Genomic DNA, 57,671 nt, shown 5'->3' with positions numbered 1-57,671 from the left:
ACCTTGAACCACCGGCACAGCAGCGAATAGGAAATACTCTGCACACAGACACATTCCTCCCCATCGTCCAGCAGGAGGCAGTTTCCGTTACAGTAGTTGCAGCACTCATGGGTGAGCCTGCGGGCCTTGCGGTATTGGGGATAACTCATTCTCGGTATGTTCATCGTTCCTGCGTATGCTCCTTTCCCGGCGCTGTCCGCAAAATGCTGTCTACATTCTGTTTGACAATGCCGTATTCTTTCAATTTTTGTTTCGCTTCGCTGTACTGTGCGGACAGCCGTTCCCGTTCTGCGTCTAGTTTTTTATACTTGGGTTTGAGGGCGTACAGATTGGGGAGCTTTGTGACCCCGGCCTCTTTGAGCGCCTTTGCCGCCGCCTCATACAAGATCAATTGGCTTTCATGCTGCCGCCGGAACGCGGCCTTGTCTTTGGCATTTCGCAGTTCCAGCGCCACAGGCCGCAGCCCCTTATAGGTGGAAATATGCTTTATCAGCAGCGCCATATCCACAAGGCGACGTTCTGCGTCTTTCAGGGCGGAGGCCGCCGCGTCATTTGCCGCGCTGATCTTGGACAGCCTGCTTTCCAAGCCCTAGTAGCTGTCGATCTGGTGTTCCGTCAGGAAGTTTAAGGAATTGGCGGCCTGCTTCAAGTTGTGCAGCTTCGCCCACCGCGCATAGCCCGCCGATTGCTGGGCCTTGATGTTGTTTTCAAGCTCAATCCGCAGGGAGATTCCCTTATCCACTTTCCGTTTCGGCCCTCTGTCCACGGCCAGCCCCTTAATGCGCCGGGTAATGGCTTCTTCGGTGTAGTCCTCGCCCAAGGTTTTGCAGCGGGTGAAGCGTTCCTGTCCGGGGGAGCGGAATGAAATAAATTTCCCACGCTTTATCTCGTAGCCCTGTGCCTCCATGAGCCGCAGGAGGCCGTCAAAATCTTTGGCCTGCGGGATAGCTGCGTCAATGGCGGTTTTCAGTTTTGCTTTCCAGCTCTTGCCCTTTTTCTGTGCGTCCCACTCGGCGTAGGTCTTGCCCTTGCCCTTGCCGGGCTTTACCACAGACAGGCCGTGTTCCTTGCACAGCCGGTCGCTGGTGAGCCGGATAAAGGCATAGGTCTGGCGGTTGGAAATGTACTTGCGCTGGTTCGCCATATCCACGGCGCAGAAAATGATGTGGTTATGCAGGTGGCCCTTGTCAATGTGGGTGGTAATCACATAGGGGTACTTGCCTTGCAACACTTCATCGGCAAGCTGCCGCCCGATCTCATGGGCCTGCTCCGCTGTGGTTTCCCCCGGTTCAAAGGCTTGTATCAGGTGGTGGGCCAGATTGTTGCCCTTTTGGTACGCCTGATCTAACAGCATTTGAAATTCAATATCCGCCGTTTCATAGGAACAGCCATAGGAAGAAACGAACAGCTTTTCATCGGTCTTGTCCGGGTTCTCGATGTAGTCCAGGGCTTTTTTCAGCGTTGACTTGATAGGATGGATCTTTGTAACTGCCATATCTGTGCCAGCGCCCCCTTGATGTCCTCGATGTCCTGCGCGTACACCGGCCCCATGCTGTTCAACCGCTTTGCAATCTGATTGACGTTGACGCCGATCTTTTGCAGCTCTGCGGTCTGCGCCCGGACGGGGTCGGTGTCGATATGGACGATATAGCCGTCAATCAGCATTTTCCGGGCGTAGGCAGAAAAGTTCTTTGTGCCAAGCTGGGCCATCTTCTGCTGGATCAGCGCCCTTTCCTCCGGCGTCACAGGGACGCGCAGCACAATCTTCCGTTTTCGGTTTGCCATTTCCTCACCGTCCTTTCATTCAGGGGTTTGGGGATTTCCCCAACAAGCAACCGGCTCCGGCCCGCAGGGAGGGATGGGGCCGGTGTTCGGGAGTGTGGCTACACTCCCTATGCTTGCTGTTTTTCTTTTCCTCCGCATATAGAGCGAACAGAACGCCCCATTTTACCCGCAAAACCGGAATTTCCGGGAAAAAATCTGTAAAAAAATAAGAGGCCCTTTCGCGGCCTCCATAAAAAGCAAAACAGAGGATGTTTTATTCACCCTCCGTTTTCCCGTCGATTTCATTCAATTTGATTGCCCCGTCAATGACGCCCTCGACGATAGGCAGGTATTTTTCCGGGCAGAGCTGCAACTTGTGGCTTGTCCGCTGACCCTGTTCGCTGTCCTCCCTGATTAAGCCGGGATTGAAATAGCGTTCCGCTGGCAGCTTGCACAGCCGGATAAGCTGCATAACAACCGGCACACTCGGTATAGTGCCGCATAGTTCAATGTTGGCAAGATAGCGCGGGTCAATTCCCACCCGTTCCGCCAATTCCCTGCGGGACATTCCTACGGCTTCCCGTGCCTGCTGCACGTCCGCCCCGAAACTTTCAAAACCGGGACAATCTTTTATATTCGGCATATCATATCACCCAGTTACATTCTATTGTTCATAGAGTGCGCCGGGAATGATTTGATATGCGTTTTATCTTCATTTTATAATTCTTCCCAGTGCTATTTTTGTAAAGTGTGTTCTTATAATTTATGAACCAACGGGAGCATATTTGAGCTATTGAGAGTGGAAGAAAATTTTTGAGATTGATATACTTAAAAATCGAAAAGGGGTACAAAATTTTTCCGTATCCCTTTTCTAAAGAAAATAGGTTAGCATTTTCTAACCAAGAAACGGAGGAACAATTTATGAATCAACAATCTTCTAAATTGCAGGCAAAAGACCTGATTACCATAGGTATTTTTACTGCAATCTACTTTGTAGTCTTTTTGGCTTGCGCTATGTTAGGGTTTATTCCAGTTTTCTTGCTGGCTATGACATTCTATGGCCCAATCATTACCGGGATTCCTTTCATGCTCTACTTAACCAAAATCAAAAAATTTGGTATGGTAACAATTACAGCGATTATCTGTGGGATTCTCATGTTTGTATTTGGCATGGGATATTTTACAATGTTTACCGCACTGATCTTTGGCCTTGCGGCTGATTTCATTTTGAAAGCCGGGAACTATACCAGCAAAAAGAATACGACATTAGCCTACGCTGTTTACAGCATTTGGTTTATTGGCAATTACATACCGCTTTATCTGACGAGGGAATCCTATTTCGCAGATTTAGTGTCTGGTTATGGACAGGAATATGTTGATACGCTTCGCGCCTATACACCTGGCTGGATGTTCCTTGTTTTACTGGCGGCTTGCTTCATCGGCGGATTGATCGGAGCCGCATTGGGAAAAGCTGTTCTGAAAAAGCATTTTGTCCGGGCAGGTATTGTTTAAGTGTCTGCTGGTCTGATTTCAGGCAACGAAAATACAGTACGCTTTACACTTGACCCACGCACAAAATTGGCTCTTGTAGCCACAGTATGCACCATTATGATAAGTGGCAGGGTTGGTGGAATCATGACCGTCATTCATCCTGTGCTGGCGTTGGTTCCATTTGCCCTGCTGCTTTTGTCTGGCCGTGTAAAAGCTGCTATTTCTTATCTCTTAGCTTATGCCGCCGCATATAGTATGATTTCTTTCGTTATGCCTGTAACAAGTGGAATGATAAGTATTCTGATCGGAGCAACCGCTGGCATTATTTACCGAATGATGCCGAGCCTGATCACTGGATATTTTGTGGTAAGTACAACAAAGGTCAGCGAGTTTAACGCAGCTATGGAACGTATGCACATTTCCAATAAAATAACGATTCCTATGTCAGTTATGTTCCGTTTCTTTCCGACCATTAAAGAGGAGAGCGCAGCAATCAAGGACGCTATGCACATGAGAGGAATCAATTCTTTGCGTAATCCTATGGAAATGTTGGAGTATCGTATGGTTCCCCTTTTAATGTCAGTTGTAAAAATCGGGGAAGAATTATCTATTTCCGCACTGACAAGAGGACTAAGCGGAGATACAAAACGCACAAATATTTGTGAGATCGGTTTTCATCTTTCTGACCTGTTGTGTTTTCTGTTATGTATTGCCTGCTGGATATGCTTTGTGCTTCATGTAGGGGGTATGATATGATTCAACTTGAAAACGTGACCTTTACTTACAATGGAAGTGAAGAAAAAGGGAACCTGAAAAATATCAATCTTTCCATCCGGCAGGGAGAAGTCATACTTCTCTGCGGAGAATCCGGCTGTGGAAAGACTACGCTGACACGATTGATAAACGGGCTTATTCCGTGGTATTATGAGGGAGAGTTAAATGGGATTGTCAAGGTGGACGGCAAGGAAATCCGGGAGCAGCCATTACATATTTTGAGCCGGAAAATCGGTTCTGTCTTTCAGAATCCCCGCAGCCAGTTTTTTAATGTTGATACCACCAGCGAGATTGCGTTTAGTTGTGAAAATCAAGGACTTCCAGAAGATGAAATCCGTGAGCGAATCCATCAGACGGTTTCTTTGTTTCAGATTGAAAATCTGATCGACCGGAATATTTTTCATTTATCAGGTGGTGAAAAACAAAAAATCGCCTGTGCGTCTGTATCTGCCGGGGAACCTGAAATTTTTGTTTTGGACGAACCATCTTCCAATTTGGATGTAGCGGCGATTGAGGACTTAAAGCATATCATTTCATGCTGGAAATCTGCTGGAAAGACTGTCATTATCGCAGAACACCGGCTCTATTATCTTATGGAATTGGCTGACCGCATTATTTATATGCAAAACGGTGAGATACGCCGTGAATGGACAACGGCTGATTTTTTAGGACTCTCCCAAAGGGAAGTAGAAAATTTAGGGCTGCGGCCCGCCAGTCTAAAACAGATTTATGAATTGCATATAGAAAAATCCTCTGGTTCCGGCTTCTATCAATTAAAGCAGATGGATTTTGCCTATAAAGGGGAACAGCAATCGTTACATATTCCTGCGGTGAATTTTACAAAAGGGACAGCGATTGCAGTCATTGGTAAAAATGGCGCGGGAAAGAGTACCTTTCTCCGCTGTCTGTGCGGTTTAGAAAAAAGATGTTCCGGGGAAGTGCAGGACAATGGAAAATCGTACTCTTTGCGTAAATGGGCGAAAAACTGTTATCTTGTTATGCAGGATGTCAACCATCAGCTATTTACAGAGAGTGTGTTTGATGAAATTGTTTTGGGGGCTGATAATGCAGACACAAATAAAGTAGAACAGGTTATGGAACGTCTTGACCTCATTTCGTTTCGTGAAAGACATCCTATGTCATTATCTGGTGGGCAAAAACAACGGGTAGCCATAGCCGGTGCTATTTTTTCTGATAAGAAAATGCTTCTATTAGACGAGCCTACAAGTGGCTTAGACTTCCGACATATGGAACAGGTGGCGGAACTTATGCAGCAGCTTAAACAACAAGGAAAAACGCTGTTGATCGTGACACATGACCCGGAATTTATTCTAAAGACCTGTGACAATATTATCCGTATAGAGGACGGAACAATCGTAGAGCAATACAGCCTCGATACTGCTGAAATGGGAAAGCTGTTCGATTTTTTCCACTTATATTAGTGATAGAAAATAAGTTAGAAAGTAAGGTGACGGAATGGGTGAAACGAAAAAAAAGCCGTATTATAAATCAGATACTTGCGAAGTGAGCCGTATGGAAAATGAAACCGGCGACGGGATTTCTACGGCCTTTCGGGTGTTCCCCGGTATTTATCTGCTTCATTCTGATTTTCATATGCAGGAGTGTCCTACGGTTAAAAGTGACGACGTTGATATTCTTTGGCTGGATTTTTGCAGGGAAGGCCGTGTAGAATGGGAAATTTCCAAGGATAAATATGTTTATCTGGAATCAGGAAACTATGTGATTGATATTCGGGCGGGACGTAAATTTACCCTCCACTTTCCAATGGGACATTACCACGGAATCAGCCTGCGTATTCACATGAAAGAAGCAAATCAGGCGTTGGCAGACTTTATAAAGGGTGTAAATATTGATATTTATACCATCAGGGATAAGTTTCTTTCGGAGGGGCAGCCCTTTATTACAAAAGGAAATGAAATCATCCATCATATTTTTGAGGAAATTGAGCAAGTACCGTGGGATAGCAGTGGCGAATACTACAAGATCAAAGTATTGGAAATCCTGTTTCAGTTAAAAAACATGGAACGCCCCAAAGAACAGATCGAGAGGCCCTACTTTGTGAAACAGCAGGTTGAAATTGTGAAAGAAATACGCGATTTTATTACCGCTTCTCCAGAACAGCATTATACGATGGAGGAATTGTCCAAACGGTTTGAAATACCTGTTTCCAGCCTGAAACGCTGTTTTAAGGGCGTATATGGAACGGCAATCTATTCTTTCATGCGTTCTTACCGTATGGATATGGCAGGTCATTTGCTGGCGGAAACCGGCGAAACCGTAGCTGCGATTGCGGCTGAAGTGGGTTATACAAATTGCAGTAAATTTTCAGAAGCATTTAAGGAGGCCACGGGAATGACGCCGATTGATTACCGTAAATTCAAAAGCCATCGGGAGTAGGTTTGAGCCGTAGAGAGTGGATGAAAAAAACAAATACCAGTACAATAAGTGGTAGGTTAGAAAGAGCTAATCTATCACTTATTTTTTTGATTGTGAGGTGTTCAAAATGAAAACTTCTGACAGTAGAACAAAGTTGCTGACAGAACGCCCAATACCTCTTATGATTTCCCTTTGTGTTCCTGCGGTAATCGGTATGTTGGTAGTTGGGCTGTACTCTTTTATGGATGGAGTATTTGTAGGACAAATGGTAGGTACAGCCGGTGTAGGCGCGGTATCTGTTTCCTACCCGTTCACTTTGATTAACAACGGGCTTGCGATTATGGTAGGCGTCGGCTCCGCTTCGGTATTATCACGGGCTATCGGGAAAAAAGACCAGGCCACCGTTGACAAAATCATGGGTAACTTGATTATGATGATTGTTGTCTGCTCCCTGATTATTACTGTGATCGGAACGGTATTTACCCGTCAGATTTTGCTTCTTTCCGGCGCTTCCGGGGAAACTCTGTCCCTTGCGGTAAAGTATCTTAGAATTGTCTTTTTAGGCTCTGTATTTGTAAACTTCTCACAGGCGGCAAATATGGTAATGCGCGGTGAGGGCTTATTGAAACGCGCCATGACAATTATGGGAATCGGCGCAGTTTTGAATATTGTCCTTGACCCTATTTTGATTTCCCTGCTGAATCCATTGGGAATGGGAATTGAAGCGGCAGCTTATGCAACAATCTTCTCCCAATTTGTTCAGGCGGCAATTACACTTTGGTATTTCGTGAAAAAGAGCAAAAATGTCCGTATCTGTAAAATCCGGTTTGAGCGTACTCTGGTGCCAGAGATTGTCGGCGTGGGAATTTCTGCTATGTTAATGCAGGTTACAACCTTGCTTCAGCAAACAGTTCTCTATAACGTAGCCGCTAACTATGGCGGTGATACATGGCAAACCTTATTAGGTGTTGCCCTGCGTATTCAGTCTTTTGCCTTTATTCCTGTTTGGGGAATCAGCCAGGGATTCCAGCCCGCCGCCGGGACAAATTATGGAGCAAAACAATATGACCGGGTAAAAACGCTCGCAAAAGTTTTTATGATTGGCGCGACGTTAGTTTCACTCCTGTTCTATATTCCCATTGAACTTGCGCCGAAAGCTGTTATGTCTTTGTTTATTACTGACCCGGCGATTGTAGATCAGGGAGTGGCAAATTTCCGTATCTTCTTTAGTTCTTATATTTTGCAAGGCTCCATGATTGTGATTATCACGCTGTTGCAGGCATTGGGACGGGCGAAAAAAGCCAGTATCATGTCGCTTCTTCGGCAGATTGTTCTTTTTATCCCATGCGTCATGATTTTGCCTATGATTGCTGATATGGGTATCAGAGGCGTTTGGGCGGCTCCCGCAGTAGTGGATGTCATTATTTTTATTATCTGCGCCGGAATTGCGGTTATTGAATTTCGCAGAATGTCCCTATTGAAAAAGGAGGTGTGCTGAAATGGAACAGAAAAAACAATCTTTTATGCAGGCATTGGATGAATTTATACGCCCTAATCGTCAAGGCTATCTATTTTCTGTACTTACCAGCATTTTAGGCGTGGCTTGTAGTATTGTTCCCTATATTTGCGCTGGCCAGATTATAACGGAACTGATTCAGGGCCAAACATCTGTGCAGAAAATTTTACCGTGGGTATTATTTGCACTTGCAGGATATTTCCTAAAGGTATGCTTTTCAAACCTATCAACTTCTCTGTCGCACAAAGCTACATTTTCTACATTGGAGGCTTTAAGAAAAGCTATGGTAGAAAAATGGCAGCGCGTCCCTATGGGATATTTTCAAAATAATACTCTGGGAAGTTTGAAAACATCCTTTGTTGATCGTATCGACAGTATGGAGCCAATTTTAGCTCATATGTTCCCGGAAATGACAGCAAACCTTTTGGTTCCTGTCGCTATTTTAATCTATCTGTTTTTGTTGGATTGGCGTATGGCATTAATTTCTTTAATTGTTCTTCCCATAGGTTTTGCTTTACAGATGGGATGTATGAAAGGATTTGCAGAGAAGTATAAAGAACAGATACGAATTACAAAGAAATTAAATACAACACTTGTTGAATATGTCAATGGAATTGAAGTTATAAAAGCCTTTAATCAGTCGGCTGCATCTTATCAAAAATTTACTGACGCTGTAAATGAAAACGCAGCATTTTATGTAAATTGGATGCACGACACGCAAAAAGATATGGCAAGTAGCCGCGCTGTTATGCCTACGGTTCTCGCTACGGTTCTTCCCTTTGGCGTGCTTTTCTACTTGCAGGGTTCTCTTTCTGCGTCTGCCTTTGTTATGATTATGATTCTATCATTGGGAATTATAAAACCGTTATTGGCCGTTGTAGATTATACGGATAATTTTGCTATGTTAGGTACGATTGCCGGGGAAGTCCGCACAATATTGGACGCGCCGGAGCTGATACGCCCAGCACAGGAAATCAAGATAACAGATACAGCAATTTCTTTGGAAAATGTTCGGTTCCATTATAATGCAAATACAGAAGTTTTACATGGAATTGATTTGAACATTATGCCAGGAACAGTAACTGCGTTAGTCGGAGCGTCGGGCAGCGGGAAATCGACGATTGCCAAACTGATTGCAGGTTATTGGGATGTTACGGACGGTTCTATTAAGTTAGGGAATATTGATCTGCGAAATATTCCTGCGGAGCAGTTGACAAATCTTATTGCTTACGTTTCGCAAGACAATTTTCTCTTTGACGATACCATCCGCGAAAATATCCGAATGGGAAATCCAAAAGCCACAGATCAGCAAGTCGAACAAATGGCGAAAGCGGCAGGATGTGATGAATTTATCCGTGAGCTGCCCGCTGGTTACGATACAAAGGTTGGAGAAAGCGGCGGCCAGCTTTCCGGCGGAGAGCGCCAAAGAATTGCGATTGCCCGCGCTATGATGAAAAATGCGCCAATTATTATTCTCGATGAGGCGACCGCCTACGCTGACGTTGAGAATGAAGCAATTATGCAGGAAGCGATTGCAAAGTTGATTACAGGAAAAACCTTGCTTGTTATTGCACATCGGTTGTCTACAATTACGGACGCAGACAATATTGTAGTTGTTGAAAATGGTAAAATCGCGGCTCAAGGCCAACATTCTTATCTCTTAAAAAATTGTGACTTGTACCGCAAAATGTGGGCGGCCAATCAGGAAGCCGCAGATGAAAAGGAGGCGGTATTATGATTCGGACATTAAGAAAAATATGGGCTTTCTCTGGTTCCAAAAAAGGCGTGTTGGCAAAGGCTCTTATTGCAAGTATATTAAATGCTGTTTTTGAATCGCTGCAATTCGGAGCTATTATGATTGCGCTTCAAACGATTTTAGGAAATCAGATCGTTAGCCATCCTGTTTTCGCAATTTCTGGCATTATGCTGATTAGCATTTCAGGAAAAGCTGTTACTGGCTTTTTCAGTAATCAGGGCATGACAGAAGCAGGCTACTATATGTGTGCTGAAAAAAGAACACATATTGCAGATTTGATGAAATATGTACCTATGGGCTATTTTAACAAAACAAGCATGGGGAACATTACCGCTGTACTTACTTCTGTTATGGGAGATATTGAAAATACGGCTCCCCGTTCCTTAATTCTGATGTTTGGCGGCTTTATTCAGGCTGTTATTGTATCTGCTGCATTACTATTTTTTGATGTGCGGATTGGTCTGGTAATGCTTATTGGGATTGTATGTTTCTTGTTTGCTACTTCTCTCTATAATAAGCGTGTAGGTAAAAATGCCCCTCAAAAACAAAAAGCGCAGACAGAACTTGTAAAAAATACAATGGAGTTTTTAGGAGGAATCAGTGTTATTAAATCCTTTGGGCTAAAGGGCCGTAATTCTAATATTATGCGTTCTGTTGAAAACAGTACAAAGGAAAACCTGAATCTGGAATATGCGATGATCCCTTTTACCATGTTTCAGGAAATGATTCTTTATGTGTTTGATATAGCGATTATCGCATTGGCAATCAGTTTTTATTTTTCTGGCACAATGGCTTTAGCAGACTGTTTGTTAATGATTGTTGCTGCGTTTATGGTATATGCTTCTCTGCTCTCGGCTGGAAATATGGTTGCAGCATTGGGCCTGATGGATGTCGCTATGGAGCAAGTAGAAGCCCTTGATAACACGCCGCGTATGGACTTTAATGGAAAAGAAATCTCGGTAAAAAATACAGATATTACTCTCTCTGATGTTTCCTTTTCCTATGACAAGAGCGAAACCTTACAACATATATCGTTCCGTATTCCAGCCAAAAGTTTTACAGCGATTGTAGGGCCATCCGGCAGCGGAAAGTCAACCCTTTGCCACTTGATTTCCCGATTTTGGGATGTGAACCACGGCAGCATTAAGTTAGGCGGAATTGACATCCGTGATTATACTCTGGATAGTTTGCTGGCGAATATAAGCATGGTCTTTCAAAATGTTTATTTGTTTCAGGATTCTGTAATAAATAATATCCGCTTCGGAAAAACAGACGCTACAATGGAGGAAGTAGAAGCGGCTGCGAAAGCAGCTTGTTGTCACGATTTTATTATGTCTTTACCCAATGGATATGAAACAATCATTGGTGAGGGCGGCTCTACTTTATCTGGTGGAGAGCGTCAGAGAATCTCGATTGCCAGAGCTATTTTGAAAAATGCACCTGTGATTATCCTCGACGAAGCGACTTCCAGCATTGATCCAGAAAATGAGCGACAGCTTCAAATGGCGATTGAGGCATTAACAAAAGAAAAGACAGTGATTATGATTGCACACCGTTTGAAAACGATTCGTGGTGCCGATCAGATTATTGTGCTGGACAAGGGAAAGATCGTTCAGACTGGTACGCACAAAGAATTGCTTGCACAGTCGGGAATTTACTCTGATTTTATCACAATTCGGAAAAAAGCAATCGGTTGGAAACTGACTTAACTATGAAAACGAAAAATGAAAAACTACGAATAGCCTTGCTTAATGCCGGTAAAAATGAATTTTTGGCACATGGATATAGATCTGTTTCTATAAGAAATATAGCAGCAAAGGCAGGGGCCACAACAGGGGCTATCTATGTATATTTTGAAAATAAGGAAGGTCTATTTCATGCTTTAGTAAAAGATACCGCCCAAGAGTTATTGGCATTTTGGAGACAAATGGCCGCCCGAAGTACACGGATTGTAAGAAATGGTTGTGGTTATGTATTATGAGAAAGAAAAATATGATAAAAAATTCGAACTGCTTTGGCGTAAGCTGCAAAAAGAAAAACTGGTCAAACATTCGCTGGAAGAAATTAAAAATTCAGATCTATTCAAATATTCTCCATATAAAGAATTGAACGACAACCAGCGGAAAGCAGTCGAAGATATACTTGCGTAGATTGAGAGTGGAAATGTGAATCGTGTAGTGGTAAATGGAATGCTGGGAAGTGGTAAGACAATTGTGGCGGTATATCTTATGAAATACCTGGCAGACAGCGAAGAATTTGCCGGGAAAAAGATTGGATTCGTTGTGCCGCAGACTTCGCTCAGAAAGACGATGAAGTTCATCTTCCGAAGTATTTATGGATTGACGCCATCACAGGTACTGTCCCCGTCTGATATTACGAAGAAACAATATGATATCTTACTGGTCGATGAAGCACACAGACTTCATCAATATAAAAATATTTCCTATAGGGGAGCTTTCAAGAAAAGCTGCGAGCGGCTGGGCATGACGACGGATGCAGACGAATTAGACTGGATATTAGAACAATCAAAGTGTGCAGTGTTATTCTACGATTACAATCAGGTGGTTGGTCCGTCGGGCATTGATTATGAGAGGTTCGAAGAAAAATGAGAAATCCATATAAAAAACATACGATATCGTATTTCACCCTTGCAACGCAGATGAGGGTGCAGGGAGGTAATGACTATATTGCATTCATAAAGGATCTATTGGCCGGAGCCGCTGACCGGAAGTATCATTCGAAAAAATATGATTTAAAATTATACTCTGATTTTTCAAAAATTTGAGAAAGATATGTATGCCAAAGAGGAAGAAACAGGGCTTTCCCGAATGGTAGCAGGATATGCATGGCCATGGATCAGTAAAAATGACCGGAGCAAAAAGGACATAGAGATACAAGGTGTAAAACGAATGTGGAATCATTGTACAGAAGGATGGGTTCATACAAGAGAAGCAATCGATGAGGTGGGATGTATTCATTCCATTCAAGGTTATGATCTGAACTGTGCGTTTGTTATTCTCGGAAATGATATTGGATATGATAAAACAACAGGACAGATCATTATCCGGCCAGAATGTTATTTTGATAAAAATGGTAAAATAACGGCATCATATGAAGAACTGAAAGAATACATCACAAATGTGTATTATGTGCTGATGACCAGAGGAATCAAAGGAACATATTTGTATGTGTGCGATGATGAATTAAGAGAATATTTTGGTAAATATATTGAAGAGGAAAATTAAAATGACAGAAGAAACAATCAAAGAAATATTAAAATTCAGGGACGACAGAGATTGGAAACAATTCCACAATCCGAAAGATCTGGCAATCTCCATTTCGTTGGAGGCAGCAGAGCTACTGGAAGTATTCCAGTGGAGCGGTGCGGATATCTCAAATGAAGGAAAACAGGAAAAGATAAGAGAAGAACTGGCGGATGTTGTGAATTATTGTGTCTTGATGGCAGATGCCTGCGGACTGGATCTGGATGAGATCGTGCGGGAGAAGATCAAGGTGAATGCAAAGAAGTATCCGGTGGAGAAGGCTAAGGGGAAGAGTGCGAAGTATGATAAGCTGTGATTGAACCGGAGGTATAGAAAATAGTCATTGACAGACATTTATACATGAATTATTATTTTAATAACGCAATGCGTCTGGAAGGTGATCTGATGAGTCGAGGAAAAGAAGTAAAAGAATTACGGGAAAAAATGGGAATGAACAGGAGAGAGTTTAGTGATTATTATGGTATACCGTATCGTACTATTCAAGATTGGGAAGCTGAGAAGAGAGAACTTTCGGAGTATCTTTTACGTTTGATGAAATATCGGGCGGAAGTGGAATATATGATGAAAAATAAGTCGTAAGACTTATTTTTTTACTGATAATATAACGCAACGCGTTAACTATGAGGAGAGATAAAATATATATGAAGAAGGAAAATATTATTGACATAATTACAGATGAGGATGGAAGAAAAATAGTTGTAATTACAGATATACGATTTAAAGGGAAGAGAAATATCGATTGGGAAGATGTTGAAAATTATTTGAAGGAATATGTAGGAAAGTGTTATGAAGTTGTTGAAACAGCGGATCAAGTCTTTATTGGAAATGATTTTCCGGCAGAATTAAAAGGATCTGAAGATACAAAACGATTGTGTGGTGCTAATGCAAAAGCCAAAGCAAATGCGACACAGAAAATTCCTACGTTATTGAAATGTGCAACTAACAAACGATGGCAGGAAAATTTTAAGGGGAAGCATAAAGTTGATGCAAAATATGGCTGGTATCGTTTTACAACTAGGTTTGCATTACCTGTTTATAGTAGTGATTTAAAAGAGGTGGAACGATTTAATATATACAGGATAGAAATGTTAATTCGGCATGCAGCTGATGGAAATCTATATTTATATGATATGGTGAATATAAAAAAAGAAACGAGCACCCCGCTTAGGCAATAGCCGTACGGTAACAAACCCATTTCTTGTATATAATATTAATCTGTTTGTTAACAAAAGTCAACTATAAAAATCAAAAAGATGAAAGTTGTGAAGCTTAACTCAGTACAGTATAATTAATATATCATTTCAATTCAAAACATAATGTAAGGAGCACCCCTATGTCCACATCCCATAAAGAAAAAATAATCCGCGTCCTTCAACTTTTCCAGACCACCGATGAGAAGACGCCGATGAATGCAGTGCAGATAAGCCAGAAACTGGAAGAAGAATACGGAATGGAAAATGTACACCGTACATCCATTTATGACGATGTGCGTTTGTTGCAAAGCTGCGGTTATCCGATTAAGCAGGCAGAAAATTCACATAAAGGATGGTATATGGAGAAACATTTGCTGGAAGACTGGGAAATTAAGCTGATGTTAGATTCGGTGCAACAGGCAAGGTGTGTGTCCGTTCATGAAGCGAATGAGATTCGAAATAAGCTGTTAAATCTGACGAGTCAGAGAGGACGAAGCCGATTTTCGCATATGATTATGCCGCTGCCCGGAAATGTCAGGGGTGTCGGTCAGACCGTTAGAAAAAGGAAAGTATAAAGCAGTATTTAAAAAGATGGACAGCGTGACATTGGTTGGCTGGTTTGTACAATATGCGAATAGATTTAGAGTCATATCACCGGAGAGTCTGAAAGGTAAAATTATAGAAAATTTAGAACAGGCACAAAGCATATATAGTGAGTAAGAAAAGTCCTACATATAATATGTGGGATTTTTTTGAAGTAAGATACATAAGTGTTGCGATATTACGACAGTAGATTTGCTAAAATGATAATAACTATGAATGATACGACGAGAAATAGAGTTTATAAATGTAAATGCATGTGGAGTTTTTGAAGATGGGAGTAGATGAATGGAAGAAATAGTGACAATTTTATCAACAAGAGAATGGGCAATTGCCATATGGGGTACAGGATTCTTTGTATGGATGTTGACTCAAAGGGAAATCCGTAAAAGTTTATGGAACGTTATTAAAATCCTCTTAGGCAAAAAATTAAGACACTTTTTTCTGATAATTGCTTTATATGTGGCGGGAATAACCATGATATTTTATCAGTTACCATTCTGGAATAATATATATTTAAAAGATATTATGGTTGATCTTTTCTGGAATATCATATTGTGTGAATTCTATTATAAAGGGTGATGCAGAGCATTTGAAAAGCACAGTGAAAGATAACTTTAGAGTAATAGTTATTTTCGAATATTTTATTGGAACATTTACATTTAAATTTTGGATTGAAATGTTGATTATTCCGGTAATAACAATATTAATACTTATGAATGTGGTAGCAGAATCTGAAGAAAAATACAGGAGAGTTCATAAGCTAATAGATATTGTGCTGGCATGTATTGGTTGGTATATGCTTTGGGGTGCCGCGAATGTTGGATTAAAAGAGTATAAAGAATTAAATGCAATCAATACACTGGTTAGTTTTATGATTCCAATAGTATATACAATTTTAATCTTGCCGTTGGAATTTGGACTGGAGATATATTCTGATTATGAACAAGTATTTGTCAGGATGAAATTTCGTGATAACCAAGATAAGAAGATTCAAAGGAAACATCGATGGAGAGTGATTCGAACTTGTAAATTATCACTTCGGAAAATATTGTTGTTCAGAAAAGAATATGTGAATAAAATGTATGGTTTAATGTCAGAAGAAACATTTGATAATATAATGAGAGAATTCAAAGAAGAGAGTGATAAGTAATAAAAGGTGAAAAAAGATAATGGTTATTAAGTTGCTGAATGCTTTGTGAAGGAGAGTATACTCTTTCTTGTATCCATCCACTCCCATGCAGTATAATATTGGAACAAGTATCACACCCTCAGGAGGCAACCGTGAACGCAAGAAACGAAACCACAAAATCAACCACAACACTGGACTACTACAACAAAAACGCAAAAAAATTCATCACCGGCACTAGATTTGTAGACTTCGGAATCGTGCAGAATCGCTTCCTGGACAAACTGCATCCGGGAGCGGAAATCTTGGATTACGGCTGCGGTTCCGGCCGCGATACAAAATATTTCCTGGAGCAAGGCTGCAAAGTCACTGCCATAGACGGTTCACAGGAACTATGCAAACTCGCAAGCGAATATACAGGCATTCCGGTAAAGCACATGCTGTTCCGGGACCTGGATGAAAAAGAAGCCTACGACGGAATCTGGGCATGCTCGTCAATCCTTCATGTTCCGGCAAATGAACTGCGAGACATTATAAAGAAGATGGCAAACGCTCTTCGAGCCCACGGAATCATTTACACATCCTTCAAGTACGGGACATTCGAAGGGGAACGAAACGGCAGATATTTTACGGATATGACAGAAGAGACATTTGCAAAATTGATTCAGGATATGGATGAATTAGAGATAGAAGAACAATGGATTACATCAGATGTACGTCCGGGGCGGGGAGAAGAAAAATGGCTCAATCTAATTTTGAGGAAAGAATAGATACATATGAGATCGAATCTACGAATGTAATGACCGGGGACAGAGACCGGAGCCGGTATCTATATTATCAATTGAAAATGAGTATGGCAAAGGCGAAGCAGATTGATATCATCGTCTCATTTCTGATGGAATCGGGTGTGCGGATGCTCTTAAATGATATGAAGCGGGCGCTGGAGCGGGGCGTGAAGATCCGTATCCTGACGGGAAATTATCTGGGAATCACACAGCCGTCGGCTTTATATCTGATCAAGAGCGAGCTCGGCGACCGTGTGGATCTGCGCCTGTATAATGAAACATCACGCTCATTTCATCCAAAATCTTATATCTTTCATTATGAATCTTCGAATGAAATATACATCGGATCATCGAACATTTCCAAAAGTGCGTTAACTTCAGGAATCGAATGGAATTACAGATTCAGTGATACACTGGACAAAAAGAATTATGAATTGTTCTATGCTACATTTGAAGATCTGTTTCTGAACCATTCGATCATTATAGATGATGAAGAATTAAAACGATATTCCAAGGCATGGAAGAAGCCGGCGGTGTCCAAGGATCTGGCGAAATATGACGCTGCAGAAGAGAATGAGGACAAGAATGCTGAAAATGTCCGAATGATGTACCGCCCGCGGGGAGCGCAGATAGAGGCGTTGTATGCGTTACAGGAAAGCCGCATGGAAGGTGCGGCGAAAGGACTTGTATATGCGGCCACCGGAATCGGAAAGACATACCTTGCTGCATTTGATTCGGCAAAATATGAACGGGTGTTGTTCGTTGCACACAGAGAAGAAATCCTGAAGCAGGCGGCGGTTTCTTTCAAAAATGTGCGGAACTCGGAGGATTATGGATTCTTTGACGGAAAAGAAAAAGATACGGATAAATCCGTCATTTTCGCATCGGTAGCGACACTCGGAAGACCGGAATATTTGAATGAGACATATTTTCCGGCAGATTATTTTGACTATGTGATCATTGATGAATTCCATCATGCGGTTACAGATCAATACCGGAGAATCGTAGAGTATTTTCAGCCGCAATTTTTACTGGGATTAACAGCAACACCGGAAAGAATGGACGGAAAAGATATCTACGAAATCTGTGATTATAACGTGCCATATCAGATTTCCTTAAAAAAAGCGATCAACAAAGGAATGCTCGTACCATTTCACTATTACGGCGTGTATGATGAGACGGATTATTCCGGACTGCGGATCGTGAAGGGCCGCTATGATGAGCGGGAGCTGAATCAGGCTTATATCGGAAATGAAAGAAGATATAATCTGATTTACAAATATTATCGAAAATATCGTTCTTCGCGTGCAATCGGATTCTGCTGTTCCAGACGGCATGCAGAAGACATGGCAAAAGAATTCTGTCAGAGAGGAGTCGCATCCGCAGCCGTATACAGTGGTGGAAATGGAGCATATGCCGAGGAGCGTAACGAAGCTATCCGCAAATTGAAGAACGGAGAGATACGGGTGATCTTCTCTGTGGATATGTTCAATGAAGGTGTGGACGTGCCGGAGATCAATCAGGTCATCATGCTTCGTCCGACAGAGTCGCCGATCGTGTTCATCCAGCAGCTTGGCCGGGGACTTCGAAAAGCTGAGAACAAAGTATATGTCGTTGTATTGGATTTCATCGGAAATTATCGGAATAACTTTATGATTCCGATTGCGCTGTCCGGCGACCGCAGTTATAACAAGGATAATATCCGCCGTTATGTCACGGGGGGCGGCAGAGTGATTCCGGGGGCGAGCACGATTCACTTCGATGAGATTTCCAGGAAGCGGATTTTCCAGGCGATTGATAATGCGAACTTCAGCGATATCAAATTAATCCGGGAGAATTATACGAATCTGAAGAATAAGCTAGGGCATATCCCGGCACTTGCGGATTTTGATAAATATGGGGAAATGGATGTGCTGCGGATCTTTGATAATAACAGTTTTGGTTCGTATTATAAATTCCTTGTGAAATACGAAAAGGAATATACCATCCGGCTGTCAGAAGACGAAGAAAAAGCAATCGAATTCATTTCCAAAAAGCTGGCAAGTGGCAAGCGGATTCATGAGCTGGAATTGTTGAAACGTACGTTGCAGTATCACCATGGAATCATTGGGCGTCTGCAGAAGCATTTATCCGAGAAGTATCATTGTGAGATGGACGAGTACTGTACGGAAAATGTGATCAATATGATGACCAATGAATTTCCGACGAGCGCAGCAAAGAAGACTTACGCACAGTGTGTATTTCTCAAGAAGGAACAGGATGATTACGGCATTTCCGATTCTTATGAGAAAATGTTACAGAATCCGGAATTCTGTGCGATTCTGGAGGAACTGGTAGACTTCGGAATCTCGAGATATAAGGTCAATTACAGTTACCAGTATCAGGATACGAATCTAGTATTGTATCAGAAATATACATATGAGGATGCCTGCCGTCTGTTGAACTGGGAGAGAAATGAAGTGCCGCTGAACATCGGCGGTTACAAATATGATAAGAAGACTAAGACATTTCCGATATTCATTAACTACGATAAGCAGGACAATATCAGCGATACCACGAAATACGAAGATCATTTCGTAGCAGAGAACCGGCTGATCGCGATTTCCAAAAGCGGAAGAAGCATGGACTCGGAAGATGTGCAGAATTTCCTGAACGCAACAGAACGTGGCATAGATGTGCAGCTGTTTGTGAGAAAGAATAAGGATGATAAGATATCCAAGGAATTCTATTATCTGGGGCGTGTGATCGCGACCGGGAATGCGAAGCAGTTTGTGATGCCGAATACGGATAAGACGGCGGTGGAGATCGAATGGGAGCTGGAGACTCCGGTGAGAGAGGATATTTACCAGTATATTGTGAATGAAATGAAAAAGAACTCAAATTTGAAGTATAAATTTGAGTTCTTTTTTAGTTCATAAGAATAATATTTGAGTTTCTTGCATAAACTTAAATATAGTGCTAGAATCTAAAATATAAATGGAGGAACTAAAATGACAACAGAAGAATTATATGACAAACTAAAATTAATTCAAAAAATGAAATGCGAAACGCAGAATTTGGAATTGAAATCAGCGGAGCAAGGATGTCCGAAACGATTATATGATTCTTTGTCAAGCTTTTCTAATCAGGATGATGGTGGCATTATTGTTTTTGGAATTGATGAGAAACAAGATTATAAAGAAGTTGGTGTTTATGATGCTCAGGACATTCAAAAGAAAATTAACGAGCAATGCTTGCAGATGAATCCGGTTGTACGGCCGCTTATTACAGTTGTGGAGAAGGAAAATAAAAAATTTGTTTCTGCTGAAATTCCCGGAATAGATTTGGCAGACAGACCTTGCTATTATCAAGGACGTGGAAGGTTGAAGGGGTCCTATACCCGTATTGGGGATAGTGATGAACCGATGACAGAATACGAAATATATAGTTATGAAGCATATAGAAGAAAATATCAAGACGATATCCGTGAGGTTCCGAGAGTAACATTAATGTCATTGGATCAGGAAGAACTGAATCGTTATGTTGAACTGTTAAAGAGAGGAAAACAAAGATTAGCAACACTTGATAATGAAAGTATTTATGAACTTATGAGCATAAAGCGAGGAGAGAAAGTAACGCTTAGTGCGACTTTGCTTTTTAGTCCATATCCACAGGCATATTTTCCACAATTGTGTATTACGGCAATTGTAATTCCTGGGAGAACAATAGGAAGTCTTGGCGACATGGGGGAAAGATTCTCGGATAATCAGAGAATAGAAGGAACAATTCCGGAAATGTTGGATGAGGCATTATTATTTGTGAAACGCAATATGCGGACAAAGACAATTATAAGTCCGACAACCGGACGAAGAACTGACAGAACAGACTATCCAATAACAGCGGTTAGAGAAGCTATTATAAATGCATTAGTACATCGTGATTATAGTATTCATACAGAAGGAATGCCGATTCAACTTATAATGTTTGAAGACAGGATTGAAATACATAATCCAGGTGGATTATATGGAAGAATCACTATTGACCAATTAGGAAAAATTCAACCGGATACAAGAAATCAGGTACTTGCATCGGCACTTGAAACATTGGGAATAACAGAAAACAGGTATTCGGGAATTCCAACAATCCGGATGGAAATGGAGAAATATAACTTAAGACAGCCAGAATTCTTGGATGAAAGAGGAAGTTTTATTGTAAAACTATATAAAGAATCAAAGAATGATTATGAAGATATGTCAAATGATGAAGAAACAAATAATTTAATAGTATTTTGTAAAACACCGCGTACAAGAAAGGAAATTTGTGATTATCTGGGGTTAAATTCTGTTACTTATGCTATACAGACGTATGTAAATCCATTAGTAGAAGCTGGCGTAATTAAGTTGAGTATTCCAGATAAGCCAAAGAGTCCAAAACAGTTATATTATAGCGTAGAAAGAGAAGAATGAAAGAGGAACAAGGATGAACATACAAATATTCGGAACCAAGAAAAGCTTCGACAGCAAAAAAGCTGAACGATTTTTTAAAGAGCGCGGAATTAAGTACCAGTTCGTAGATATGAAAGAAAAGGGCCTGAGCAAAGGCGAATTCAATTCAGTATGCCAGGCTGTCGGAGGATATGAAAAACTGATTGATCAGGAGTGCAAGGATAAAGATCTGCTTGCGTTGATTACTTATCTTGCAGAGGAAGATAAAGCAGAAAAGATTTTGGAAAATCAAAAGGTGATCAAGACACCGATTGTGCGTAACGGGAAACAGGCAACGGTAGGATATCAGCCGGATATCTGGAAAAACTGGAAGTAAAAGAGTATAAAGAAAGTAAAAAAGGAACTCAAAAATAATAACAAATAAATTTGAGATTAAGGAAAGAATACTGAGTGAGAAGATGATAGATTACAACCGAGAAGATCAATTCCTGCGACAACGCTTGCAGAAAGAAATCCCGATTTTACGGGCATTAATACAAAATCTATATGAAGAACTGGATAGAAAGCTGCATTTGAACGGGGCAAAAGTACCGATAACATTTGGATATGACACGGACACACTGGGATCTTACACCAGACGAAGTGCACATGAAAAAGAGCATTTTCATTTTTCGCTGTTGTTTATCGCATACGGTGTGAAGAATCCGCTGTCCAAAGAGGATCGCATAGATTTATTCAAACACGAATACGCCCATTACATGCAGTACAATATGCAGATTCCCGAAAAGTATAAATGGCAGGCGGGAACGCACGGAAGTGCGTGGAAATACTGCTGTTCTCTAATCGGAGCGGCGCCGACGCCGTATTATAAGGCGGGCGAAGCGCTTATGAATCATGACTACGATAAGGTATTAAAAAATAGGATTCATGATAAGTCCGTGCCGGTCCGGGATACTTATCAGCAACTGAAGACTGCACAGAAGAAAAAAGATGAAGTGGTCCAGTATAAGCTTGGCGATGCGGTGACACATCCGAAATTCGGACATGGAATTGTGGAGAAGATCAATCAGAGATCTGGCGGGGTGCATTTACATATCCGGTTTGATGGGGAAGTGAAGTGTATTGATCAGAAATGGCTGTCGCGGAAGAAGTATATGTGAAAAGATCCAGTAAAAACAAATAAGATTAGAAGCATGTCGATAGATTTTTATATCGATCCGTTGTCTGAATTTTGCGGTCTTCAAGCTGGCTTCCAATGCATTTTCTAACAGGTTAGAAAGAACAAGACAAAAGTCTGTTTCATCGACTGAAATTTGTGCCGGAAGATCAATCTGCACGTGGAAAGGAATTGTGTTACGTTCAGCCATTGAGGATAGCTGAAAAAAATGATGGCGCATATCATGTCGTGCCTGACGTGTCTCTTCGATTGCATTGCAGAGGTTAGTATATCTTTCCTGTTGGATTGAAAGAAGATAGTTTTCTTGTTGAAGCCGTGCATTTCGGTTTAGACTGTTTCTCTCATGCGTTTATTTTAATATAAAACAGATAGACAAACTACGGGGCGGATTTACAATTCGTGCTATTTTTTGACTATTCGTGACAGAGCGATTGAAAACGAGAAGTGTTTTTTTATAATAAAAGCAGTAGATTACAAAGGCTGGAAAAAGGAGGAAAGTATAAATGAAAGGAAGAAAAATACTATTAGCGTTTATTATATCTGCAGTTACACTCACATCGGGATGTGCAAATGGTACACCAAAGACAGAGGAGGCAAAATCAGAGCAGAAGACAACAGAAGAAAATGCAGTTGTTCCAATTAAACCGCTTACGGCAAAAGCAATTGATGATAATCCATATATGGCAAAGAGTGATGCCAATATTCATCATGACTGTTATAATTCAGATACGACAGATGAAGTATTACCGGTTGATATTTATCCGGAGATAAATGTTTCTTATGAAACGGTAAATAAAAATGCATCTCCGGCGGTATTTTTTGATACATATGGACATGCTGTTGTTCCATTGCAAGGAGGACTGGCTATCCGTGATATTAATGCGGATGAAGCACAGACAGAAGGTTATTTTTCACCGGCAAAGCATGATGGCGGAGGATATGTGATACAAAGCTCATATTCATTCGTAGATGAGAGCAATCGCCTGGTATGTCCGACAAGCAACAACCATGTGCTTATGTTGAAAGCAACAGATGATGCGGGAAATGTCCTTCCGGAATTTGAAAAAGTGCTGGATATTGATATTAAAGCAGCGGCAGAAGAAATTACAGGGAAAACATTGGATCAGAACTTATTATCTGTAGTTTTTGACTATGAAGGAAATTTATGGTTTGCTACAGGCGGTTTTCGTATTTATCCGGAACGTAAACAGCAAGGTGCAATGGGATACATTTTAAGGGCAGCAATTGATGCCATCTTAAAGGGAGAACATGTTGATCTGAAAGAATCTACATTTGTATATGAATTGGAGCCTGGCGAAGGTGCAGAGAATGGAATTGCATCGTCAAAGGAAGGTGCAGTTATATTAACGAATCAAAATTGTTATTTATTAAATGCAAAAGATGGTGTACAGGTGCAGTGGTGTACCCCATATGAAAGCGTGGGAGCGAAAGACAGCAAAGAGGGAGATGAAACTACAGGCGGAGGTCTTGCCTGGGGAGGTGGATGTTCACCATCTCTGACAAGCAAATTAGTTATGTTTACAGATAATCAGGATCCGGTAAATCTGTTGGCATTAGATATGAAGACCGGGGAAATAGTGGCAAGCATGCCGGTAATCGATGAGCTTCCGAAAAATATGCAGGTGTCGGTAGAAAATTCAGCAATGGTATATGATAACGGAGAAGGTACAGTCAGCACAATCGTATGTAACTGGTTTGGAGCCGGAAGTGCTAAACTTGCGGACGCAGACAACGATTCTTCTATACAGACCTATGAAAATATTTACGATGTAAACTGGTTGAAGAAGGGAAATAAGATGGTTGTGCCGGGAGTAGAGCGTGTCGATACCATTAAGACAAAGGACGGATACGAAATGAAGAGTATCTGGTGCAGAAACGATATCCGTGATACATCTATGATGAAGCTTTCTACAGCGACAGGTTATATCTATGGTTATGTTCAGGATCTGGAAAGTGGCATGTGGCAATTCATCATGTTAGATTTTGAAACAGGAGAAACAGTATTTACAATGGATGTCTCAGATAAACCGGGATACAACAATATGGCAATCGGCATGTATGCAGGAAATAGTGGAAATACATTATATTGCCCGACAGGATATCTGGAGCTCTTAAGATTGCAGGACAGATTTGTTTATCTGCCGGAGATGCCTTATCGAAAAGTAGATTTAGACAAGGCAAAGAGAAATGTACTAACACAAGAAGAATTTACAGAAGCCGGCGGGAAAGGAAATGTTGCAGGCTGGCTGAATACGATTACAGTAGAAAATGTACATCCAAATACTACTGTGGCAATACGAATGAAAGGAATTGCAGGAAAAGCAGATACATTTACATTATATGCATATGATAAAGAGAATAAATTAAAAGAAGTTCCTGCAGAGTTATGGCATATTCAGGAAGAAGATGGAACATTGCCGGATAAACTTACAGAGGATACATTATATGAAGTGCATGTTATGGTAGAAGATGGAGGAGAATTTGATCTTAGTGATACAGAAAAAGAAATTAAGATAGCAGTTATTCTCGGAAATAAATGATTTGTTTTTAAGAAAATCACCTGAAGAGATTATTTGAGGTGGTAAATTTCGTTGCAACCACGCACCCTATGGGTTAAAAGAGATGCAGGAGCCGCGACGCCTGCCAAATAATCTCTTTCACTTATTAGTTGTATATCACAAGGGGGCTGTGAAAAAAGAATAGTCCCCCAAAAAAGAAAGACCAAGAGTTTATAATGAACTCAAGGTCTTTCTTTCTGTTATAATTAACTTGCAATGAAAATTAATAACATAATCTATTCTAACCCAAAACAGGCAGTTTTGCCAATGCTAATTCAAGATTATTTGGACATCTGTGATCCAGTGCTGACTTTTGATAGATTTATGGGAGAAATCGAACTGGAGAAATATCTGAAAAATATTCCTCAACATGATACAGGAAGACTCAGGTATGACCCGGTCAGCATGCTGAAAACAGTTTTGTTTGGATTTATGGCGAATGGCTATATATCATTGCGTGAACTGGAGGATCAGTGTAAAGTCAATCTCCGTTTCATGTATCTTATGGATCATCAAGCACCTTCTTACCGTACTTTCGGCTACTTCATCAACGAAGTACTTGCTGATTCCATTGAAGAAATATTTCAAGATATAAACAAAAAAATCTTCGAGACAGAGCATGTGGATCTTCAACATCTATACATTGATGAATCCAAGTTTGAAGCAAATGCGAATAAATACTCCTGGGTATGGAAAAAAGCAACCGAAAAATCCAGATACCGTCTCTTTGGTAAGATCACTACACTCTTTGAAGAAATCAATGAGGAACTTTCATGTACAGGTATGAAACTTTGTATCAATAGTGAGTACGCACCAGAGTATCTGAAGGAAGCTGCTGAACAGTATGCAGAAGTCTGGCAGATTAATGAAGCAATGTTTGTTCATGGCAGGGGACATCGTAAAACTACACAACAACATCATTATGAGAAACTCAAAGAGTATGCTGCTAAGTTGGAAGAATACGTGGGAAAAATCAAAATCTGTGGAGAAGATCGCAACAGCTACTCGAAAACAGATCATTCAGCCACTTTTATGCGAATCAAGACAGACTACATGGGAAATGACCAGTTGCTTCCAGCTTATAATGTACAGGTCGGTGTTGCAGATGAATATATTGCTGTTGTTGATGTAAATCAGTATCGCTCAGATATGGATTGTTTTATTCCATTAATGAACAAGTTTTATATAAAAAAACTGTCATTATAGGAGATAGTTTACAAAATGGATTTATTGTTATGATTTGTGATGGAAATAATGATGGTGTTTATTATTACGATGATTCATATTATTTTGATGAGTCTAACGATGAAAATAATGTATATATCATATCAAATAATTTTACAGAATTTCTTGATATAATTGTGAAAAGATAACTTCCAGTTTGCCAACTTGCCCTTTGAGAGAGGAGAAATCCTTTTCTCAAAGGGCTTTTTCTATTTATACGGATATTCGCAAACTACAAGATAAAGCCAAAACTTCATATACTCTAAGCACAAGGAGACCCCGGTTTGGCTATGAATAACAGTTTAGCAGAAGTACACCCGGGGCTTGTTTCGGAGTGGTCGGAAAAGAATTTAACGCTTACGCCTGATGATATTACTTTCGGTTCAAATAAAAAAGTATGGTGGAGAGGTGCTTGCGGTCATGAATGGCAGGCAAGAGTTAAGGCTCGTTCTAATGGAGAAAAATGCCCGATATGTTCCGGTGCGAGAGTGATTGCAGGTATTAACGATTTGACGACATTAGAGCCATTACTGGTAAAACAGTGGTCGAAAAAGAATAAGATAAAACTGACAGAGGTTTCTATTGGTTCTCATAAGAAAGTGATTTGGAGATGTGAGAAAGGACACGAGTGGGAAGCTGCCGTTAAGAGCAGGACAATAAATAAAACAGATGCAGATGTTTTGATCTGCGGCGGAAGCGGAGGAGGTGCTCAAACCGCATTAGTGGCAGCTGGCATTAATCTTTTCGGAGGTGTTTCAGGAGATGTGGATAAAGCGGTAGAAGCTTTTATCAATGAAACACTTGGGTATAATCCGGATGGATTGATTATATTTCTTTCTCTGCTTGTCGAAAGTGATGGATAGAATGTATAATATTGTTAATGATCCAGAGATATTTATTTTTGAAACAGCTTAATCAATTTGGAGGTATAAAATGAAAGCACATAAGTATTGGTCAATCGGAGCGTTAATTACTATGATTGGAACTTTTTATACTGGATATAAAGGATCCAAATCAGGTCATAGGTATTTTGCGTGTAGCACTCTTATATGTATGATCATGTCTATGTATACGGGACATAAAATGATTTCAGGTAATAAAAGAACAAGAAAACAGGTGGAAAATACAAAAGCGGAGGAATAGTAAATGTTAGAGTTAGGAATAAAAGCACCGGATTTTGAATTGCCGGATCAGAACGGAGAAGTGCATAAATTAAGTGATTATTTAGGTAAAAAAATAATTTTATATTTTTATCCAAAGGATAATACACCAGGATGTACGAAGCAGGCATGTGGCTTTTCTGAGCGTTATTCACAGTTTACTGAGAAGGGAGCTGTTATTCTCGGAGTAAGCAAGGACTCTGTAGCGTCTCACAAGAGATTTGAAGAAAAATACGGACTGGCATTTACGCTATTAGCAGATCCGGAGCGTAAAGTTATTGAAGCATATGATGTCTGGAAAGAAAAGAAAAATTATGGAAAAGTATCTATGGGTGTAGTAAGAACTACATATCTTATTGATGAGCAGGGAATCATTATAAAGGCAAATGATAAAGTCAAGGCGGCAGATGATCCTGAAAATATGCTTAAGGAATTGGCATAATGAAGATTATTTTATCACCTGCAAAAAAGATGATTGTAGATACCGATAACTTAGCACCGATTGAACTGCCTGTCTATATTGATAAGACAGCAGAAGTATTAAACTGGATGAAAAGCAAATCAAAAGAAGAACTGAAAGCTATCTGGAAATGTAATGACAAGATTGCAGAGCAGAACTTTAACAGATTGGAAAATATGGATCTTTATAACAGGCTTACTCCGGCTGTTTTAGCATATGAAGGGATTGCATTTCAATATATGGCACCATCTGTGTTTGAAATCCAGCAGTTTGAGTATTTGCAAAATCATTTAAGAATCTTGTCTGCGTTTTATGGCATTTTAAAACCAATGGATGGCGTGACTCCTTATCGTCTTGAAATGCAGGCAAAGGTTGGAATTGGAGATGCAAAAAATCTGTATGAGTACTGGGGAGCATTGTTATACCGCTCAGTAATCGATGACAGTAGGATTATCATTAATCTTGCATCAAAAGAATACTCAAAATGTATAGAAAAGTATCTGACACCACAGGACAGATATATTACGATTGTATTTTGTGAGTTATCCGGAGATAAATTGGTAACAAAAGGTACCTATGCCAAGATGGCTCGTGGTGAAATGGTCAGATTCATAGCGGAAAATAATATTGAAAATCCGGTGGAGATTCAGAAATTTGACAGACTCGGATATTCGTTTAGGTCTGATTTATCTTCAGATTCAGAATATGTATTTGAACGCAAAATAAAATAGTGATTCAGGTAAAAGATGCTCAGTTTGGCAGCTTTTATAATAATGAGAATTATTACTATTTTTATTGACAACAAGATAATAATGGTATACAATCCTTATTAAGAACTAATCCTAATAAGGAGGACTAATGATAAGTAGGAGAAATACAATTCAAAAAGATCTTGTAAGAAATACTGTATACGAAATGAGAAGACATGTTACGGCAAATGAAGTGTATGAATTTATAAAAGAAGCATATCCAGCAATTGGAAAAGGAACTGTATATAGAAATCTTGATATATTGGTAGAGGAAGGTGCATTAAGAAAGGTTGAAGTTCCGGATGGACCGAACCGATTTGATTTTACATTGAAAAATCATTACCATGTAAGATGTATAAAGTGCGGTGAAGTTTTTGATGTGGATATGGATCCAATACCGGATTTGCTGGAAAGAATTCATAACACTCATGGAATTGAATTTGTGGATTATGATATTTCATTTAAAGGCATTTGCCCGAAATGCAGGGAGAAGGTAAAGGAGAAACAGCATGGATAAGCCTAAGCCACAGGAGGTTGGAAAAACAGAGGACAGTCAGACAATATGGCGTTGCAGAATTTGCGGATATGAATATGTAGGCGAGGAATTATCAGATGAATTTATATGTCCTTTGTGCAAGCACCCGGCATCAGATTTTGAAAAAGTAGTAAAGAAAACGGAGGTAAAAGAGATGGCAGCAAACAAATATGCAGGAACACAGACAGAGAAGAATTTACAGGAGGCATTTGCAGGGGAATCACAGGCGAGAAATAAGTATACCTTTTTTGCTTCTGTAGCAAAAAAGGAAGGTTACGAGCAGATGTCAGCATTGTTTTTAAAGACTGCAGATAATGAGAAAGAACATGCAAAGATGTGGTTCAAGGAATTAGCAGGAATTGGTGATACAAAGGAAAACCTGGCGGCAGCGGCAGAAGGCGAAAATTATGAGTGGACAGATATGTATGAAGGCTTTGCTAAAACAGCTGAGGAAGAAGGATTCCCTGAGCTTGCAGCAAAATTCAGGGCAGTAGGTGAGATTGAGAAGCACCATGAGGAAAGATATCGTGCACTTCTTAAGAATATTGAAACTGCACAGGTATTTGAAAAGAGCGAAGTTAAGGTATGGGAATGCCGTAACTGCGGACATATTGTGGTAGGAACTAAGGCGCCTGAAGTATGTCCGGTATGTAATCATCCACAGAGCTATTTTGAAGTTCATGAAGAGAATTATTAAGGAGATGAGATTATTATGAAGAAGAAAGTGATTAATTCAAAAAAAGCAGTAATGATAGGCTGTGGCTTTGTTGGTTCTGCATCGGTATTTGCTCTGATGCAGAGTGGCTTGTTTACAGAGATTGTCCTTATCGATGCAGATAAGAACAAGGCAGAAGGAGAAGCGATGGATATCAGTCATGGTATTCCATTTGCGAGTCCGATGAAAATATATGCCGGAGATTATGATGATGTGGCTGATGCTGCAATTGTTGTCATATCTGCCGGAGCGGGACAGAAACCGGGAGAGACAAGGCTTGATCTCGTAAATAAAAATGTAGCAATATTTAAGTCAATCATTCCTGAAATAGCAAAGAGAAATTTTGCAGGTATCATGCTTGTAGTTGCGAATCCGGTAGATATTCTGACTCAGGTAGCCATAAAGTTATCAGGACTTCCAGAAAACAGGGTTATTGGATCGGGTACTGTGTTAGATAGTGCCAGATTAAGATATAAGCTTGGTGAGCATTTATCTGTGGACAGCAGGAGTGTTCATGCATTTATAGTAGGTGAGCATGGAGACAGCGAAGTTGTAGCATGGTCATCAGCCAATGTATCTGGTGTTCCATTAAGTGAAATGTGTGAAATGCGTGGACATTACAAGCACAAGGAAGACACGGCAGAAATAGCTACAGCAGTCAAGAACAGTGCTTATGAGATTATAAACAAAAAGCACGCTACATATTATGGAATTGCAATGTCTGTAAAAAGAATCTGCGAAGTGATTATGAGAGATGAAAAATCAATACTTCCTGTATCACACATGATTCATGGAGTATATGATATTGACGGAGTATCGTTAAGTATGCCAGCTATTGTAGGTGCAGATGGTATTGAGTCGGATATACCTATTAATTTAAGTGGCGAGGAAGCGTTAAAGCTTAAGGAATCTGCAGATTCATTGAAAAAGATTATGGAGACAATTGAATTATAAATTTTACACAAGGAAGGAGAAAAAGGCATGGAAGTAAGGTACCGTATTTGTAAGCATTGTGGAAACATTGTTGAAAAGGTAAAGGATAAGGGTGTACCTGTAATTTGTTGCGGAGAACCTATGCAGGAATTAAAAGCCGGAGTGACAGATGCTGCTGTTGAGAAGCATGTACCTGTATATACGGTAGAAGGCAGTCATGTTCATGTCGTGGTCGGAGAGACAAAACATCCAATGCTTGAAGAACATTTCATTGAGTGGATTACATTAAATACAAACCAGGGAATATACAGAAAACAGTTAAATCCAGGTCAGGAGCCGGTAGCGGATTTTTGCCTCTGCGATGGTGAACAGGTAGAAGAAGTATATGCATATTGTAACCTGCATGGATTATGGAAATGCTAAAAGCATTTATACATATTAAGGCTACAGAACAACACAAATATAACAATAATATAGGCTGTGTATTAATATATTTACAAGGAGGAACAACGAATGAAATACGCATGTGATGTTTGCGGATGGGAATACGATGAGGAGAAGGGCTATCCAGAAGGTGGTATTGCACCTGGTACAAAGTGGGAGGATATTCCAGAAGATTTTGAATGTCCGTTATGCTCTGTAGGAAAAGACCAGTTCTCAGAAGTATAAATGTATTATGATAGGATTATACCAATGAAAGAAGAACTAAGTATAGATATCATCGGACTTGCAGGAGCCTGTTCTTATGCTTTGGACTGTATAGAAGCAGAGTTGGTAAATATCAAAAACAAACATGGAAAAAGAGTGGCTTATATAAGTATATGCATGGCTGAATATTGGAAAATTTAAGGTGATGAATTACAAGATTTAGCCATGTGTGCTTTACTGCATGATAATGCTTTGACACAATATATTTCGGAAGAACTGAAAAAGGATTCCGTCATTAATTGTAAAAAAGATTTATCCGAGAAAAAAACAAATCTTCATTGTATTTATGGTGAAAAAATATTACTAAAATTCCATTGTTTGCAAGGATTATTCATCTTGCAGATACCATTGATATTATAGGAAATAACACGGGATCTGGAAATAACAGTTGGAATTTTATATGTCAGTACCTTTTAAAAAATAGGGATGGATTATTCGATTCAGAGCAGGAAATATCCGGGCGAACAATGCGTGATGTGAGAAGCCGGATGAAGAATGAGTTGGAGTACCAAGTAAATGAAAAGCAGGAGAATAGTATTCGATTAAAAGAATGATGGGTGGCATAGTCATTGAAGCAAATACAGATTTTTATAGATATTCTATCTGCCACTTGCCGTCTGCCGGTGCATGAATTTTTCAAGTATCAGGAGTAAGTAAAAGTAGATCGACAGATAATATAGAAAAGCGTATTATAATAATAAGAGGTGGGATTTCCCACACAAATGCTTGCGTTGGAGGTGTTGGTAATGGAAGTAATGAAAGATTATGTTGCCCATCTGGATAACAAAAAAAGAATTACGCTCAGAGGAGCTGCTTATCAGTATTACAATGTAAAAGAATACGGAAATGGATGCATTATTCTGGAACCTCGGGAACTGGCAGTGCCAGAGAGCGTTTCAGCCAGAACTCTGGCAGATATGGATCGTGCAGTAAGTAACTTTAAGAGAGGCGATGTTTCCCCGGCTATTGACCTGTCAGATTTTTAAAAGGAATAAGAGATGTTTAATATACGAATGGGAATTCCTGAAATGCAGGAACTTTGGTTAGATCTGCAGGAGAAATATCGTTCCGGTAATATAAAAAAGAAGGAAGAACAGTTGTATAAAAAATGGGGAAAGGCTTTAAAGCTGTTGTCGGCTGATCCGGGTTATCCGAGTCTTCAAACCCATGAAATAGAGCCATTATCCAGACGTTATGGAATGTTTCACTTTCGGATTTGTAGAATAAAACTGAATATGGAATTTAACACGAGCAGTTAGTCTATGAAAAATAGGTTAGTTGCTTTTTTCATGCAAAACGGGAGGTGCCGTGTATGGGATACGCACGTAAAGATGTAGAGAAAACAAAGAAACTAGCAAAAAAATTTGTACGCTATCAAAAAGGAGCAGAGCTTTATAGCATTGGACTGACGAAATTCCAGGAGTTGGTGAAAGAGGCTAAAGTAGTGTATAAGATTGAAAAGGTTGCTCTTGTCAACTGTGAGATATTTGAAAAATATCTGGAGACATTTCGGATTGCGTAGGGAACAGAAAAAAATTGTGGAAGGACGAAAAATAGGGACTGGAAAAAGTATTGAACAGACCTGAATAATATGTAGTCCTTCCTTTATTTGAAAGAGGATTTTTATGGCACAGACAAGAAAAGATCTGCGGGGCAGAGCTCTGCGGAAAGGCTACAGTAAATTTTAAAATGTAAAACAGGTGAAATCTCAATCGAAATTTGGAGGCTATTGGAAATGACTGAAAAAGAAAAAATGCTAAGTGGGGAGTTATACGATCCAAGAGTCAGAAAGTAAAGAAACTAGAAAAACAGAATCGCAGATTATAGCGTAGTATCTCTCGTTCTTACGAGAAGAATAAGAAAGGGGAAAGTTACTGCAAAACCAATAATGTAATCAAAAAGGAAAAACTTTTATTAAAACGAAATCACAGATTAACAAACATCCGTAAAAACTATTTGAATCAGACCATATCTGAGATCGTAAATCGAAACAAAACTGTTTTCAGCATGCTGACCGGGTCATATCTGAGTCTTCCTGTATCATGTTGAGGAATATTTTTCAGATATTTCTCCAGTTCGATTTCTCCCATAAATCTATCAAAAGTCAGCACTGGATCACAGATGTCCAAATAATCTTGAATTAGCATTGGCAAAACTGCCTGTTTTGGGTTAGAATAGATTATGTTATTAATTTTTTTCACAAGTTAATTATAACAGAAAGAAAGACCTTGAGTTCATTATAAACTCTTGGTCTTTCTTTTTTTTCGGGACTATTCTTTTTTCACAGCCCCTTTTTGCGTTAATAACAATATTGTGTCGCAGAGTATTGCACTCTGCGACACATGGGCATTCTTCTCTTATTTTATCTACGGTTATTCAATTTTTTGACTGCTTATTTGACTGCGCAGCCAAATCCAGCTTCTTCCAATTTTTTTATATTTTCTCTCTTTAAATTCAAATCCGGATGAACATATCGGTTCATCGTAATAGAAGTGTTGGAATGTCCTAATATTTCGCTTAATGATTTAACATCACAGCCAACTTCAATACATCTAGTTGCGAAAGTATGCCGGAGTGTATGAAAATGAGCATCTGCTATACCACATTCTTTATAGTATTTCGTCAACTGTCTCTGTAAAATTCTGGGTTCTGCAAAAGATGTGGTTCCAGTCAAAAGAAATGTGAATTGGTTTTCGGATTTCAATTGATTACAGTACTTTACAATCCCATCTGTCAATGGAACAGTCCTTATGGAACTTTTACTTTTAGGTGTTCCAATCCTTACAATTGTTTTTTTTTCACTATCCTCAGATTGATTTTTTACTCGTTGGACTGTAGATTTCACATGCAATATACGCTTATCTAAAGAAATGTCTTTCCATTGTAATCCACACACTTCTCCAACACGAAGTCCTGTAGTAAGCGAAATCATAATGCCTAGTTTATACAGATCTGTATCGGTTTCAAGATGATTCATTAATCTTAACTGTTCCCCTTGATTCAGTACACGTAATTCTCTTCTTTCTTCTTTGGGATAAACAATTTTAATTATTTCTCCCTGAAAACTACGTTGTTCACAATCATAAATAAGAATAGAATGTAGTACAAACAAAATATCACGAACCGTTTTTACTGCCAGGCGTTCATGCTCTAGCAAACGGTTCGTGAACTTTGCAACATTGTCTGTCGTAATTGCAGTGATAATATGATCACCAAATTCCGGAATAATATGTTTTTCAATGATTGTACTGTATTTTGAATAGGACGATTGTTTTAATTTATTCTTATTAATATCAAGCCAGTTATTACATATCTCTTTCATCGGAAGCAGCGTGAGTTTAGAATATGCCTCACCTTTTTGCGTTGCTTGATTATACAATTTAGACCTTGCATATGTTACTTTTTCTTTCGCTTCACGATAAGAATGGCCATAGCAAAAACCATATTTTATTTTATGATTATTATCATATCCTTTTATATAACGTCCTTCCCATCTTCCATCTTTTCTCTTAAAAATATTCTCACCTTTTGCCATTACTGTTACCTCCCTGGCATGATATTTCTCTGACTGTGCATATGACTGCTGAAAAATGAAATTTTTCTTGAAAATTCAGTCAAACACTGTATTTTATATGTATTTGTTATCAAACAACAATATTTTTAGTCAAAAAAAGATTGTATATCGCTCTCAAAAGAGCTATTATAATGTCAGAATAGATGATTTATGTGTCGCAGAGTGCAATACTCTGCGACACATGGGTATTCTACTTGAATTTAGTGTTATCCCTGTTATTTAAAATGTACATTTTATATTAAATTATTCATGTTGTAAATGTCATATAAAAGGATATTGTGAACTTGTTCAAAAGTATACGGAACCAATACTAGAATAAAACGATGCGCAACAATTATGTTGAACAAGTATCGAAGCTTTCAAAATAGCAGATAGAAGATATCTGGGATGAAGCAGAATTCAAATTATTCTAATTCTGTTGCTGTGTATGATGGTGAAAGAAATGATGGATTTTTAATAGTTGGAAGGAGGAAGGGGATATGAGGATTGCGATATGTGATGATGAAAAGAAAATCTGTTTGTTTATGAAAGAGGTAATAAACCGATTTTATTTTGACAGCGATGAGGAAATACACATCAACTGTTTCGAAGGTGGAGAACAATTATTACAGGCAAATTTAAGTGATATCGATCTTCTTTTTCTGGATATAGAGATGCCCGGATATAATGGATTGGATGTTGCCAAAATGATCAGAAAAGAAAACCAGTCGATGATCATTGTGTTTGTTACAGCCTATGATGAATTCGTTTTTGAGAGCTTCAAAGTAAAAGCTTACAGGTATCTTTTGAAACCACTGAAGGAGAAAGATTTAATTGAGACATTACAGTCCATACAACAGGAGCTGTATAGCTCGGAAAATGAACTTTCCATCAGCTTTCAAAATAGAAATTACCGGATCCGAATCCCGAACATCACATATGTAGAAGGCATGAAAGGAAAAATCTGGATTTACTGCAAAAGCGATACATATAGGTATCGAGGTGCATTAAAGGATATTGATGAGATGTTAAAAGGCAAAGGATTTTTCCAGATTCATCAAAGCTACATCATTAACATGAACAAGATAGTCCGATATGACAAAATAGAAATCGTGCTTGAAGGAGGTTATAAAGTACCGGTAAGCAGGTACAAATGGAAAGGTTTTCAGGAAGAATATGCAAGATATTGGAGTAAAGTATTATGATGAATCATATGATACTGGTATTTTTAGGGAATTTACTCTTATTGGGATTATACTTATTTATCAATGTCAACCGGAAAGATTTGAAAGAAATTATAATCAAAAAGAATCTGATGATTGGGTGTATTAACATCCTATTTACAATAGTTGGTGCGGTCTGTTTTGAACGCTTTGATATCTTATTAATTCTACTAATGCTGATTCAGGGAATTATATTGGCACTTGGTGAGAAACAGCAGGAAGTGTCCAGTATGGCTATGAAAGTAATCGGCTATGTACTGTTGATGATCCTTACGGAATTAATCGGTGTTTATTTTTTCGGACGGCATCTAGAAAAATCAGGACTGGATATTCAACAGTTCTACGATGAGACATTAGTTAATTTATTATTGGTTATGTGTCTGGTGGGTTTGTTGTTGACATATATATATCAGGTATTTCATACAAAATCAAAGACAAAAAAAGTTCTATGGCTGCTTGTAAGTGCAAAAATTATTCAGGAAATAATCGGATTACATACAAGTATTTTTTTTACTTATTCTAATAAATTAGAATTGCCGGTAAAGCATATCTTGCTTAGTATTCTTTTTATATTTGTAGATGATCTGATATACATTTTTCTTGTTTATAAAGTTCAGGAAACAAAAGGCCAGGTGGAAGGATCACTTATCCGGACCAATTCTTATGAATATTATACAACTCTGGAAGAAGAACAGCGGAAGATACGAAAGATGTATCATGATATGAAAAATCAGATTATGATTTACGAAAATACAGAAGGATTAAAAGAAGTATTCGCTCCGATGCAGGAAAATCTTCAGTCCATGTCCCGGTTCTATCATACAGGTTGTCCGGCACTGGATATGTTGTTATTTAGCAGCAGACGGATCACGCAGGAAAAAGGAATTGAATTTAAAGCGGTGATTTCGGAAGGGACTTTTTCGTTCATGGCAGAAAATGATATCAGTATTATTTTTTCAAATGCGATTATGAATGCGATTGAAGCTTGCGAAAAGATAAAAACCGGTCCGAAAACAATACAGATTAAAGCTGGTATTAATCAGCAGGACGTGATGCTGTATATCAGAAATACGGTATCCGGTGAACGGTCAAAAGGAAGATTTTCAACGGATAAAAGTAATAAGAAATTTCATGGAATCGGTCTGACCAGTATTCGGGAGACCGCAGAAAAATATGACGGCTATATCTCAGTGATCGAAGAAAACCAGACGATGCAGCTTGCAATCATATTTACAGGAAAGGGAGAATATGAAAAATAAGAAGTCAAAGTGGATCATTTTTTTGGTAGCTGTCTGTCTGTTGTTACTGAACAGAAATACAGTTTTGGCAGAAGAGACAAGTGCTTATGAAAAATATTTTCAGTTCAAAAAGTTCAATTCAGAAAACGGACTGGACGGAAGTTCGGTGAATTGTGTTCTGGCTTCGAAAGAAGGATTTTTGTGGATTGGAGGTTATTCAGGGCTACAGCGATACGACGGAACGGAATTCAAAAATTATCAGATTAACGGAAAAACCTTGCCGGTTAATGATATTGAGCAGGATGCAAAGGGGACATATTGGATTGCTACCAATGGAGAAGGATTATATACCTTTGATGGCAAGGAATTTACACTGATCGATCCGGGAGAAGTGAGTGAGACCGCATATACGATAAATAAAATATTAGTAGACTCTTCTGACAAAGTATGGGTCGGTACGAAAGAAGGATTATATATCTATGATGGGAAACTCAAAGTGGTTGAAACATTAAATGCGGAAGACATCATATCCATCACAGAAATAGAGAAAGGGAAAATCATAGCAATTAGCAAAGCTGGAAATATTTATCTGATAGAAGATAATGTGACAAATAAAATAAATATCCCGGAACTGGATGGGGCAGGTCTCCCTCGTTGTTGTATAAAAAGCTCTGATCATGGTTTTTTTATCGGAACATCGGGAGAACAGATTCTGGAATTGGATATGCAGGGACAGGTTGAACATATTTATGAAGATCCGGGATTAAAATGTATCAACTCCATGTACGAACTGAAAGAAGGGACATACTGGGTATGTACGGACTCCGGAATAGGAATGATGGAGGAAGGAAATTTGAAGAAACTGGATATTCCTTTAACAGATTCTGTAGAAGAGGCATGTATTGATTATGAAGGGAATTATTGGTTCGTATCATCACGCCAGGGAATCCTGCAGGTATTTGAGAACATGTTTTCAAATCTGGGAATGTATCTGGGAATTGAAAAAACCGTAAACAGCATAGAATACTATCAAGATGATTTATATGTCGGATGTGATGATGGAATCTATTGTTTCCGGAATAAGGAGCCGGTAGATAACAATCTGACTCAGTCATGCAAGGGTGACAGAATCCGGCAGATTTACAAAGACCGGGAAGATTATCTGTGGGTGTCCACCTATTATCATGGTCTGAAAGTCATGGATGCAAATGGGATGGTATCAGTGCTGAATACAGACAACAGTGGTTTAAAAACAAATCAGATTCGCTGTACCTGTCAAAGAAAGAATGGAGATATGTTAGTAGGTACGGAACAAGGAGTGTACCTTATAAATAAAGAAAAGAAAGTCAGCCAGTTGTTGGATGATAAAGCCGACTTAAATAACATTCGGGTTCTGGACGTCAGAGAAGCAGAAGATGGAAAAATCTATGTCACAACAGATGGACATGGAGTCTATGTGATTCAGGATGATGCAGTTGAAAAAGTATACACAAAGCAGCAAGGGCTTCTTTCGAATATTGTAATGAAGGTTGTTCCTTCCCAGAAATTACATGGCATTTGGTTTGTATCCGGAATAGGAATTAATTTTTTGTCTGAAGACGGGAAGATAACGGAAATTAGAGATATTGGCATGTCAAATGTATTATCTATGAATCTCATAGATAGTGGAGATGCTCTCGTCTATGCATCCAATGGATTGTTCAGGATCAACGAATCGGATCTGTTGAACGGACGTGATGATTCATTGGTGCATTACAAGAGACAGGACGGTCTTCCAATTGATTTTACTGCAAATGCCTGGAATTGTATACATGATCAGGTGCTGTATATGTGTGGCAGTGACGGACTTGCCTCCATTGATCTGACCAGAAAATTAGAGCATCCGGATATGAAAGTGTATATTTATAATCTTCAGATGGACGGGAAGAATCTGGAAGAAAAAGATGGAAAATATATACTTCCCTCTAGAGGATACCGTCTTACGATAGATGTGAGATGTATCAATTATATTTATAAAGATTATGATATTGGCTATTATATGGAAGGAACGGATCAGAGCGAAACGATCATAGAGAATGGAAGTAAGAGTGAGATCAGTTATACGAATCTAAAAGGTGGGGATTATGAGTACCACTTCAGAATTTTCAGTCCAGATAATGGCGAGTGCCTTGGAGAGATTGTCATACCGATGCATAAGATGGAAAAAATGATCGAGAGACCGGAAGTTCAGGTATTGCTTTTCATTTCTGCCGGACTGATATTTGCAATGTGTATTGTCTTACTGCTTCGATATAAAGAAAAAAGAATGAATAAACAACTTGCCATGAAGTATCAGAAAGAAAAAGAAGAGATGATGGAAAGACTGGCCTACAGAGATATGGTGACAGGTGTTTATAACCGGAATCTGTTCGAGGAAGACAAAAAGGAAATGAATATGGAACAGGTAACGGCAGTTGTACTGTTCAGTGTGAATCATATTCGTTATATTGAGCAGAAGCTGGGAGTGCTGCAGACAGGAGAAATCCTCCGCTGTGCAGTAGAAATCGCAGAAAAATGTCAGGAAAAACAACCAAAAGTATATCGGTTATTAGAGAATATGTTTTGTCTTGTATTCTTCGAACCGATGGAACTGGACCGGTATATTATGACAATAAAAGAAGAATTTTTACACAAAGGGGAAGAAAGAAAACTTAGATTGTCACTGGCTGTTGGAGGTATCTACAATAACCGGATAAATCAGGAAGATATGGACAGCCTGATCAGCCGATGCGAAGAGGTACGATTAATGGATGAGAAAAAAGCAGAGGCAGAATTTGTAAAAGGGAAAATTAATATATTGTAGCAAAAATTGCGAAATTTCGCGTCAAATAAGCAGAATGTCGCGCGAAAAATAATAGGGTATTTAAATATGATAAAATTTTCTCAAGAAAAATTGCAAGGAAACTTTACTTTTATACAAAATATAGGAAATGGTTCAGGATAGGGGGAATGGAAAATGTTCAATCATTCTTTTAAAAGCAAATATAAGAAATGCTTTATTGTGTGTATCTTGGTCATGGCAATGCTCTTGACAGCTTCCATGCCGATCAATGCGATGGAAGAAAACGAACAACCGGAAAGCAATACTGAGAAAATCACAGAAGTGCAAGCGGAAGCCCCGGTAGCAGATGACATGGAAGCTGCTGAGACCGTGTCGGCGGGTACTCAAAATAATAGCAATTCGCTATCAGAGCAAACAGTGCAGGCTACAGAAAGTAATGAATCGGTAGTGCCAGAATCGGATCAGATGAAACCGTCAGCTGATGCAGGCAGCCTAGAGAACGAGGAAGGTGTTAGGTATGCACTGGCTCCGGCAGACTATACAAAAGTAACATTTGAGCATAATTTTGATAGCTCTGTATTACCAACTACACCGGGAAACGGAGTCAATGAATGGCAGATAATCAGAGGTGGATACAAAGGTAGATATACAACAGGACAGGATGTAAGTGATAGTTTCGATAAGAATGCAAATGTCAGCTATTCTAATGATAATGCAGTCAGAATGACAAAAAATGTTATTAGCACAGATACGGAAAATGAGTTTCATATGTATCTGAATGTAGAACCACAGGTCAGTTGGGAAGAGATTCTTCAGTTAAATACAATTATTGTCTCTCATAACAACAGACCACTGTCGCCTCCGGCATACCCGGCTGGTGGAGGAAAATCGGAAACTTTTTCTCCTGTGAAGACAGGAAACTATCGGACCCCAATAAATTTTGTGTATTATGCAAATTCAAATGGAAAAAAAATCATCCTGGCAAAGATTGTCATGTATGCAACTTCTAATTCCGTACCGAACGGAGGAATTGGAATAGGAAACCCGCTGTTGTCTGGGTCAGGATCTTTTTACGCACATAATAATTTTGATTTGGACAAAGGAACAGCAACTGCTGAAATTGATATCTCAACATTATATGAAAAATATGAATTTTCTACTAAAAAAGTACAGGTAAATAACGTTCAGGATCAAGTCAATGATTTGATGAAAGTATATGAAGATTCGTTTAATTTTGACGGTGGTTCCTGTTCGCTTGGAGGAAATGTAATCAATTGGACTATGCCGACAAAGGATCTTGGATTATTGCCATATAAACAAGGGGCAGATGGTAAAATTACGCCGGTTGGAGTCAAACGTACACTCTCAAATGGAAAAGTAACCTATTACAGGCAGGAAGCATATCAGTTGTCATACAAATTCAGCCTGGATGTTCAAAATGAAAATTTTACGAGTGCGACATCCAAAAACAGTGCAAATAACATTTCGGCAGAGTATGCAGTTCAGACCAATAAGAGCCCGGACGATGCTTCTGATAAAGAAAAAGGCGGAAAGGTTACATATACGACAAATGGTCAGACAGGAACAGGTGATTTTAAATCCCCGTATATCAAAGGGCTTTTGTATGATCTGGAATTCCAAAAGGTTGTGGAAGGAAGCAAAGTACCTTTAGCGAGAGTCACCTTTACAATTGAAAGACAGGCTGGAGGAAGTACTTATTCTGAGCAAATTGTGTATACAGATACAAAGGTGACGGGAGAAGATGGTTGGATTAAGTTCCATAATCTCCCATGGGGAACTTACACAATAAAAGAAATCTCATATAAAGACGGTGATGAATTCCAGACGAATTATCTGAACACTGGTGATCTTCCGAAAGAACTGGGGACTGTTCAGATAGGAGAACTTATCAATCCAACAGCTTTGACAGAGAACCATAGTTCAGGTCATTCGGGAGATACAAGTTCAGATATAAAAAATCGATTGTTTGTATTTCAAAATGGGACAGTGGAAAATACTCCGAACAGAGCAAGGATAACCATTGTCAAGAATGTGAATTCTTATGACAGTATTCCGGAAGCACTAAAAAGCCAAAAGTATACGGTCAACGTCAAGAGTACCGGCAACATGAAGATTTATGAAAAGCCGGGAATCCAGGATGATAAATTGGATTCTCTGAACAGACAGCAACAGTTAGGTCATCAGGAAACCGCTACATACGATTTGATCGTTCCGAAGAATGGAGGAACGATAAATTTACAGGAAGTGATTCCGGAATCCATAAAGAATAAAGTAGTATTTGATTCCGCTACAGTTACTGCAAATACAGGAAGTACTGCTCTTGGTTCAGTCACAGAAAAGGATCAGGGCTGTGAAGTGACAGTATTACCGGGAAATGATCTTACAGTGACCATCACGAACACACCAGTTGGAACCGTGAAGATAAAAAAAGTCATTGACAATTATCAGAAGGAACTGGCTGAAGATGTATTTATCATTCAGGCGGAATCAGCAGATGATAACGGGACATCAGTGAATACGGAAGCGGTATTAAAGCATGATGAGTCAAGCGGAACAATCACAATCAAAAAGACAACAACCTTAAACATTAATGAGATAGTGCCAAAAGAGTATAGCCTGTCAGAGATTACCATATCAGGCGGCGGCATGTTGAATGGCAATCAGGTAACGGTAAATCCTGGAGAAAACGTGACTGTAACGGTTCATAACACATATTCTGGGAAACCATTTTTCCATGTGGCAGATGCAATTAAGAATCAATTTAAATGGAAATAGAGAGGGGGATACATCATGCGCAAGAAAAGAAAGATACTGCTATTTTTGAGCGGATGTCTGTCATTGCTCCTGATTGCTTCAACATTTGCTTTCTGGACAGGGAAAATAAATCATACCAATGAACTAAAAGCAGAAAACATTAATGCAAAGATTGAAGAAACATTTAAACCATCAAAGCCGATTGGAACAGTAACAAAAGAGGTTGCATTTAAAAATGACAGTTCAAATGCATCGTTCCTGCGTATCTCCTATGCAGAGACATGGGAGAAAACGGAAGGTGACAATAAGACACTTCTGAATAACCGGTTGAATGGAAAAGATGTTGCAACCAAAAACTGGATAAATGGATTTGGACAGTCAAATGGAAACTGGACAGATGGAGGAGATGGCTGGTACTACTACAACAAAATTCTGAAACCGGGAGCAGCTACAGAGGATATTCTGGAGAGTGTTACATTCCCGGATTATTCCGGAGAATATAAGGAATATGAGGGTGCAGATTATCAATTGTACTTTCGAATGGAGCTTCTTCAGGCCAGTGACAGCCAGTCAACTTTAAATAGCGCAGAAGTGAATAAAAATGCTTCACAGACTGTATTTGGAAAAGAAGCGACTGTAGCTGGTGAAACCGTGAACTGGAAGTAAGGAGGGGCATGATGAAAATGAAACGAAATAAAAAAGTGCTACTGATCATGGGAATGCTTGCCTTACTGGTAATCGGAAGTACCTTTGCTTATTTTCAGAAATCAGAAAGCATTGACAACAAATTCAAGAGTGCCGAAGCAAAGGTAAATATAACAGAGAAATTTAACCCTAAGGATCAATGGGTTCCAGGCGAAAAGAAGCAAAAAGAAGTCCGCTTTGGAAATGAAGGGACAATTGCTTCAGTCCTGCGTGTGAAATTCACACCGGTTCTTACATTAAAAGATGGAACAGAAGATGCAGAAGCAGCCAAAGGCTTTCAATTAAATTTTGCTAATGACTTCGGGCAGAACTGGACAGACGGAGGCGACGGCTGGTATTACTACAACAAAGTGTTAGAACCGGATCAGATGACAGATCTGACTTTAAAATCGGTCACGATCAGTGACAAGATTGGAAATGATGAACATAAAATAGGAACAGATTATACAGAAGCTTCCTATGATGTGAAAATTGAAGGAGAGCTTTTACAGGCTTCTTATGCAGCAGAAGCTGCAGCTCAGATGAGTTGGGGCAAGACCCCAGCCGTAACCGGAAAACAGGTTACATGGAACTAAGGTTAAAACAGAATGAAATGCTGTTTTAATAGATAAATTCAAAATCCAAAGTACTTAATAAGGAGGACGAGAGTATGCGAAAAAATAAGAAGATCGCAGGCGTAGCAGGCTTAGCAGCAATCATGGTAATCGGAGGTACATTTGCTTATTTCAATCAGACAATGACTGTAACCAACCCGTTTGATACTGGTAAATATGACACAAATGTAACCGAGGATTTCAAGCCAGAAGATGGTAACAATTGGGAACCTGGAGCAGAGGTAAACAAAGATGTAACCGTTAAAAATACCGGTGACTATGATGTATTAGTACGTGTAAAACTTACTGAAAAATGGGTAAATAAGACAACGAGTAATACAGTTGCAGAAAACACAACTGGATTAAAAGGAGATGCATCTCAGGTTGATGCAAAAGATGGTCTTACAACAGGAGACTATTCTGTAGTTGAAAAAACTTTGAATGCAGCAAACTGGGTATACAGTGATCCTGAAAACGGTGGTGATGGTTACTGGTATTACAAAACAAACCTTGCAGCAGGGACAGATACAGGAAAATTCCTGGATGCTGTAAAACTTCTGGAAGATGCTGATATGGGTAAATATACCGTAACAAATTATTATACAACAGCAGAAACAAAACCGGGAGAGAGTGCAATTGGTGATGATCCGGCAACTCAGTGGGTAGCTTATACAGGAAATGTACCGCAAGCTGCAAAACACAGTATGGCAGTTACAAAACAGGATCCGAATGCAACAGGTTATGGTAATGCAAATTATACTCTGACCATTACAGCTCAGACAGTACAGGCTACGGATGCAGCAATGAAAGACGCATTTGGACTGACAGCACAGCCAACAGGATGTACATGGAATCTTACACAGAATAAATAATTTACTGACACAGACGTTCTTAGAACAAAGGAAAGAAACGAGGTAGCAACATGAAAAAGACAAAAAAAGTAAAAGCATTTGCAGGTCTTCTTGCACTGACACTGGTAGTAGGATCATTAGCATATTTTACTAAAACAATGTCCATCGATAACCCATTTTCCACTAAGAAATACGGTGGTGAAACAGTCGAGAAATTCACACCGGAGAATAACTGGGAACCGGGCGGACAGGTAACCAAGGAAGTACAGGCAAAGAATACCGGTGATTATGATCTTTGGGTCAGAGTGAAATTTGATGAGAAATGGGAAAGAAATGGAAAATCAATTGAAGGAACAAATCTTTCTTCAATTGATGCAGCAAAATTCTTCCCGACAAGTGCTGACAATGCCGTAGCAGGTGGTTCTTCTGTATATAAACATCTGGCAGGCGTAGAAGGTGACACATGGAAAGATGGCGGCGACGGATATTTCTATTATAAAACCACACTGGGAAAAGATCAGTCAACCACACAGCTCATGGATTATGTAACACTTTGCAAAGATGCTAATATGGGAGAATATACAGTTTCTACTATGAAATATGCACTAGTAGATGAGTCAAAAAAGGCAGAAGACCTTACAGATGCAGATTATGATCTCACAGACGCACCAGCTGAGATCCCGGCTGGAAAGGTCCTTTACCAGAAAAAAGTCGTAGAACTCAATAAGGCAAATGCCGGATTAGCAGGAGCAAATTATACATTAACTATCACGACAGAATTAGTACAGGCCAATGCTGATGCAGCTAAGGGGTGGACAGTAACTCCGACAAAATAAATTAGGCAGTGACTATGAAAGTATTAAATTATCTATTTAAAGGCTTATCCTGGATAGTAATCGCAGTAATCGTCATGTATATGGCGATTGCTGCCCCCCTGATTATGGGATTCCGGCCGGTGGTTGTGCTTACAGGAAGTATGCAGCCAACATTTCCGGTGGGAAGTATTGTGTATTATCACAAATGTGATTTTGAAGATCTGCGGGAGGGGGATCCGATTACCTTCAAAGCAGAAGATGCACTGGTTACGCATCGGATTACAACTGTAAATGGTATTTCCAGAACAGTTGTTACGAAAGGGGATAACAACCCGACTGAAGACCCGGTACCTGTTGAGGAAGAGCAGATTGTTGGAAAGACTACGAAGTTTGCGATTCCTTTTGCAGGGTATTTTGTAACTTATGGAAAAAAGCCGGTCGCAATAGCAGTGATGGCGGCGATTCTTCTTATCAATTATGCCCTGGAAAATCTATGTTCGGGGCAGAAAGGGGAGAAGAAATATGACGAAAAAAAAGAATAAAATCTATTGGCTGGCAGGAATTATGCTGTTGTGCTGCATGGGTGGAGTATTTGCATATTGGACGCAGGAATTGCAGGTTCATAATGAATTCAAAACAGCCAGATATGATACGACAATTGAAGAAAAATTTGTCCCACCGGATAATTGGAAGCCGGGAGAGGAGATCAACAAAGATGTATGGATCGCAAATAAGGGAACAGTTCCGGTATTTGCCAAGGTCGTATTACATCAGGAGTGGGTTCGGAAAGAGGATGTAAAGGATTTGGATGGATCCGTTATCCCGCCGGCTGCCGGTGAAAAGTTTCCACTTTTTTTTGAAACAAAAGAAGGAAGCGAATATGCGGCACAGATTGCATGGGGAGAGAATGTTGTTCTTTTAGCATCAGGCAAGAAAAGTAATATAGATCTTGGAATACAAACGGTAGGACAGATAGAAGATGCGAGAGGAAAATGGCTTTTGGTAAGCGATGTACCAGATCAGAATGGAGATTTCCTGCTTTATTATATTGGAATGATTGAAGAAAGTGGACAGTCTCCTCTGATTGTGGACTCTGTGACGATGAATCCATTGATTCAGCCTTCGATTGTTCAAAAAGATACTATCTATGATAAAGCAAAAGAAGACTGGGTTACAACTTCAAAAAGAAACAGTACATATGATTATGAATGTTCAAAATATACAATGCTTGTCACAGGAACGACTGTCCAGGCAACTTCAGATGCCGTAAAAGAAATTTTCGGTACAGACAATGACAATCCAGAAGTTGTGAACTATCTTGCAAACCATGCAGTGAATCCTGCGGACCTTTAATTATGTATTCTGTAAGGAGGCAAAATGATGAAGAAAATAATTAGACATATAGGAATGTTTGCGCTGGCATTATGTCTTCTTACGGCATACATGTTACCAGTGTACGCAAAAGATGTTAAAAAATTATACTTTGAAGAACAAAATGGAAAGATGGTCTGGAATAATATCCGGGGAGATGAAGGGAATTGGTTTATGAGTTTCACCAACATGGTTCCTGGTGGACAGTATGAAGACCGGCTGGATATTGAAAACGGTTCAAAGAAAACCTATGCCCTGTATATGCAGGTTATACCGCTTCAACAAGATGAAAAGAAAGATGAATTACTGGAACTTATCTCAATGAAAGTTACGCTTGGGAGTAAGACACTATACGAAGGTACTGCCAGCGGTAAGGAGTATAATAACGGTAATCTGCAAAATGTGATTTATCTTGGAACTTATAAATCCGGGGAAAAAGACCAGATTCATGTAAATCTGCAGTTAGATAAGAATGTGGGCTTGGAGTATTGTGATCTTTTAACCAAAAATGACTGGAAATTTATGGTAACAGAGATAACCAATCCAAATAAACCAGGAAAACCACAGACAATCCATCCTCCAAAAACAGGTGATGAATCTCAGATAGGAGTATATATTGCAGTTATGGGATGTGCAATTGCAATCATACTCGGAGTAATGGTAAAGAGACGTAAAGACTCAGAGTATAAGTAATACATGGATATCTGTATGGATATGTAGATTTTAGGATATATGAATTTCTTGAAGAAGAGGAATAGTATGACTAAATCAAAAGAAGATATGGATAAAAAGGTAGAACTTTCTCCAGAAAGAGCCTGCGAGATATTAAAAAATGTTTTTCGGGCTTGTGATATGGAGCCACCGAAAAATTGTGAAAAATATTTTTATCGAAAAGATAAACATGAAACTATATAATGGAAGATTCTTGAAAGCTTAGAAAGAAATGAGTTGATAAATATGACCCAAATGCGAGATATTACAAATATTAAGTTTGGAAAATTAACTGCTCTTTATCCGACTAGCAAGAGAGGGAAAAAAGGCTCTGTCTACTGGCATTGTAAATGTTCATGCGGGAATGAAATTGATGTTTCAGCAGATAATTTGCTTCATGGAAATTATAAAAGCTGTGGTTGTGTGCAAAAAAAGAACCGGGAAAGTGTTCATGATAGACTCCATATTGTAGATGGAACCTGTGTTGAATGGCTTAAATACAGGAAAAAGCGATCAGACAGCAGTAGTGGCTTTCGAGGTGTATACAAGACAAAAAGAGGAAAGTATCGTGTAACCATAGGGTTTAAGAAAGTGCGCTATCAGCTTGGAACCTATGACACGTTTGAAGAAGCAATAGACGCTAGAATGAAAGCGGAAGTCGTATTACATGATGGATTTTTGAATGCTTATGAGAAGTGGCAGGAAAAAGAGAAACAAGATCCACAATGGGCAAAAGAAAATCCACTACTTTTCAATGTACACTATGAGAATGGTCAGTTCGATATCGAAACCAATATGTAAAAATCAAAATAATACGAAGGAAAATGTAGTATCAATGATTATGTTTTAAGAAGGATTTATTTGATAGTGAATAAATTTTTCTTAAAGTATAACGACTAACACTATAATTTTAGAAGAAAAAACGAATCTAAAGCAAGAAAGGAATAGACGAGTTATGGGAATTATTAAGGAATTTAAAGAATTTATATCAAGAGGAAATGTCATTGATCTTGCCGTAGGTGTCATCATTGGAGGCGCTTTTACTGGTATTGTGACATCATTAAATGAAGATATTATTACCCCTGTTCTGGGAATGTTTGGTGGTGTTGATTTCTCCAATTTAAAAATATCTTTGGGACTTGCGAAGAATGCCCCTGTTTTGACATATGGTAACTTTCTTACAGCAGTAATCAATTTCCTGATTACTGCAGCAGTCGTTTTCCTGTTGATCAAAGTCATAAATAATATTACGAAAAAAATGAGCCCAAAAGAAGAAGTAAAGATTACCACAAAAGTATGTTCATATTGTAAAACAGAAATACCGGTTGATGCTGTGAGATGTCCGCATTGTACAACAGAATTAAGTGAACAGAAATAAAAAATCTGTTAGAAACGATTGCTTTTTTAGTTCTTTGGTAAGTATAATAAAGAAGCATGATATGCGTTAAAAAATAAAGTTGGGAGAATATTATCAGCTCCACAATTTCCATGAACTCTATCAAAGAGCTTGGGCTTGAAGTTGGAAAGACAGCTTACGCAGTTATTAAAGCAACATCTGTAATGGTTGGGGTTGACGACTAATATAATGGGAAAAATGTATAATGAATCAGACATTAGAAATGATTACAAAAAACTGACGAAGCTCTTGATTGAGCTGGGTATGACGATTACAACAATGGAATCTGCGACTTCAGGGCAGATTGCGTCACTGATTACGGACACCGAAGGCTCATCGGCAGTGTTAAAAGGAGCTTTTGTCACCTATTGCAACGAAGCAAAAATCATGCAGGGCGTTCCTGCCGAGATTCTGGAGAAGTATACGGTATATTCAAAAGAGACCGCAGAAGCAATGGCGAAGGCCTGCACAAAAGCGTATAAGGCCAATATCGGAATCGGTGTGACCGGAACAATGGGGAACGCAGACCCGGCGAATCTGGAAGCATCTGTGCCGGGGCAGGTATATTTTGCAATTGAACTTAATGGAGAGGTTATGTCTTATTATCGTGAATTGCAGCCACAGCCTACAAGACTTGCTTATAAGCTGGCGGTTGCAAAGGAAATTTATGATGCCTTGATGGAGAGATTATAGGATTGTGGGAGTACGCTTGCGAACAATCCGTGGGTATCATAGTAGGGAGCTCTTGATCCCTGACATTGGATATTAAAAAAGGAAGGATTTCTTCTGCTATAGCAGAAGAACCTTCCTTTGTTTGCGCGCCATGGGCGCGCTCTAACGGGTGTAAGTCCCGAACATGCCCAGGTAGTGGGAAATGTATAGCCGAACAGCAAGGGTGTCTACCGTGAGGTGGAATCTGAAGGAAGCTGTAAGCAAATCTCTGGTCCGACGGACAGAAATCGCATATAAGGCTAGGCTTCGAGTGATAAGCTGGCAAAGAACAGCGAAGTCTAATAACTACCACGTTTGTAGAAGCAGAGTAAATGCGGCGGATATATGGAGAGAAAGAGCGTGCACCTTAAGCGTGGAGGTCTCACAGAGGTTTCATTAGCCTAGTAACAACGAACTGTGAGAAGTCAGCCGAGCCCATAGTAGTGAAGAAGTCTCTGTAATGGGGATGGAGCGAAGGGGCGAACAATCAATCAGTTTGAGTATGTCTCGTATTGCAGAAATGACAACATCTGCCGTAACCAATCGGGTAAAAGGTGGTCAAATCAAGCGAGACGGAAAGGAAAGAACGCATGGACACAAGTAATCTAATGGAGCAGATATTATCTAGTGATAATCTCAACAGAGCATATCTGCAAGTCGTACGAAACAAAGGTGCTGAGGGAGTGGACGGAATGAAGTACACAGAACTGAAGGAACACCTTGCAAAGAACGGCGAAACCATCAAGGGACAGTTGAGGACAAGAAAATATAAGCCTCAGCCAGTACGAAGAGTGGAGATACCAAAGCCTGATGGCGGTGTCAGAAACCTGGGAGTACCAACAGTAACAGACAGATTCATACAACAAGCCATCGCACAGGCGTTAACACCAATCTATGAGGAACAGTTCCATGACCACAGTTACGGATTCAGACCTAATAGATGTGCACAGCAGGCAATTCTAACGGCACTTGATATAATGAATGACGGAAATGACTGGATTGTAGACATCGACTTGGAAAAGTTCTTTGACACAGTAAACCATGATAAGCTAATGACTTTAATTGGAAGAACAATTAAGGACGGAGATGTCATCTCTATTGTAAGGAAGTATCTAGTGAGCGGAATTATGATAGACGATGAGTATGAGGATTCCATTGTGGGAACTCCACAAGGCGGAAACCTTTCTCCATTGCTGGCAAACATCATGCTCAATGAACTTGATAAGGAAATGGAAAAGAGAGGGCTTAACTTTGTACGATATGCAGATGACTGTATTATCATGGTCGGAAGTGAAATGTCTGCGAATAGAGTTATGAGAAATATCTCACGATTCATCGAAGAAAAGCTAGGGCTCAAGGTCAACATGACTAAGAGTAAAGTAGACAGACCAAGCGGACTTAAATACCTTGGATTTGGGTTCTACTTTGATTCAAGAGCGCATCAGTTTAAGGCAAAACCACATGCAAAATCAGTAGCGAAGTTTAAGAAGAGAATGAAAGAACTCACATGCCGTAGTTGGGGTGTTAGCAACAGCTGTAAAGTGGAGAAGCTCAATCAGCTCATAAGAGGTTGGATTAACTACTTCAAGATAGGCAGTATGAAAACACTATGCAAGGAATTAGATTCAAGAATCCGTTATCGGCTTCGCATGTGCATTTGGAAACAATGGAAAACACCACAGAATCGAGAGAAGAACCTTGTAAAACTTGGAATAGACAGAAACACAGCTAGACGAGTTGCATACACAGGTAAAAGAATAGCTTATGTATGTAACAAAGGCGCAGTAAATGTTGCTATAAGTAACAAAAGATTAGCCTCATTTGGACTAATCACAATGTTAGATTACTACACCGAAAAGTGTGTTACTTGTTAAGTTGATTGAACCGCCGTATACGGAACCGTACGTACGGTGGTGTGAGAGGTCGGAATTTCTCATTTAAGAGAAATTCCTCCTACTCGATTGCATGTCCTTTTTTAATATTATTTATTCAACTTCTTCCGGTTCCATGCTTCGAATATGTTCCTCAATTTTTATGAGTTCATATTTCTGACTATATTCTGCCAGATAGGTCTTATATTCTTGAGTGTCGGAAGGATATACTCTTGAGTTGTGAATGTGGATATCCACAGGCTTTTCGCTATTCTTTGACAGTGCTACCATTGCGCTTGCGCAGTGGGCAGAGATACGTGTGAAGCTGTTCAGGATATCCGAATATACCGTCCCTTCTTCCAGACCGCAGGCTCCGTTACTCATACGTTCAACGTGGCGGATCTTGAGTTCATCACACAAAGTTGTAATGACCATTCCAAGTGGAGCAACTCTCTGAGAGAGTTCTTTATCATTTTCCAAAAACGCTTTGCAAGTTGTATTAATCTCCTCGCGGACAGCTTCCATAACAACATTCAGTTCATCCCATGCTTCTTCGGAAAATTGTGTTTTGTTCTGATTCATTTCATTAGACATGTGAGCAATACAGGAGGCATGATCACCAATCTGTTCGAAGTCATTAATCATATGTAGATAAAGAGAAACCTGTCTTGTCTGAACAGAATTCATCGGATGCTTGGTAAGCTTAATCAGATAGTCACCCAGACGGGATTCATAGCGGTCGATCAGGTCTTCTTTTCTCTGTACCTTGTCGAACTTGCCAAGTTGGAAATCATTCAAAAGGTTCATGGCGCGGTTTACATTTTTACGAAGTTTTCTTGCCATACCGCTCATAGCACGGTGACACTGTCCGAGTGCAAGTGCAGGGTAGTCAAGAAGACGCTCCTCAAGAAGATCAAAGTCTGCTTCATCTTCCAGTTCTTCCGCACTGTCTTTCACGAACCAACATACAAGCTGCTCCAGTTTTGGGATAAATGGAAACAAAATACAGACTGTTACAAGACGGAAAACCGTATTTAAAAGTGCGATGGACACTGGCGTCATAATCGTATTCAGGAATGAAAAATGTACAAATGCATTGATGATATAGAATCCGATTGACCAAAGCAACATTCCAAAGGTATCATTCAGCAAGTATACAAGAGCAGTTCTTTTACCATTTTTATTCGCTCCGATTGCGGAAATCAGAACCGGGCAGGAAGCTCCGACACCGATACCGAGGATAATCGGAAATGCACTGGAAAATGTAAGCAGTCCTGTTACAGATAAAGCCTGCAATACACCGACTGTTGCTGAGGCACTCTGCAGGATGGCGGTAAATACAATACCTACCAGGATACCAATGACTGGGTTTGAAAATGTTGTTAACAGATCCATAAATACTTTGCTTTCTCGAAGCGGTGCGACGGCTCCGCTCATGGTCTGCATACCAGTCATGAGGATCGCAAATCCAAGCATGATGTCCCCGATATTCCGGTGGACGGTTCTTTTGCTCGCCATTCTAAGAATAATACCGATAACTGCTACAACCGCAGCGATTGTGGCAGATGACAGGATACTTGCAATTCCGTTAGATCCTTCTATATAAGAAAGACATAAGATCCAACCGGTAATACTGGTTCCGATGTTGGCTCCCATGATGATACCGATGGCCTGGCGAAGCTTCATCATACCAGAGTTAACAAAACCGATAACCATGACAGTCGTTGCTCCGGAAGACTGGATAACGCTTGTAACGGCTGTACCAAGTGCGACTCCCTTCAGTGGCGTATTGGTCATTTTGTAGAGAAATGATTCCAGTTTATTACCGGCAACCAGTTTGAGTCCATCCCCCATCAAAGACATACCGAACAGGAATAAAGCAACTCCGCTTAACAATGACAATACCATAGAAAATATTCCCATAATTTCTCCTTTGTCGTCAGTTATTTACATACACTTAACTTTCTTTTTAAATTTTCTTAACACTACCTTTCTATTATGTCACGTTAAAACCAGAATTACAATTTAATCTTATTGAAAGAATAAAAAAATGTAAGATTATACAAAAAAATACCTGCTCACAGGGAACAGGTATGACAAAATCATGAGATATTTTACTTGAAAACAGGTTGCTTTACTATAGCAATGTTGATATATTTTTAACGCGTCAGAATCTTTACAGATGTATCTTCATATCCTTGCGCCAATGAAAATATATCCTTTAATCCATCTGTGATGTAAACAGTTCCATCGGTTGCTACGAACACGGCTTCGAAATCATCACTTTTCGCCCAGAGGTCATAGGCTTTATCCAGACCCATAACAAATAGCGAAGTGGAGAGGGCATCGCAAATTCCTCCTTTGTCCCCTGCGACTGTGACGGACAGAAGCCCGCTCTTGGCAGGGTGGGAAGAGAAGTCCTATAGCTTGTCAGCAGGTGGAGCATACAAAAAAGATACAGATAATAATAAACTTATCTTTGCAACAAAAGACTTTGTCGCTAATCCTGAAATTCCAGCATTGAAGAGCGGAGATGTAGTTGCAATTTCTGCAAATGGATATGATGATCTGACATTTAAGCTTGTCATTGATACAAATGGAAACGCTTCTCTTGTAGAAGATGATGGTAAGGGAGATCCATACGAGCTTCATGTAAAAATCGAAGGAGAATTTGAGGCGGCAATCGTAGGACAGAAAGATTACGATGGAGTGTCCAGTGCCAGCGTCGGCGGTTCCTCAAGTAATAAGAACAGTGCAGTGAAAGTATACGGCGCACTGGTAGAAAAAGGAAAAGACGTTGCTGACAAGGATTGGGAAGAGCTGGATAATATGGCTAAGATTAAATTGAATGGAAGCAAATGCAGTGTTAGCATCGTTCCGGACACAGAAAAAGGAACATCTGCAGACAGTGACAGCGGTATGCAGGGCGTATATATGACGATCAGCAGTGATCTGACACTTAGCGGTACGCCAAAAGATCCTGGAAGTTATCTGGTTTCCGTGTCTATTGAGGATCAGCAGGGACGCAGCGCAGTCAGCAACACACTGCCATTCAGAATTTACAGTGGCGAGGAAACGCTTGCAGACCAGATGAAGAAAGAGAATTTTAAAGATTATGGAAATGGACTCTATGCATGGGATATTATGGAACCATGGGCAATCAGTAAATTTGGAAGTAATGTAAACGGTGAGGAAGAGAGCGTCCGTGTGCCAGCGTATTTGGAGGCATGGTTCGGTTCCCACGAGAGCGGAACTTACGGATATCTGGGGTATGACATTCCGTGGAAGCAGGTCGTAGCTGGAAATATTCCTCAGACACTTTATATTCCGAGTGGATGCAATCTGACACTGACAAATATGGAAGTACTCAGCAGTGTACATATTATTGTAGAAAATGGTGGTAAACTGACGCTTTCTGATTCTGTTGTACAGGGAATTATCGATGTACAGAGCGGAGGAACATTTTCTATGAACTATGATTCTTTCAACAACGAATTTACAACAGGAGCGTCTCTGTGTGGACAACTTCGTCTTGCAGACGGTGCTGCTTTGGAAAATGCAGCAATTTACTCTCACGCAAATTATCTTGCAAACGGAGATCTGACAGACCGTACAACTTCTGAGCCGGTTGTAGTGGCAAATGGAAATGTAACCGTAAAGGGTACGGTAGCTATATTAGGTGATGATGGCGGAAGCGATATCGGACAGACAGCACTCCGTGTAAATGGAACATTAACTCTGGCAGATAAGGACACAACACTTGTAGCTTACGGTGGAAGCGGAAAGACTCTGCTTTATACAGACGGTGGAACAGCCATTGACATTACAGAAGGCAGCCAGATTACAGGAGATGGAAAATTAGTTGCAATCGGTGGAGATGTTCTCTGGGGAAATGGTGGAAATGCTGTATCCGGAAAAGGAACAATTGCAACGAAAAAAGTATTCCTTCAGGGAGCAACCGCTAATACATCTAACAAAGCAGAGGCTGGAAAAGCAATTGATGGAGATGTAAAAGTTATCAGTTCCAGCACTCATATGGAAGACGGAACAATGATCAGCGGTGCTGAGAATGATCCGTTAGCCGATTTGTACTGGAAAGCTGGAATTAATGTACTGCCTCCATTAGAAAAATTTACAACAACAGATAACGGAAATAATGGTTCCGATAATGGCGATAATGGGGATAACGGAAATAACGGTTCCGATAATGGCGATAACGGGGATAACGGAAATAACGGTTCCAGCAACGGAAATACTGGCAATAATAGTAACTCCGGAAACAATGGTAACACAGGTAATAGTGGTGATTCTGGAAATAATGGAAAGATTACATCAGCAACTAAGACTGCAGCAACTAAGACTGCAGCAAATGTGAATACAGTTAAGACAGGAGATACAAACAATGTATTACTCTGGGCTGCACTCTTTGTAGTTTCCTGTGCAGGAATGGCAGGTATTACAGTAGTTGCTAAGAAAAGAAAATAGTATACAGCATAGTATACAGCAGATGTAAATTTGCTAATATAAAAATGCGACCGGCATGAATGTCGGTCGCAAAAATATTCTATACTAGAAGTCCTTCCTGATTTGCTAATGAGAAAGCAGTGCTTGCATAGCCTAAAATATTAGTCGGTGATTTTTGATTCTCTGTAAGTATGTATCAACAGTGGTAATTCTGCCACCAGCATCCCAATCCAGCCTGCCAGGTAGGAGAATGGCAGTGCTTCAATTCCAAATCCCCATACAAGAACGAGCGGTGCGGCAACAAGAACCCGAAGCCCCATATTGACAAAACTGCTGATCAGGGTAATCTTCAAATCACCGATTCCACGGAAGAATCCCTGAAGTCCATTGGTGATAGCCGGCAAGATATACATTATGGAAATCAGGTGCAGATAAGTAACACCGTGCCCGATAACTTCCTCATCTTTCACAAAGAGCATCATCAGATGTCTTGCAAAAACAAAACAGACAATAAAAATGAGGATGCCGTAAATGGTCTCCAGTACCAGTCCACATCGGAAGCCTTCACGCATCCGGTCATTTCTTTTCGCCCCCTTATTCTGCGCCATAAGTGCTGTCATGGCGTGGGCTATATTCTGCTCCGGGGTATAGGCAAAGTCATCAATCCGGTTGACCGCGGTAAATGCAGCGGCAACAGACACACCCATAGTATTAACAATTGCCTGAACACCGATTTTTCCGAGCTGAACAGTTGCCTGTTGCATTGCAGATGCCCAGCCGTATGCAATTGTACGCTTTAACAGGGAACGGTCGAAAATGAGCCATTTCTTTCCTAATTGAAGGAGTGGTACTTTTTTCTGCACATAGATAATACAGAAAATACAACACAGTGCCTCACTGATAACAGTGGAAACAGCGCAGCCATTACTTCCTGCTTTCAGTACAATGATAAAAAACAAATCTCCGAAAACATTAAGAATCGCACTTATAATCAAAAAATACAGTGGTGAATTACTGTCTCCGAGGGCTCTTAATGTACTGGAGAAAAAATTATATAAAAATGTAAACATAAGTCCTACAAATATGATGCGAAGGTAAGAAGTCGTCATATCCAAAATAGATGCGTCTACCTGTAGCAATCTGAGAAGTGATTTCGCAATTCCAATACTGAGAATGGTTAGAATTACAGAAAATACAGATCCTGAAATCATAGTCGTACT

Annotated in this window: 64 protein-coding genes and 4 pseudogenes (2 of these 68 cut by a window edge); 58 read left to right on the top strand and 10 right to left on the bottom strand. The window is 39.8% G+C overall.

The window, feature by feature from the left end; all coding sequences use genetic code 11:
* From C7E02_RS15385 to C7E02_RS15370, 4 genes and pseudogenes are all read right to left on the bottom strand, one after another.
* Positions 1-164: the beginning of a cysteine-rich VLP domain-containing protein gene (locus C7E02_RS15385; RefSeq protein WP_008689659.1), read on the bottom strand. 208 nt of this gene lie to the left of the window's left edge; the window shows 164 of its 372 coding nt (coding positions 1-164); it begins with the start codon at positions 162-164; the stop codon falls past the left edge of the window.
* A pseudogene (locus C7E02_RS15380) lies at positions 161-1,495 on the bottom strand (relaxase/mobilization nuclease domain-containing protein). The gene C7E02_RS15385 and the pseudogene C7E02_RS15380 overlap by 4 nt, the downstream one beginning before the upstream one ends.
* Entirely contained in the window at positions 1,456-1,785 is a 330-nt protein-coding gene (locus tag C7E02_RS15375) for a plasmid mobilization protein (RefSeq protein ID WP_105310051.1), read from the bottom strand. The pseudogene C7E02_RS15380 and the gene C7E02_RS15375 overlap by 40 nt, the downstream one beginning before the upstream one ends.
* A 253-nt stretch (positions 1,786-2,038) precedes the next feature.
* On the bottom strand, positions 2,039-2,407 hold the full coding sequence (locus C7E02_RS15370; RefSeq protein ID WP_105310050.1) for a helix-turn-helix domain-containing protein: 369 nt from the start codon (positions 2,405-2,407) through the stop codon (positions 2,039-2,041).
* Positions 2,408-2,685: 278 nt separating this feature from the next.
* On the opposite strand from C7E02_RS15370, the gene C7E02_RS15365 reads away from it, so the two are divergent.
* The 24 genes from C7E02_RS15365 to C7E02_RS15275 all read left to right on the top strand — a co-directional run bounded on the left by C7E02_RS15365 (position 2,686) and on the right by C7E02_RS15275 (position 22,273).
* Entirely contained in the window at positions 2,686-3,276 is a 591-nt protein-coding gene (locus C7E02_RS15365) for an MptD family putative ECF transporter S component (RefSeq protein WP_028085898.1), read from the top strand.
* Positions 3,277-4,011, top strand: a complete 735-nt coding sequence (locus C7E02_RS15360) for an energy-coupling factor transporter transmembrane component T (protein ID WP_105310049.1) — start codon at positions 3,277-3,279, stop codon at positions 4,009-4,011.
* Positions 4,008-5,471 carry an ABC transporter ATP-binding protein gene (locus C7E02_RS15355; RefSeq protein WP_105310048.1) on the top strand — a complete coding sequence of 488 codons (1,464 nt, stop codon included), beginning with the start codon at positions 4,008-4,010 and terminating at the stop codon, positions 5,469-5,471. The genes C7E02_RS15360 and C7E02_RS15355 overlap by 4 nt, the downstream gene beginning before the upstream one ends.
* Positions 5,472-5,505: 34 nt before the next feature.
* A complete protein-coding gene (locus C7E02_RS15350; RefSeq protein ID WP_105310047.1) occupies positions 5,506-6,447 on the top strand; it encodes a helix-turn-helix domain-containing protein in 942 nt (313 codons plus the stop codon).
* Positions 6,448-6,553: 106 nt separating this feature from the next.
* Positions 6,554-7,924, top strand: coding sequence for an MATE family efflux transporter (locus tag C7E02_RS15345; RefSeq protein WP_028085902.1), 1,371 nt, complete (start codon positions 6,554-6,556; stop codon positions 7,922-7,924).
* Between the two features lies 1 nt (position 7,925).
* A complete protein-coding gene (locus tag C7E02_RS15340; protein ID WP_105310046.1) occupies positions 7,926-9,680 on the top strand; it encodes an ABC transporter ATP-binding protein in 1,755 nt (584 codons plus the stop codon).
* Positions 9,677-11,407 (top strand): ABC transporter ATP-binding protein, encoded by a 1,731-nt coding sequence (locus C7E02_RS15335; protein ID WP_105310045.1) that lies wholly within the window; start codon positions 9,677-9,679, stop codon positions 11,405-11,407. The genes C7E02_RS15340 and C7E02_RS15335 overlap by 4 nt, the downstream gene beginning before the upstream one ends.
* 2 nt (positions 11,408-11,409) lie before the next feature.
* Entirely contained in the window at positions 11,410-11,679 is a 270-nt protein-coding gene (locus C7E02_RS15330; protein ID WP_105310044.1) for a TetR/AcrR family transcriptional regulator, read from the top strand.
* A complete protein-coding gene (locus C7E02_RS19920; RefSeq protein ID WP_242978931.1) occupies positions 11,669-11,848 on the top strand; it encodes a hypothetical protein in 180 nt (59 codons plus the stop codon). Before C7E02_RS15330 ends, C7E02_RS19920 begins: the two co-directional genes overlap by 11 nt.
* A gap of 15 nt (positions 11,849-11,863) precedes the next feature.
* Positions 11,864-12,307, top strand: a complete 444-nt coding sequence (locus C7E02_RS19915; RefSeq protein WP_242978929.1) for a DNA/RNA helicase domain-containing protein — start codon at positions 11,864-11,866, stop codon at positions 12,305-12,307.
* Complete coding sequence (locus C7E02_RS19910) at positions 12,304-12,483, top strand: DNA/RNA helicase domain-containing protein (RefSeq protein WP_242978928.1); 180 nt, start codon at positions 12,304-12,306, stop codon at positions 12,481-12,483. Before C7E02_RS19915 ends, C7E02_RS19910 begins: the two co-directional genes overlap by 4 nt.
* 7 nt (positions 12,484-12,490) lie before the next feature.
* Entirely contained in the window at positions 12,491-12,943 is a 453-nt protein-coding gene (locus C7E02_RS19905; RefSeq protein ID WP_242978926.1) for a DNA/RNA helicase domain-containing protein, read from the top strand.
* A gap of 1 nt (position 12,944) precedes the next feature.
* Complete coding sequence (locus tag C7E02_RS15320) at positions 12,945-13,277, top strand: nucleotide pyrophosphohydrolase (protein ID WP_006426869.1); 333 nt, start codon at positions 12,945-12,947, stop codon at positions 13,275-13,277.
* 44 nt (positions 13,278-13,321) lie between these two features.
* On the top strand, positions 13,322-13,561 hold the full coding sequence (locus C7E02_RS15315) for a helix-turn-helix domain-containing protein (RefSeq protein ID WP_242978924.1): 240 nt from the start codon (positions 13,322-13,324) through the stop codon (positions 13,559-13,561).
* A gap of 62 nt (positions 13,562-13,623) precedes the next feature.
* Complete coding sequence (locus C7E02_RS15310) at positions 13,624-14,157, top strand: hypothetical protein (RefSeq protein WP_105310043.1); 534 nt, start codon at positions 13,624-13,626, stop codon at positions 14,155-14,157.
* 158 nt (positions 14,158-14,315) lie between these two features.
* A complete protein-coding gene (locus C7E02_RS15305; RefSeq protein ID WP_105310042.1) occupies positions 14,316-14,750 on the top strand; it encodes a hypothetical protein in 435 nt (144 codons plus the stop codon).
* The gene (locus C7E02_RS20720) at positions 14,707-14,895 is read left to right on the top strand and encodes a hypothetical protein (RefSeq protein ID WP_442873153.1); all 189 of its coding nucleotides are present in this window, start codon (positions 14,707-14,709) and stop codon (positions 14,893-14,895) included. The genes C7E02_RS15305 and C7E02_RS20720 overlap by 44 nt, the downstream gene beginning before the upstream one ends.
* Before the next feature lie 168 nt (positions 14,896-15,063).
* Positions 15,064-15,357, top strand: coding sequence for a hypothetical protein (locus C7E02_RS19900; RefSeq protein WP_242978922.1), 294 nt, complete (start codon positions 15,064-15,066; stop codon positions 15,355-15,357).
* Positions 15,335-15,928 carry a hypothetical protein gene (locus C7E02_RS15300; RefSeq protein ID WP_242978920.1) on the top strand — a complete coding sequence of 198 codons (594 nt, stop codon included), beginning with the start codon at positions 15,335-15,337 and terminating at the stop codon, positions 15,926-15,928. The genes C7E02_RS19900 and C7E02_RS15300 overlap by 23 nt, the downstream gene beginning before the upstream one ends.
* Positions 15,929-16,059: 131 nt before the next feature.
* On the top strand, positions 16,060-16,674 hold the full coding sequence (locus tag C7E02_RS15295; RefSeq protein ID WP_242978913.1) for a class I SAM-dependent methyltransferase: 615 nt from the start codon (positions 16,060-16,062) through the stop codon (positions 16,672-16,674).
* Complete coding sequence (locus C7E02_RS15290) at positions 16,644-19,607, top strand: DUF3427 domain-containing protein (RefSeq protein ID WP_105310040.1); 2,964 nt, start codon at positions 16,644-16,646, stop codon at positions 19,605-19,607. The genes C7E02_RS15295 and C7E02_RS15290 overlap by 31 nt, the downstream gene beginning before the upstream one ends.
* A 72-nt stretch (positions 19,608-19,679) precedes the next feature.
* Complete coding sequence (locus tag C7E02_RS15285; protein WP_105310039.1) at positions 19,680-21,134, top strand: ATP-binding protein; 1,455 nt, start codon at positions 19,680-19,682, stop codon at positions 21,132-21,134.
* Between the two features lie 13 nt (positions 21,135-21,147).
* Positions 21,148-21,489 (top strand): arsenate reductase family protein, encoded by a 342-nt coding sequence (locus C7E02_RS15280; RefSeq protein WP_055182302.1) that lies wholly within the window; start codon positions 21,148-21,150, stop codon positions 21,487-21,489.
* Positions 21,490-21,571: 82 nt separating this feature from the next.
* Positions 21,572-22,273: a hypothetical protein gene (locus C7E02_RS15275; RefSeq protein WP_105310038.1), complete on the top strand. Its 702-nt coding sequence runs from the start codon at positions 21,572-21,574 to the stop codon at positions 22,271-22,273.
* Here the strand turns inward: C7E02_RS15275 and C7E02_RS20565 are convergent.
* Positions 22,202-22,480, bottom strand: a complete 279-nt coding sequence (locus C7E02_RS20565) for a GHKL domain-containing protein (RefSeq protein WP_242978910.1) — start codon at positions 22,478-22,480, stop codon at positions 22,202-22,204. The two genes, C7E02_RS15275 and C7E02_RS20565, sit on opposite strands and share 72 nt — an antisense overlap.
* A 313-nt stretch (positions 22,481-22,793) precedes the next feature.
* Between C7E02_RS20565 and C7E02_RS15265 the strand changes: the two genes are divergently transcribed.
* The 16 genes and pseudogenes from C7E02_RS15265 (at position 22,794) to C7E02_RS15190 (ending at position 32,875) form a co-directional block, all read left to right on the top strand.
* Positions 22,794-24,851: a hypothetical protein gene (locus C7E02_RS15265; RefSeq protein WP_105310036.1), complete on the top strand. Its 2,058-nt coding sequence runs from the start codon at positions 22,794-22,796 to the stop codon at positions 24,849-24,851.
* Positions 24,852-25,085: 234 nt separating this feature from the next.
* Positions 25,086-26,051 (top strand): annotated as a pseudogene (locus tag C7E02_RS15260) (transposase); the annotation flags it as partial.
* 332 nt (positions 26,052-26,383) lie between these two features.
* Positions 26,384-26,956 (top strand): zinc-ribbon domain-containing protein, encoded by a 573-nt coding sequence (locus tag C7E02_RS20715; RefSeq protein ID WP_105310035.1) that lies wholly within the window; start codon positions 26,384-26,386, stop codon positions 26,954-26,956.
* A gap of 70 nt (positions 26,957-27,026) precedes the next feature.
* On the top strand, positions 27,027-27,236 hold the full coding sequence (locus C7E02_RS15250; protein WP_021737557.1) for a DUF6219 family protein: 210 nt from the start codon (positions 27,027-27,029) through the stop codon (positions 27,234-27,236).
* A gap of 3 nt (positions 27,237-27,239) precedes the next feature.
* The gene (gene bcp / locus C7E02_RS15245; RefSeq protein WP_105310034.1) at positions 27,240-27,695 is read left to right on the top strand and encodes a thioredoxin-dependent thiol peroxidase; all 456 of its coding nucleotides are present in this window, start codon (positions 27,240-27,242) and stop codon (positions 27,693-27,695) included.
* Positions 27,695-28,444 carry a peroxide stress protein YaaA gene (gene yaaA, locus C7E02_RS15240; RefSeq protein ID WP_105310033.1) on the top strand — a complete coding sequence of 250 codons (750 nt, stop codon included), beginning with the start codon at positions 27,695-27,697 and terminating at the stop codon, positions 28,442-28,444. The genes bcp and yaaA overlap by 1 nt, the downstream gene beginning before the upstream one ends.
* Before the next feature lie 127 nt (positions 28,445-28,571).
* Positions 28,572-28,979, top strand: a complete 408-nt coding sequence (locus C7E02_RS15235; RefSeq protein ID WP_105310032.1) for a Fur family transcriptional regulator — start codon at positions 28,572-28,574, stop codon at positions 28,977-28,979.
* Positions 28,972-29,109 (top strand): annotated as a pseudogene (locus C7E02_RS20550) (rubredoxin-like domain-containing protein); the annotation flags it as partial. The gene C7E02_RS15235 and the pseudogene C7E02_RS20550, both read left to right, overlap by 8 nt.
* Positions 29,110-29,151: 42 nt before the next feature.
* Positions 29,152-29,694 (top strand): rubrerythrin, encoded by a 543-nt coding sequence (rbr, locus tag C7E02_RS15230; RefSeq protein WP_055156848.1) that lies wholly within the window; start codon positions 29,152-29,154, stop codon positions 29,692-29,694.
* 15 nt (positions 29,695-29,709) lie between these two features.
* Positions 29,710-30,666, top strand: coding sequence for an L-lactate dehydrogenase (locus C7E02_RS15225; protein WP_105310031.1), 957 nt, complete (start codon positions 29,710-29,712; stop codon positions 30,664-30,666).
* A 27-nt stretch (positions 30,667-30,693) separates the two neighbouring features.
* On the top strand, positions 30,694-31,068 hold the full coding sequence (locus tag C7E02_RS15220) for a desulfoferrodoxin family protein (RefSeq protein WP_105310030.1): 375 nt from the start codon (positions 30,694-30,696) through the stop codon (positions 31,066-31,068).
* Positions 31,069-31,158: 90 nt separating this feature from the next.
* Positions 31,159-31,314, top strand: coding sequence for a rubredoxin (locus C7E02_RS15215; protein WP_105310029.1), 156 nt, complete (start codon positions 31,159-31,161; stop codon positions 31,312-31,314).
* A gap of 24 nt (positions 31,315-31,338) precedes the next feature.
* Entirely contained in the window at positions 31,339-31,494 is a 156-nt protein-coding gene (locus tag C7E02_RS20710; RefSeq protein ID WP_227086063.1) for a hypothetical protein, read from the top strand.
* Between the two features lie 605 nt (positions 31,495-32,099).
* Positions 32,100-32,339: a hypothetical protein gene (locus C7E02_RS15200; protein ID WP_029732248.1), complete on the top strand. Its 240-nt coding sequence runs from the start codon at positions 32,100-32,102 to the stop codon at positions 32,337-32,339.
* A 12-nt stretch (positions 32,340-32,351) separates the two neighbouring features.
* Positions 32,352-32,612 carry a hypothetical protein gene (locus C7E02_RS15195; protein ID WP_242978907.1) on the top strand — a complete coding sequence of 87 codons (261 nt, stop codon included), beginning with the start codon at positions 32,352-32,354 and terminating at the stop codon, positions 32,610-32,612.
* A 53-nt stretch (positions 32,613-32,665) separates the two neighbouring features.
* On the top strand, positions 32,666-32,875 hold the full coding sequence (locus C7E02_RS15190; RefSeq protein ID WP_105310027.1) for a DUF6462 family protein: 210 nt from the start codon (positions 32,666-32,668) through the stop codon (positions 32,873-32,875).
* A gap of 451 nt (positions 32,876-33,326) precedes the next feature.
* Here the strand turns inward: C7E02_RS15190 and C7E02_RS15180 are convergent.
* Positions 33,327-33,500: pseudogene (locus C7E02_RS15180) on the bottom strand (IS1182 family transposase); the annotation flags it as partial.
* A gap of 245 nt (positions 33,501-33,745) precedes the next feature.
* The gene (locus C7E02_RS15175; protein ID WP_105310026.1) at positions 33,746-34,888 is read right to left on the bottom strand and encodes a tyrosine-type recombinase/integrase; all 1,143 of its coding nucleotides are present in this window, start codon (positions 34,886-34,888) and stop codon (positions 33,746-33,748) included.
* A 518-nt stretch (positions 34,889-35,406) separates the two neighbouring features.
* On the opposite strand from C7E02_RS15175, the gene C7E02_RS15170 reads away from it, so the two are divergent.
* The 17 genes from C7E02_RS15170 to ltrA all read left to right on the top strand — a co-directional run bounded on the left by C7E02_RS15170 (position 35,407) and on the right by ltrA (position 51,990).
* A complete protein-coding gene (locus C7E02_RS15170; protein WP_105310025.1) occupies positions 35,407-36,111 on the top strand; it encodes a LytR/AlgR family response regulator transcription factor in 705 nt (234 codons plus the stop codon).
* Positions 36,108-37,388 carry a sensor histidine kinase gene (locus C7E02_RS15165; RefSeq protein ID WP_105310024.1) on the top strand — a complete coding sequence of 427 codons (1,281 nt, stop codon included), beginning with the start codon at positions 36,108-36,110 and terminating at the stop codon, positions 37,386-37,388. The genes C7E02_RS15170 and C7E02_RS15165 overlap by 4 nt, the downstream gene beginning before the upstream one ends.
* Positions 37,378-40,209 (top strand): ligand-binding sensor domain-containing diguanylate cyclase, encoded by a 2,832-nt coding sequence (locus C7E02_RS15160; RefSeq protein WP_105310023.1) that lies wholly within the window; start codon positions 37,378-37,380, stop codon positions 40,207-40,209. Before C7E02_RS15165 ends, C7E02_RS15160 begins: the two co-directional genes overlap by 11 nt.
* A 153-nt stretch (positions 40,210-40,362) precedes the next feature.
* The gene (locus C7E02_RS15155) at positions 40,363-42,984 is read left to right on the top strand and encodes a prealbumin-like fold domain-containing protein (protein WP_105310022.1); all 2,622 of its coding nucleotides are present in this window, start codon (positions 40,363-40,365) and stop codon (positions 42,982-42,984) included.
* A 15-nt stretch (positions 42,985-42,999) separates the two neighbouring features.
* A complete protein-coding gene (locus tag C7E02_RS15150; RefSeq protein WP_105310021.1) occupies positions 43,000-43,629 on the top strand; it encodes a BsaA family SipW-dependent biofilm matrix protein in 630 nt (209 codons plus the stop codon).
* A gap of 17 nt (positions 43,630-43,646) precedes the next feature.
* Entirely contained in the window at positions 43,647-44,243 is a 597-nt protein-coding gene (locus tag C7E02_RS15145; protein WP_158683059.1) for a BsaA family SipW-dependent biofilm matrix protein, read from the top strand.
* A gap of 74 nt (positions 44,244-44,317) precedes the next feature.
* Positions 44,318-45,133 (top strand): BsaA family SipW-dependent biofilm matrix protein, encoded by an 816-nt coding sequence (locus C7E02_RS15140; RefSeq protein ID WP_029732257.1) that lies wholly within the window; start codon positions 44,318-44,320, stop codon positions 45,131-45,133.
* Between the two features lie 50 nt (positions 45,134-45,183).
* The gene (locus C7E02_RS15135; RefSeq protein ID WP_105310019.1) at positions 45,184-45,948 is read left to right on the top strand and encodes a BsaA family SipW-dependent biofilm matrix protein; all 765 of its coding nucleotides are present in this window, start codon (positions 45,184-45,186) and stop codon (positions 45,946-45,948) included.
* Between the two features lie 14 nt (positions 45,949-45,962).
* Positions 45,963-46,469: a signal peptidase I gene (locus tag C7E02_RS15130; protein WP_029732259.1), complete on the top strand. Its 507-nt coding sequence runs from the start codon at positions 45,963-45,965 to the stop codon at positions 46,467-46,469.
* Positions 46,450-47,280, top strand: a complete 831-nt coding sequence (locus tag C7E02_RS15125; RefSeq protein WP_029732260.1) for a BsaA family SipW-dependent biofilm matrix protein — start codon at positions 46,450-46,452, stop codon at positions 47,278-47,280. Before C7E02_RS15130 ends, C7E02_RS15125 begins: the two co-directional genes overlap by 20 nt.
* 27 nt (positions 47,281-47,307) lie before the next feature.
* Positions 47,308-47,991 carry an LPXTG cell wall anchor domain-containing protein gene (locus C7E02_RS15120; protein WP_242978905.1) on the top strand — a complete coding sequence of 228 codons (684 nt, stop codon included), beginning with the start codon at positions 47,308-47,310 and terminating at the stop codon, positions 47,989-47,991.
* A 66-nt stretch (positions 47,992-48,057) separates the two neighbouring features.
* Entirely contained in the window at positions 48,058-48,213 is a 156-nt protein-coding gene (locus C7E02_RS19245; protein WP_155961845.1) for a hypothetical protein, read from the top strand.
* A gap of 42 nt (positions 48,214-48,255) precedes the next feature.
* Positions 48,256-48,810, top strand: coding sequence for an AP2 domain-containing protein (locus C7E02_RS15115; RefSeq protein WP_105310017.1), 555 nt, complete (start codon positions 48,256-48,258; stop codon positions 48,808-48,810).
* A 154-nt stretch (positions 48,811-48,964) separates the two neighbouring features.
* Positions 48,965-49,387, top strand: a complete 423-nt coding sequence (mscL, locus tag C7E02_RS15110) for a large conductance mechanosensitive channel protein MscL (RefSeq protein ID WP_029732263.1) — start codon at positions 48,965-48,967, stop codon at positions 49,385-49,387.
* An 89-nt stretch (positions 49,388-49,476) separates the two neighbouring features.
* Positions 49,477-49,590: a TOBE domain-containing protein gene (locus C7E02_RS20540; RefSeq protein WP_334293809.1), complete on the top strand. Its 114-nt coding sequence runs from the start codon at positions 49,477-49,479 to the stop codon at positions 49,588-49,590.
* 4 nt (positions 49,591-49,594) lie between these two features.
* Positions 49,595-50,098 carry a CinA family protein gene (locus C7E02_RS15100; protein ID WP_029732265.1) on the top strand — a complete coding sequence of 168 codons (504 nt, stop codon included), beginning with the start codon at positions 49,595-49,597 and terminating at the stop codon, positions 50,096-50,098.
* A 608-nt stretch (positions 50,099-50,706) separates the two neighbouring features.
* Complete coding sequence (gene ltrA / locus C7E02_RS15090) at positions 50,707-51,990, top strand: group II intron reverse transcriptase/maturase (RefSeq protein ID WP_029731837.1); 1,284 nt, start codon at positions 50,707-50,709, stop codon at positions 51,988-51,990.
* 111 nt (positions 51,991-52,101) lie between these two features.
* On the opposite strand, the gene C7E02_RS15085 is transcribed toward ltrA, so the two are convergent.
* Positions 52,102-53,910 (bottom strand): Na/Pi cotransporter family protein, encoded by a 1,809-nt coding sequence (locus C7E02_RS15085; RefSeq protein ID WP_022278988.1) that lies wholly within the window; start codon positions 53,908-53,910, stop codon positions 52,102-52,104.
* 236 nt (positions 53,911-54,146) lie between these two features.
* A complete protein-coding gene (locus tag C7E02_RS15080) occupies positions 54,147-54,308 on the bottom strand; it encodes a hypothetical protein (RefSeq protein ID WP_242827113.1) in 162 nt (53 codons plus the stop codon).
* Between the two features lie 76 nt (positions 54,309-54,384).
* Between C7E02_RS15080 and C7E02_RS15075 the strand changes: the two genes are divergently transcribed.
* Positions 54,385-56,472 carry a hypothetical protein gene (locus C7E02_RS15075; protein ID WP_203226975.1) on the top strand — a complete coding sequence of 696 codons (2,088 nt, stop codon included), beginning with the start codon at positions 54,385-54,387 and terminating at the stop codon, positions 56,470-56,472.
* A 140-nt stretch (positions 56,473-56,612) separates the two neighbouring features.
* Here the strand turns inward: C7E02_RS15075 and C7E02_RS15070 are convergent, their stop codons facing one another.
* On the bottom strand, positions 56,613-57,671 hold the 3' portion of the coding sequence (locus tag C7E02_RS15070; protein ID WP_029732268.1) for an MATE family efflux transporter. The gene runs 276 nt beyond the window's last position; the window shows 1,059 of its 1,335 coding nt (coding positions 277-1,335); its start codon lies beyond the right edge, outside the window; it ends in the stop codon at positions 56,613-56,615.

The sequence above is a fragment of the Dorea sp. Marseille-P4042 genome (assembly GCF_900290215.1).
Taxonomy (GTDB): Bacteria; Bacillota; Clostridia; order Lachnospirales; family Lachnospiraceae; genus Dorea; species Dorea formicigenerans.
This window is presented reverse-complemented; position numbering and strand designations above follow the sequence as displayed.

Excerpts from the sequence above, each read along its gene's own strand:
- C7E02_RS15375 (WP_105310051.1), bottom strand. The coding sequence starts at position 1,785 with ATGGCAAACCGAAAACGGAAGATTGTGCTGCGCGTCCCTGTGACGCCG.
- C7E02_RS15370 (WP_105310050.1), bottom strand. The coding sequence starts at position 2,407 with ATGCCGAATATAAAAGATTGTCCCGGTTTTGAAAGTTTCGGGGCGGAC.
- C7E02_RS15365 (WP_028085898.1), top strand. The coding sequence starts at position 2,686 with ATGAATCAACAATCTTCTAAATTGCAGGCAAAAGACCTGATTACCATA.
- C7E02_RS15355 (WP_105310048.1), top strand. The coding sequence starts at position 4,008 with ATGATTCAACTTGAAAACGTGACCTTTACTTACAATGGAAGTGAAGAA.
- C7E02_RS15350 (WP_105310047.1), top strand. The coding sequence starts at position 5,506 with ATGGGTGAAACGAAAAAAAAGCCGTATTATAAATCAGATACTTGCGAA.
- C7E02_RS15345 (WP_028085902.1), top strand. The coding sequence starts at position 6,554 with ATGAAAACTTCTGACAGTAGAACAAAGTTGCTGACAGAACGCCCAATA.
- C7E02_RS15340 (WP_105310046.1), top strand. The coding sequence starts at position 7,926 with ATGGAACAGAAAAAACAATCTTTTATGCAGGCATTGGATGAATTTATA.
- C7E02_RS15335 (WP_105310045.1), top strand. The coding sequence starts at position 9,677 with ATGATTCGGACATTAAGAAAAATATGGGCTTTCTCTGGTTCCAAAAAA.
- C7E02_RS15330 (WP_105310044.1), top strand. The coding sequence starts at position 11,410 with ATGAAAACGAAAAATGAAAAACTACGAATAGCCTTGCTTAATGCCGGT.
- C7E02_RS19920 (WP_242978931.1), top strand. The coding sequence starts at position 11,669 with ATGTATTATGAGAAAGAAAAATATGATAAAAAATTCGAACTGCTTTGG.
- C7E02_RS19910 (WP_242978928.1), top strand. The coding sequence starts at position 12,304 with ATGAGAAATCCATATAAAAAACATACGATATCGTATTTCACCCTTGCA.
- C7E02_RS19905 (WP_242978926.1), top strand. The coding sequence starts at position 12,491 with ATGTATGCCAAAGAGGAAGAAACAGGGCTTTCCCGAATGGTAGCAGGA.
- C7E02_RS15320 (WP_006426869.1), top strand. The coding sequence starts at position 12,945 with ATGACAGAAGAAACAATCAAAGAAATATTAAAATTCAGGGACGACAGA.
- C7E02_RS15315 (WP_242978924.1), top strand. The coding sequence starts at position 13,322 with ATGAATTATTATTTTAATAACGCAATGCGTCTGGAAGGTGATCTGATG.
- C7E02_RS15310 (WP_105310043.1), top strand. The coding sequence starts at position 13,624 with ATGAAGAAGGAAAATATTATTGACATAATTACAGATGAGGATGGAAGA.
- C7E02_RS15305 (WP_105310042.1), top strand. The coding sequence starts at position 14,316 with ATGTCCACATCCCATAAAGAAAAAATAATCCGCGTCCTTCAACTTTTC.
- C7E02_RS20720 (WP_442873153.1), top strand. The coding sequence starts at position 14,707 with ATGTCAGGGGTGTCGGTCAGACCGTTAGAAAAAGGAAAGTATAAAGCA.
- C7E02_RS19900 (WP_242978922.1), top strand. The coding sequence starts at position 15,064 with ATGGAAGAAATAGTGACAATTTTATCAACAAGAGAATGGGCAATTGCC.
- C7E02_RS15290 (WP_105310040.1), top strand. The coding sequence starts at position 16,644 with ATGGCTCAATCTAATTTTGAGGAAAGAATAGATACATATGAGATCGAA.
- C7E02_RS15285 (WP_105310039.1), top strand. The coding sequence starts at position 19,680 with ATGACAACAGAAGAATTATATGACAAACTAAAATTAATTCAAAAAATG.
- C7E02_RS15280 (WP_055182302.1), top strand. The coding sequence starts at position 21,148 with ATGAACATACAAATATTCGGAACCAAGAAAAGCTTCGACAGCAAAAAA.
- C7E02_RS15275 (WP_105310038.1), top strand. The coding sequence starts at position 21,572 with ATGATAGATTACAACCGAGAAGATCAATTCCTGCGACAACGCTTGCAG.
- C7E02_RS20565 (WP_242978910.1), bottom strand. The coding sequence starts at position 22,480 with ATGGCTGAACGTAACACAATTCCTTTCCACGTGCAGATTGATCTTCCG.
- C7E02_RS15265 (WP_105310036.1), top strand. The coding sequence starts at position 22,794 with ATGAAAGGAAGAAAAATACTATTAGCGTTTATTATATCTGCAGTTACA.
- C7E02_RS20715 (WP_105310035.1), top strand. The coding sequence starts at position 26,384 with ATGAATAACAGTTTAGCAGAAGTACACCCGGGGCTTGTTTCGGAGTGG.
- C7E02_RS15250 (WP_021737557.1), top strand. The coding sequence starts at position 27,027 with ATGAAAGCACATAAGTATTGGTCAATCGGAGCGTTAATTACTATGATT.
- bcp (WP_105310034.1), top strand. The coding sequence starts at position 27,240 with ATGTTAGAGTTAGGAATAAAAGCACCGGATTTTGAATTGCCGGATCAG.
- yaaA (WP_105310033.1), top strand. The coding sequence starts at position 27,695 with ATGAAGATTATTTTATCACCTGCAAAAAAGATGATTGTAGATACCGAT.
- C7E02_RS15235 (WP_105310032.1), top strand. The coding sequence starts at position 28,572 with ATGATAAGTAGGAGAAATACAATTCAAAAAGATCTTGTAAGAAATACT.
- rbr (WP_055156848.1), top strand. The coding sequence starts at position 29,152 with ATGGCAGCAAACAAATATGCAGGAACACAGACAGAGAAGAATTTACAG.
- C7E02_RS15225 (WP_105310031.1), top strand. The coding sequence starts at position 29,710 with ATGAAGAAGAAAGTGATTAATTCAAAAAAAGCAGTAATGATAGGCTGT.
- C7E02_RS15220 (WP_105310030.1), top strand. The coding sequence starts at position 30,694 with ATGGAAGTAAGGTACCGTATTTGTAAGCATTGTGGAAACATTGTTGAA.
- C7E02_RS15215 (WP_105310029.1), top strand. The coding sequence starts at position 31,159 with ATGAAATACGCATGTGATGTTTGCGGATGGGAATACGATGAGGAGAAG.
- C7E02_RS20710 (WP_227086063.1), top strand. The coding sequence starts at position 31,339 with ATGAAAGAAGAACTAAGTATAGATATCATCGGACTTGCAGGAGCCTGT.
- C7E02_RS15200 (WP_029732248.1), top strand. The coding sequence starts at position 32,100 with ATGGAAGTAATGAAAGATTATGTTGCCCATCTGGATAACAAAAAAAGA.
- C7E02_RS15195 (WP_242978907.1), top strand. The coding sequence starts at position 32,352 with ATGTTTAATATACGAATGGGAATTCCTGAAATGCAGGAACTTTGGTTA.
- C7E02_RS15190 (WP_105310027.1), top strand. The coding sequence starts at position 32,666 with ATGGGATACGCACGTAAAGATGTAGAGAAAACAAAGAAACTAGCAAAA.
- C7E02_RS15175 (WP_105310026.1), bottom strand. The coding sequence starts at position 34,888 with ATGGCAAAAGGTGAGAATATTTTTAAGAGAAAAGATGGAAGATGGGAA.
- C7E02_RS15170 (WP_105310025.1), top strand. The coding sequence starts at position 35,407 with ATGAGGATTGCGATATGTGATGATGAAAAGAAAATCTGTTTGTTTATG.
- C7E02_RS15165 (WP_105310024.1), top strand. The coding sequence starts at position 36,108 with ATGATGAATCATATGATACTGGTATTTTTAGGGAATTTACTCTTATTG.
- C7E02_RS15160 (WP_105310023.1), top strand. The coding sequence starts at position 37,378 with ATGAAAAATAAGAAGTCAAAGTGGATCATTTTTTTGGTAGCTGTCTGT.
- C7E02_RS15155 (WP_105310022.1), top strand. The coding sequence starts at position 40,363 with ATGTTCAATCATTCTTTTAAAAGCAAATATAAGAAATGCTTTATTGTG.
- C7E02_RS15150 (WP_105310021.1), top strand. The coding sequence starts at position 43,000 with ATGCGCAAGAAAAGAAAGATACTGCTATTTTTGAGCGGATGTCTGTCA.
- C7E02_RS15145 (WP_158683059.1), top strand. The coding sequence starts at position 43,647 with ATGAAACGAAATAAAAAAGTGCTACTGATCATGGGAATGCTTGCCTTA.
- C7E02_RS15140 (WP_029732257.1), top strand. The coding sequence starts at position 44,318 with ATGCGAAAAAATAAGAAGATCGCAGGCGTAGCAGGCTTAGCAGCAATC.
- C7E02_RS15135 (WP_105310019.1), top strand. The coding sequence starts at position 45,184 with ATGAAAAAGACAAAAAAAGTAAAAGCATTTGCAGGTCTTCTTGCACTG.
- C7E02_RS15130 (WP_029732259.1), top strand. The coding sequence starts at position 45,963 with ATGAAAGTATTAAATTATCTATTTAAAGGCTTATCCTGGATAGTAATC.
- C7E02_RS15125 (WP_029732260.1), top strand. The coding sequence starts at position 46,450 with ATGACGAAAAAAAAGAATAAAATCTATTGGCTGGCAGGAATTATGCTG.
- C7E02_RS15120 (WP_242978905.1), top strand. The coding sequence starts at position 47,308 with ATGAAGAAAATAATTAGACATATAGGAATGTTTGCGCTGGCATTATGT.
- C7E02_RS19245 (WP_155961845.1), top strand. The coding sequence starts at position 48,058 with ATGACTAAATCAAAAGAAGATATGGATAAAAAGGTAGAACTTTCTCCA.
- C7E02_RS15115 (WP_105310017.1), top strand. The coding sequence starts at position 48,256 with ATGACCCAAATGCGAGATATTACAAATATTAAGTTTGGAAAATTAACT.
- mscL (WP_029732263.1), top strand. The coding sequence starts at position 48,965 with ATGGGAATTATTAAGGAATTTAAAGAATTTATATCAAGAGGAAATGTC.
- C7E02_RS15100 (WP_029732265.1), top strand. The coding sequence starts at position 49,595 with ATGGGAAAAATGTATAATGAATCAGACATTAGAAATGATTACAAAAAA.
- ltrA (WP_029731837.1), top strand. The coding sequence starts at position 50,707 with ATGGACACAAGTAATCTAATGGAGCAGATATTATCTAGTGATAATCTC.
- C7E02_RS15085 (WP_022278988.1), bottom strand. The coding sequence starts at position 53,910 with ATGGGAATATTTTCTATGGTATTGTCATTGTTAAGCGGAGTTGCTTTA.
- C7E02_RS15080 (WP_242827113.1), bottom strand. The coding sequence starts at position 54,308 with ATGGGTCTGGATAAAGCCTATGACCTCTGGGCGAAAAGTGATGATTTC.